Source organism: Bacteroides sp. L10-4, assembly GCF_013373675.1.
GTDB classification, from domain to species: domain Bacteria; phylum Bacteroidota; class Bacteroidia; order Bacteroidales; family Bacteroidaceae; genus Bacteroides; species Bacteroides muris.
The window spans coordinates 1-42,874 of the sequence record NZ_JABXJH010000045.1; the positions used below are offsets into that span (position 1 = coordinate 1).

The 42,874-nt window shown below is 48.3% G+C and carries 31 protein-coding genes, 3 pseudogenes and 1 CRISPR repeat array; of the genes and pseudogenes, 18 read left to right on the forward strand and 16 right to left on the reverse strand.

Annotated elements, in window-relative coordinates; translation table 11 throughout:
• The 3 genes and pseudogenes from HU824_RS14190 to HU824_RS14200 form a co-directional block, all read right to left on the reverse strand.
• Positions 1–295, reverse strand: a pseudogene (locus tag HU824_RS14190) (hypothetical protein); the annotation flags it as partial.
• 228 nt (positions 296–523) lie between these two features.
• A complete protein-coding gene (nudC, locus tag HU824_RS14195; RefSeq protein ID WP_136010689.1) occupies positions 524–1,330 on the reverse strand; it encodes an NAD(+) diphosphatase in 807 nt (268 codons plus the stop codon).
• A gap of 104 nt (positions 1,331–1,434) precedes the next feature.
• Positions 1,435–2,073: an HU family DNA-binding protein gene (locus HU824_RS14200; protein WP_136010688.1), complete on the reverse strand. Its 639-nt coding sequence runs from the start codon at positions 2,071–2,073 to the stop codon at positions 1,435–1,437.
• 473 nt (positions 2,074–2,546) lie between these two features.
• Between HU824_RS14200 and cas9 the strand changes: the two genes are divergently transcribed.
• From cas9 to HU824_RS14230, 6 genes are all read left to right on the forward strand, one after another.
• Positions 2,547–7,073 carry a type II CRISPR RNA-guided endonuclease Cas9 gene (gene cas9 / locus HU824_RS14205; protein ID WP_176469175.1) on the forward strand — a complete coding sequence of 1,509 codons (4,527 nt, stop codon included), beginning with the start codon at positions 2,547–2,549 and terminating at the stop codon, positions 7,071–7,073.
• Positions 7,066–7,923, forward strand: coding sequence for a BRO family protein (locus tag HU824_RS14210; protein ID WP_005832239.1), 858 nt, complete (start codon positions 7,066–7,068; stop codon positions 7,921–7,923). Before cas9 ends, HU824_RS14210 begins: the two co-directional genes overlap by 8 nt.
• A gap of 23 nt (positions 7,924–7,946) precedes the next feature.
• On the forward strand, positions 7,947–8,879 hold the full coding sequence (cas1, locus tag HU824_RS14215; RefSeq protein WP_005832238.1) for a type II CRISPR-associated endonuclease Cas1: 933 nt from the start codon (positions 7,947–7,949) through the stop codon (positions 8,877–8,879).
• Positions 8,879–9,211 carry a CRISPR-associated endonuclease Cas2 gene (cas2, locus tag HU824_RS14220; protein WP_005832235.1) on the forward strand — a complete coding sequence of 111 codons (333 nt, stop codon included), beginning with the start codon at positions 8,879–8,881 and terminating at the stop codon, positions 9,209–9,211. The genes cas1 and cas2 overlap by 1 nt, the downstream gene beginning before the upstream one ends.
• A gap of 103 nt (positions 9,212–9,314) precedes the next feature.
• Positions 9,315–10,818: a CRISPR direct-repeat array (repeat unit 47 nt; unit sequence GCTGTTTCCAATGGTTCAAAGATACTAAAATGAAAGCAAATCACAAC).
• Positions 10,819–10,956: 138 nt separating this feature from the next.
• On the forward strand, positions 10,957–12,510 hold the full coding sequence (locus HU824_RS14225; protein WP_176469176.1) for an AAA family ATPase: 1,554 nt from the start codon (positions 10,957–10,959) through the stop codon (positions 12,508–12,510).
• A 22-nt stretch (positions 12,511–12,532) separates the two neighbouring features.
• Positions 12,533–13,984: a hypothetical protein gene (locus HU824_RS14230; protein ID WP_176469188.1), complete on the forward strand. Its 1,452-nt coding sequence runs from the start codon at positions 12,533–12,535 to the stop codon at positions 13,982–13,984.
• Positions 13,985–14,214: 230 nt separating this feature from the next.
• Here the strand turns inward: HU824_RS14230 and HU824_RS14235 are convergent, their stop codons facing one another.
• The 5 genes from HU824_RS14235 to cdd all read right to left on the reverse strand — a co-directional run bounded on the left by HU824_RS14235 (position 14,215) and on the right by cdd (position 20,328).
• Complete coding sequence (locus HU824_RS14235; protein ID WP_136010685.1) at positions 14,215–15,618, reverse strand: aldo/keto reductase; 1,404 nt, start codon at positions 15,616–15,618, stop codon at positions 14,215–14,217.
• A gap of 48 nt (positions 15,619–15,666) precedes the next feature.
• On the reverse strand, positions 15,667–17,163 hold the full coding sequence (locus HU824_RS14240) for a 4Fe-4S binding protein (RefSeq protein WP_136010684.1): 1,497 nt from the start codon (positions 17,161–17,163) through the stop codon (positions 15,667–15,669).
• 32 nt (positions 17,164–17,195) lie between these two features.
• Positions 17,196–17,735, reverse strand: coding sequence for a flavodoxin family protein (locus tag HU824_RS14245; RefSeq protein ID WP_136010683.1), 540 nt, complete (start codon positions 17,733–17,735; stop codon positions 17,196–17,198).
• Positions 17,736–17,840: 105 nt separating this feature from the next.
• Positions 17,841–19,487, reverse strand: coding sequence for an ABC-F family ATP-binding cassette domain-containing protein (locus HU824_RS14250; protein ID WP_176469177.1), 1,647 nt, complete (start codon positions 19,485–19,487; stop codon positions 17,841–17,843).
• A gap of 358 nt (positions 19,488–19,845) precedes the next feature.
• Positions 19,846–20,328, reverse strand: coding sequence for a cytidine deaminase (gene cdd, locus HU824_RS14255; RefSeq protein ID WP_005837423.1), 483 nt, complete (start codon positions 20,326–20,328; stop codon positions 19,846–19,848).
• Between the two features lie 103 nt (positions 20,329–20,431).
• Between cdd and HU824_RS14260 the strand changes: the two genes are divergently transcribed.
• The 9 genes and pseudogenes from HU824_RS14260 (at position 20,432) to HU824_RS14300 (ending at position 30,088) form a co-directional block, all read left to right on the forward strand.
• Positions 20,432–21,355 (forward strand): glucosaminidase domain-containing protein, encoded by a 924-nt coding sequence (locus HU824_RS14260; RefSeq protein WP_176469178.1) that lies wholly within the window; start codon positions 20,432–20,434, stop codon positions 21,353–21,355.
• 342 nt (positions 21,356–21,697) lie between these two features.
• Positions 21,698–22,945 carry an efflux RND transporter periplasmic adaptor subunit gene (locus HU824_RS14265; protein WP_136010680.1) on the forward strand — a complete coding sequence of 416 codons (1,248 nt, stop codon included), beginning with the start codon at positions 21,698–21,700 and terminating at the stop codon, positions 22,943–22,945.
• Positions 22,946–23,004: 59 nt separating this feature from the next.
• A pseudogene (locus tag HU824_RS14270) lies at positions 23,005–23,289 on the forward strand (ABC transporter permease); the annotation flags it as partial.
• 192 nt (positions 23,290–23,481) lie between these two features.
• Positions 23,482–24,147, forward strand: a complete 666-nt coding sequence (locus tag HU824_RS14275; RefSeq protein WP_117601249.1) for an ABC transporter ATP-binding protein — start codon at positions 23,482–23,484, stop codon at positions 24,145–24,147.
• Positions 24,148–24,198: 51 nt separating this feature from the next.
• Complete coding sequence (locus HU824_RS14280; protein WP_176469179.1) at positions 24,199–25,473, forward strand: ABC transporter permease; 1,275 nt, start codon at positions 24,199–24,201, stop codon at positions 25,471–25,473.
• A gap of 13 nt (positions 25,474–25,486) precedes the next feature.
• Positions 25,487–26,749, forward strand: coding sequence for an FtsX-like permease family protein (locus HU824_RS14285; protein WP_176469180.1), 1,263 nt, complete (start codon positions 25,487–25,489; stop codon positions 26,747–26,749).
• A 147-nt stretch (positions 26,750–26,896) separates the two neighbouring features.
• Positions 26,897–27,544 carry a GIN domain-containing protein gene (locus HU824_RS14290; protein WP_136010676.1) on the forward strand — a complete coding sequence of 216 codons (648 nt, stop codon included), beginning with the start codon at positions 26,897–26,899 and terminating at the stop codon, positions 27,542–27,544.
• Positions 27,545–27,569: 25 nt separating this feature from the next.
• A complete protein-coding gene (locus tag HU824_RS14295) occupies positions 27,570–28,802 on the forward strand; it encodes an ABC transporter permease (protein ID WP_176469181.1) in 1,233 nt (410 codons plus the stop codon).
• Between the two features lie 38 nt (positions 28,803–28,840).
• Positions 28,841–30,088, forward strand: a complete 1,248-nt coding sequence (locus tag HU824_RS14300; RefSeq protein WP_176469182.1) for an ABC transporter permease — start codon at positions 28,841–28,843, stop codon at positions 30,086–30,088.
• An 84-nt stretch (positions 30,089–30,172) separates the two neighbouring features.
• Here HU824_RS14300 and HU824_RS14305 read toward each other — a convergent pair whose 3' ends face one another.
• Positions 30,173–31,408, reverse strand: coding sequence for a fucose isomerase (locus tag HU824_RS14305; protein ID WP_176469183.1), 1,236 nt, complete (start codon positions 31,406–31,408; stop codon positions 30,173–30,175).
• A 257-nt stretch (positions 31,409–31,665) separates the two neighbouring features.
• Here HU824_RS14305 and HU824_RS14310 point away from each other — a divergent pair, with 257 nt between their 5' ends.
• Positions 31,666–32,865: a pyridoxal phosphate-dependent aminotransferase gene (locus HU824_RS14310; RefSeq protein WP_136010672.1), complete on the forward strand. Its 1,200-nt coding sequence runs from the start codon at positions 31,666–31,668 to the stop codon at positions 32,863–32,865.
• A gap of 108 nt (positions 32,866–32,973) precedes the next feature.
• Entirely contained in the window at positions 32,974–34,218 is a 1,245-nt protein-coding gene (locus HU824_RS14315) for an ABC transporter permease (RefSeq protein ID WP_176469184.1), read from the forward strand.
• Between the two features lie 5 nt (positions 34,219–34,223).
• On the opposite strand, the gene HU824_RS14320 is transcribed toward HU824_RS14315, so the two are convergent.
• The 7 genes from HU824_RS14320 to HU824_RS14350 are packed head-to-tail and all read right to left on the reverse strand — an operon-like array spanning position 34,224 to position 41,612.
• Positions 34,224–35,396 carry a glycosyltransferase gene (locus tag HU824_RS14320; RefSeq protein ID WP_136010670.1) on the reverse strand — a complete coding sequence of 391 codons (1,173 nt, stop codon included), beginning with the start codon at positions 35,394–35,396 and terminating at the stop codon, positions 34,224–34,226.
• 29 nt (positions 35,397–35,425) lie between these two features.
• Positions 35,426–36,073: a dethiobiotin synthase gene (gene bioD, locus HU824_RS14325; RefSeq protein WP_136010669.1), complete on the reverse strand. Its 648-nt coding sequence runs from the start codon at positions 36,071–36,073 to the stop codon at positions 35,426–35,428.
• Positions 36,073–36,891 (reverse strand): malonyl-ACP O-methyltransferase BioC, encoded by an 819-nt coding sequence (bioC, locus tag HU824_RS14330; RefSeq protein WP_176469189.1) that lies wholly within the window; start codon positions 36,889–36,891, stop codon positions 36,073–36,075. The genes bioD and bioC overlap by 1 nt, the downstream gene beginning before the upstream one ends.
• A gap of 14 nt (positions 36,892–36,905) precedes the next feature.
• Positions 36,906–37,694, reverse strand: coding sequence for a pimeloyl-ACP methyl esterase BioG family protein (locus tag HU824_RS14335; RefSeq protein WP_136010668.1), 789 nt, complete (start codon positions 37,692–37,694; stop codon positions 36,906–36,908).
• Between the two features lie 28 nt (positions 37,695–37,722).
• Positions 37,723–38,874 (reverse strand): 8-amino-7-oxononanoate synthase, encoded by a 1,152-nt coding sequence (locus tag HU824_RS14340; protein WP_136010667.1) that lies wholly within the window; start codon positions 38,872–38,874, stop codon positions 37,723–37,725.
• 30 nt (positions 38,875–38,904) lie between these two features.
• Positions 38,905–41,136: an adenosylmethionine--8-amino-7-oxononanoate transaminase gene (gene bioA, locus HU824_RS14345; protein ID WP_176469185.1), complete on the reverse strand. Its 2,232-nt coding sequence runs from the start codon at positions 41,134–41,136 to the stop codon at positions 38,905–38,907.
• Positions 41,133–41,612, reverse strand: a complete 480-nt coding sequence (locus HU824_RS14350) for a hypothetical protein (protein WP_136010665.1) — start codon at positions 41,610–41,612, stop codon at positions 41,133–41,135. The genes bioA and HU824_RS14350 overlap by 4 nt, the downstream gene beginning before the upstream one ends.
• 383 nt (positions 41,613–41,995) lie before the next feature.
• Between HU824_RS14350 and HU824_RS14355 the strand changes: the two are divergent.
• A pseudogene (locus HU824_RS14355) lies at positions 41,996–42,496 on the forward strand (HU family DNA-binding protein).
• Positions 42,497–42,874 lie beyond the last annotated feature (378 nt).

Genomic DNA, 42,874 nt, shown 5'->3' on the forward strand with positions numbered 1-42,874 from the left:
TGAGCATCATTTTAGGATGATAAGCTGAGCGCCCCGTTTCTTTATAAAGCTTCTTGAAATTATCAAGATTGAGATTATCAACAACTGCATTGACTATGCGGACAGGGGCGTCCGCAGCTATGTTTTCATCAATTCTTTGTGGAAAAAGAACGGTTTGGTTGGGAATGTAAGGACGAAAATGTAACTTTGCCATAACGAAAAAAATGATGCCTAAAGTTACATAAACTTTGGGTAATAACAAAGCCTGGGCTTGGGAAAGTCCGGGCTTTGCGCATAAAAAAGGTTGTGCCAGCATTTTGACACAACCTCTTTCCTTTTGCTTCTGTGTTGAAAGAAAACTTAAATAAGGCTTAAACCCGATGGTTGATGAACAAAACGTTTGCAGAGAAGTTTAGTATATGCAGATTGCGGTTACACACCGATTGGTTGATGTGGATGAGAGTCGTTTCATTCGTAGTTGTTCGTTTGTGAGTGTGTGTTTTCCGCAATCTGCTTTTCCCTTCTCCTTTTAGTTTTTAACTCTTCAATTATTCTCCAGCCACCAGTCTATCAGCTTTCTTGCGATGCTCAGCTTTCGTGGAATTTCGGGCAGGTTGTCTTTGGAATAGAAAGCGGCGGAGGTCAGTTCATCTTCCTGCAGTTTTATTTCCCCGCTTTCGTAGTCGGCAATGAAGCCCACCATCAATCCGCTGGGATAGGGCCAGGGCTGGTTGCTGAAGTAAGTGATGTTCTTTACTTTCAGCCCCGTTTCCTCAAAAACTTCCCGTTCCACACATTCTTCCAGTGTCTCGCCAGCTTCGAGGAAGCCTGCCACCAGTCCGTAGAAGGTTCCGCGGAAGTTCCGGGCATGCACCAGTAGGATTTCGTCTCCTTTGCGTATCAATACGATGATGGCGGTGGAAACGGGAGGGTACATCTCATTGCCGCAGTCGGGACACTTCTTCATGATGGGGGTCTGGTGCTCCATAGCGGTGCCACACACGGGACAGAAGCGGCTGTGCTCGTCCCAGTAGAGTATCTGGAAAGCCTTTCCTGCGGAACGGTACTCGTCTGGCGCGATGTAGTCGTACGATGCTCGCAGGCCTATCATTACCCATTCGTCGGTTTCGGTCACGGGCTGTTCCAAGGCGAATGCACGTACTTGCTTGCCGTTGGGGGGGAACACTTCGTGTATATTACTTCCGGCTTCCGGTGTCAGAGGAGGCTCTATACTGACGGGTACGCTGTATTTTATTTCTCCTTTGTCTGTATATCCTTTTTTCAGCAGCAGTTGGTCTTTGAAGAAGACGAACCACTGCATGCAGGGTTGGGGTTCTGTTGATTTTTCCATTGTTTGTTGTTTTATTATTTTGGGGGGATGAACACGAAAATACAAAGGCACAGAGATTCTTTTCAAATTAATTTCTATGTCTCTGTGTCTCTGTGCTTGCCCCCCTAAATTTCGTTTGCTGTGTCTTTTTCTTGTCGCACATAGACCGTTGACCTTCCCATCCCGCGGCGGCGCAGGAACCCTTGCCGGATGAAGTTGTTCAGTTCGTCTATGGCGGCATGTCTGGTTAGTCCGCTTAGCTGGATGTATTCGTTCTTGTTGATACATACATTCTGCTTGAGGAACAGTTCCAGTTCGGCTTTTCTTGTTTCTTCGGTGGTCTCTACTACTTTTTTCGATTTCTTGGTAGTGGAGTGTACACGTTCCAACGTCATTTTCTTCTTGATGTTGTTGCGGAACGTGCTGCTGATGCGCAGGTGTACGTTTTGGAATTGGACGGATTCGGAGCGGATTTTCTTTTTCTCGTCGTCGGTCTCGCGCAAGCATTTCAGTGAAGTGCTGAAGAATCCGAGTTCTCCCAGCTCCACGATGTTTCCGTTGGCCAGCAAATCGCACAACTCGTCAATGCAGGCATCCAATGCTGCCCCTATCACATTCTTGGGCAGATGTTGGAAAGTTGCGATATGTTCCACAAACTCCTTTTGGGTATAAGTCCTTTTCGGGCAGATACGTGCGTGGAGTGCTTTCTTGTCTTCTTTCCCGTCGGGCGAAGGCGTTTCGTAAAGGTCGTAATACGCGCTCATAAGATATTCATTTTTGTTTATAGCGATAAACAGTTCTCGTCGCTTCGGGGAATTATTTTTGTCGCTAAGCGAATTAATTTTCTTCTTCCTAAAAACTAATCGTCCGACAACTGTTGCGTTATCGTCCAACGGTTGTTTAATTATCGTCCGACAGCTGTCGGACGAAACAGAAATGGGTATGGGACGATTAATTCTTAGTGAACAAAGATATAAAATATAGTGATACGAAGAGTAGTGTTTGGGGAGGAAAGTTTTAGTTTTCGGCAAAAGGGGGATATTGGAAATGATAATTAGTTTTTGGAAATAAAAAATCCCCCGTTAAGGACGAGGGAACCTAATGTTTTCACAACGGAATAATCCTTATTGTGACTTGCTTCATTTTAGTATGACAAATGTATAAAATAAATATGGAAACACAATGCTTATATTGAAAAAAAAAATACCTTTGAAGAAAATATTCAAAATATAATACTATGAGAACGATACTTGGATTGGATTTGGGAACCAATAGTATAGGATGGGCTGTAATAAACTCTGTAATTAAAGAACAGACCGAGAAAATTTGGATAGAAATGGCTGGCAGTAGAATAATTCCGATGGATGCTGCTATCTTGGGAGACTTTGACAAAGGGAATTCTATATCACAGACAGCCGAAAGAACCCGTTTTAGAGGGGTGCGTCGATTGAGAGAGCGACAATTACTACGCCGTGAACGGTTGCATAAAGTTTTGAAGATTCTTGGCTTCCTGCCGGAACACTATTTAAAAGGAATAGATTTTGAAAAGCATACGGGTAAATTCTTGTCAGGCAGCGAACCGAAATTGCCATGGGTAAAGGATAGATGGGGAAAATACTCTTTTTTATTTCAGACAGCGTTTAATGAAATGTTGGCGGATTTTGCAAAACACCAACCTTCATTGGTTTTTGATGGTAAAAAAATCCCTTATGACTGGACAGTTTATTATCTCCGTAAGAAAGCTTTGACAGAAATGATAAGTAAAGAAGAACTGGCATGGATTCTTTTGAACTTTAATCAGAAACGTGGTTATTATCAGCTTAGAGGAGAAGAGGAGGAAGACAATGCAGGAAAATCTGTTGAATTTTATGCATTGAAAGTCTTGTCGGTGGAAGCGACTGATGAAAAGAAAGGCCGGGATATATGGTATAATGTACATCTGGAGAATGGATGGGTATATCGTAGAAGCAGTAATGTCCCATTGGACTGGGAAGGACGGGTAAAAGAGTTTATTGTCACTACTGACTTAAATCCGGACGGTACTCCAAAGCTTGATAAGTATGGTGAGGTGAAGCGTTCTTTCAGAGCGCCTAAAGAGGATGATTGGATGTTAATAAAGAAAAGGACTGAAGCGGACATTGCCGGTACTCATAAAACGATTGGGAGTTATATATATGATGCTTTGTTGCAGGAGCCACAACAAAAGATAATGGGAAAATTGGTGAAAACAGTAGAACGAAAGTTTTACAAGGAGGAACTGAACTTGATTTTGCAGAAGCAATGTGCTTTTCATGCAGAATTGCAGGATAGAGATTTATACATGAGGTGTATTGAAGCGTTGTATCCAGGTAATGAAGTGCAACGGAGAAATATAGCTAACCGGGACTTTATCTATTTGTTAATAGATGATGTCTTGTTTTATCAAAGGCCGTTGAAAACCAAAAAGTCATTGATAGCTAATTGCCCTTATGAGGAAAATGAATATGTAAACCGCAAAACAGGTGAAATCAAAACAGCTTCGTTAAAGTGTATAGCCAAGTCACATCCTCTTTTTCAGGAATTCCGTTTATGGTATTTCCTTTCCAATATTCGGGTATATCAAAAGGAAAGGGAAGTAAATGGAACTTTACATTTGGATGTGGATGTGACAACGGAGTTTTTGAAAACAGAAGATGATTATGTGGCTCTATTTGATTGGCTGAACTCTCGAAAGGAAATAGATCAGAAAGCTTTTCTGAGATATCCTGCGTTTGGACTGAAAAAGGAAATAAATAATTATCGTTGGAATTATGTCGAGGATAAGTTCTACCCATGTAATGAGACGAGACATGCGATTCTTTCCCGTTTGGAAAAGGCCGGTATTGGTATTGACTTTTTATCTGATGAAAAAGAAACAGCCTTGTGGCATATCTTATATTCTGTAAGTGACAAGCAGGAAATAGAGAAAGCATTGGCGACTTTTGCGGTTAAGAACGGATTGAATGAATCCTTTGTGGAAGTGTTCAAGAAGTTTCCTCCTTTCAAGTCTGAATATGGCGCTTATTCTGCCAAGGCGATAAAGAAGTTGTTGCCTTTGATGAGGTGTGGAAAGTATTGGGATATGTCGTTGATTGATGGTACAACCAAGGAAAGAATAGAAAGGATAATAGCAGGTGAGTGTGATGAGAGTATAGGTGCCAAGGTTAGAGAAAAGGCGATGAACTTGTCGGATATATCTTGTTTTAAGAGGCTTCCGTTGTGGTTGGCTTGTTATGTAGTGTATAATCGTCATTCCGAAGATAAAAAAATAACCAAATGGGAAACCCCTGCTGATATTGATGCTTATCTGGCTGCTTTTAAGCAACATTCACTACGAAATCCTATCGTAGAACAAGTGATAACCGAGACATTGAGAGTTGTCAGGGATATTTGGAAACAGGTTGGGAAAATTGATGAAATCCATATTGAGTTAGGGCGCGAGATGAAAAATCCTGCGGACAAGCGAAAAAGAATGACTACTCAGATTCTGGAGAATGAAAATGCCAATTTACGTATAAAGGCATTGCTTGCTGAATTTGTGAATCCGGAATATGGGGTAGAGAATGTCCGTCCCTATTCACCAAGTCAACAAGAAATATTGCGGATTTATGAGGATGCAGTTTTAAAGGGGGAAGAACAGATTCCGGAAGATATAGATGTGATATTGAAAAAAATCAATACCAGTAAATTACCGACGAAATCAGAATTCTTGCGTTATAAATTATGGCTGGAACAGAAATATCGTTCACCTTATACCGGTGAGCTGATACCTTTGGCTAAATTATTTACTGCTGCGTATGAGATAGAACATGTTATACCTCAATCCCGCTATTTTGATGATTCATTCTCTAACAAAGTGATATGTGAATCTGCTGTGAACAAGTTGAAAGATAATCAACTGGGATATGAGTTTATCAAGAATCATCATGGACAGAAAGTGGAAGTGGGTTTTGGAAAGACAGTAGAAATCTTTTCTGTGGATAGTTACGAACGTTTTGTAAAAGAACAATATGCAAAATCGGGCATAAAAATGAAGAAATTGTTGATGGATGATATTCCCGAGCAATTTATTGAACGCCAATTAAACGATAGCCGGTATATCAGTAAGGTTGTCAAAGGACTTTTGTCGAATATCGTTCGTGAAAAGAATGATAGCGGTGAATATGAACCGGAGGCTGTTTCAAAAAACATATTAGTTTGTACAGGAAGCGTGACGGACAGGCTGAAAAAGGATTGGGGCATGAATGACGTCTGGAATAGTATTGTAAGTCCTCGTTTTGAACGTTTAAATGCTTTGACCGAAACCCAGTGTTTTGGACATTGGGAGAATAAAGACGGAAAAAAAGTTTTTCAAACAGCAGTGCCCCTTGAATATCAGAAAGGATTCAGTAAGAAGCGTATAGACCATCGGCATCATGCTATGGATGCAATAGTAATAGCTTGTGCTACACGGAATCATGTAAACTATCTGAATAATGAGTCTGCAAGCCGGAATGCGAAAATTTCCCGTTATGATTTGCAGAGACTGTTGTGTGATAAGAGTAGGGGGGATGGTAATGGTAATTATAGATGGATTATAAAGAAACCATGGACTACTTTTACGCAAGATGCAAGGGAAGCGTTGAGTGGGATAATAGTTAGCTTGAAACAGAATTTGCGTATAATAAATAAAACAACCAATATCTATCAACATTTTGATGCAAATGGGACTCGTGTTTATGAGAAACAGAAAATCGGTGATAGTTGGGCTATCCGTAAACCGATGCACAAAGATACGGTTTTTGGAGCGGTAAATTTAAGAAAGGTAAAGGTGGTACGCCTATCTGTCGCTTTGGATACTCCTTCTATGATTGTTGACAAAAGAGTAAAAAATAAGGTTCTTGAATTGTTATCATATAAGTATGATAAGAAGAAAATTGAAAAATATTTCAAAGAGAATGCTTTCTTGTGGAAAGAGCTGGATATAGCCAAAGTCGCTGTTTATTATTTTACGGAAAATACTACTGAACCTTTAGTTGCAGTACGTAAATCATTGGACTCAACTTTCAATGAGAAGAAGATAGCATCGGTGACGGATACTGGCATACAGAAAATACTCCTGAATCATCTGAAATCAAAAGAAGGAAAGGCGGAGTTGGCTTTTTCTGCAGAAGGTATAGAAGAAATGAACCGTAATCTTTTACAACTGAATGATGGTAAAGGACATCAGCCTATATATAAGGTGAGGGTGTATGAACCGCGTGGAAATAAATTTAAAGTCGGTGTACTTGGCAATAAAGGTGCCAAATGGGTGGAAGCTGCTAAAGGTACTAACTTGTTCTTTGCTATTTACATAACAGAAGATGGAAACAGAACGTATGAGACTATTCCTTTAAATTGGGTTATAGAGCGTGAGAAACAAGGGCTTGTTCCTGTACCGGACAGAAATGAAAAGGGAGATAAATTATTGTTTTGGCTGTCTCCTAATGATTTGGTATATCTGCCAACCGAAGAAGAGCGGGATTTTGGTAGGATAAATGAACCGATAGATAGGGGGAGGATTTATAAGATGGTTTCATCTTCTGGTAATCAATGCTTTTTTATACCTCAAAGTATATCAAATGCTATTATTCCCACTAAAGAATTAGGTTCTAATAATAAAGCAGAAAAATCATGGGATGGTGAAATGATAAAGAATATTTGTATTCCAGTAAAAGTTGATAGGTTAGGCCGTATTATAGAAGTTAAGTATAGAGTAAATGAATAATATAAAGTTGTTTCAAGAGAAAAAGATTCGTTCCGTATGGAACGAGGAAGAACAGCAATGGTATTTCTCTGTTGTAGATGTAGTTGGTGTATTGACTGATAGTGTGAATCCTACGGATTATCTGAAGAAGATGCGAAAACGGGATGAAGAACTGGCTACTTACCTGGGGACAACTTGTCCCCAGGTAGAAATGGTGACAGATACAGGAAAAAAACGAAAAACGTTGGCGGCAAATGTGCAGGCTTTATTCCGCATCATTCAATCTATTCCTTCTCCTAAAGCTGAACCTTTCAAGCTTTGGTTAGCACAAGTAGGTTATGAGCGTGTACAGGAAATAGAAAATCCGGAATTGGCTCAAGAGCGCATGAAAGAACTATATGAGCAAAAAGGTTATCCAAAAGATTGGATTGACAAACGTTTGAGAGGAATCGCCATTCGTCAGAATTTGACGGATGAATGGAAAGAAAGGGGAATCACGGAAAAAAGTGATTATGCCATTCTTACGGCAGAAATATCTAGAGCAACGTTTGGATTGACTCCTTCGGATTATAAAATATATAAGGGGCTGACGAAGAAAAATCAGAATCTTCGTGACCACATGTCTGATTTGGAGTTGATATTTACAATGCTTGGAGAACGTGTCACAACGGAAATTTCTCAGAAAGAAAAACCAGATACATTTACTAAAAGTAAGCAAGTAGCACAACGTGGAGGAAATGTAGCCGGAGTAGCACGTGAACAAGCTGAAAAAGAGTTGGGTAGAAGTGTTGTTTCTCCTGAAAATTTTCTGTTGGATTCTGATAAACAGAATGATACTTTAGAGCTTCCTTTTCTTGAAAATGATGAATGAATAACTTGTAAAGTCTATATGCTATGATTAAGAAAACACTTTATTTTGGGAATCCGGTCTATTTGTCTTTAAAAAATGCCCAGTTGGTGATTAAATTGCCGGAGGTGGTGAAGAACAGTGCTTTACCCGAAGGGTTCAAACGAATGTCCGAAGTGACTAAGCCAATAGAAGATATTGGAGTAGTGGTGTTGGACAATAAGCAGATAACCATTACTTCGGGAGTATTGGAAGCTTTGCTTGAGAATAATTGTGCAGTCATAACCTGCGATTCTAAAAGTATGCCGGTTGGTTTAATGCTTCCTTTGTATGGGAATACTACACAAAATGAAAGGTTTCGTCATCAACTTGGTGCGTCTCTACCATTGATGAAACAACTTTGGCAGCAAACAATAAAAGCCAAAATAGAGAATCAGACGGTAGTATTGCATGAATGTGCTGGAGAAGAAATAAAGTGTATGAAGGTGTGGGCTGCAGATGTAAAGAGTGGAGATTCTGATAATTTGGAGGCTCGTGCAGCTGCTTATTATTGGAAGAATTTGTTTAAAATAGAAGGCTTTACAAGGGATAGAGAAGGTATTCCTCCTAATAATTTGTTAAATTATGGGTATGCTATTTTGAGGGCAGTTGTTGCTCGTGCTTTGGTGACAAGTGGGCTTCTACCTACTTTGGGAATACATCATCATAATCGTTATAATGCTTATTGTCTGGCAGATGATATAATGGAACCTTATCGCCCTTATGTGGATAGGTTGGTATATGATATATTCAAGGAAGCAGAACCGAATTGTGTTGAATTGACGAGAGAATTGAAAGCGAGGTTACTGACAATTCCTACATTAGAGACTGTTATTTCGGGAAAACGTAGTCCGTTGATGGTAGCTGTTGGGCAGACTACGGCTTCTCTGTATAAATGTTTCAGTGGTGAGTTGCGTAAAATATCCTATCCAGAGATGTGATGGACCGGTTTAGTGAATATCGCATTATGTGGGTATTAGTGTTGTTTGATTTGCCTACCGAAACCAAGAAGGATAAAAAGGCGTATGCGGAATTTAGAAAGAATCTGCAAAAGGATGGATTTACGATGTTCCAGTTCTCTATATATGTTCGTCATTGTGCGAGTTGTGAGAATGCGGAGGTACATATAAAAAGAGTTAAATCTTTCTTACCGGACTATGGAAGTGTCGGAATTATGTGCATTACGGACAAGCAATTTGGAAATATAGCACTTTTTTATGGGAAAAAGACTGTGGATGTGAATACGCCTGGACAACAATTAGAATTATTCTGAAAAAATCCCGCGCAATGGCGGGATTTTTTTAGAAGCAGCATTCTTTTTTTATATTCTAACACTATGTGTAATCGTTTGAATATTAGATTGTTACTTATAGTCAGCTGTTTCCAATGGTTCAAAGATACTAAAATGAAAGCAAATCACAACCGTGTCGTTAGAGGGGTCTGACGGACTTCGGCTGTTTCCAATGGTTCAAAGATACTAAAATGAAAGCAAATCACAACAAAGAACCGTATTCGTCAGGGGTCCAAGTTGCTGTTTCCAATGGTTCAAAGATACTAAAATGAAAGCAAATCACAACATAATGAGTGCAGGAGAAAACACTAAATAGCTGTTTCCAATGGTTCAAAGATACTAAAATGAAAGCAAATCACAACTATATACTTACCTTGTTCAAATCCATTAGCGCTGTTTCCAATGGTTCAAAGATACTAAAATGAAAGCAAATCACAACTTTCTTCGATTGCAACGAATGCAGATAAAGCTGTTTCCAATGGTTCAAAGATACTAAAATGAAAGCAAATCACAACATCAGGCTTCTCCACCTTTACCATTCCGAGGCTGTTTCCAATGGTTCAAAGATACTAAAATGAAAGCAAATCACAACTTAGATTAGTTAAATTAGTCTTGAATGTCTGCTGTTTCCAATGGTTCAAAGATACTAAAATGAAAGCAAATCACAACATAACTTTTTCGATTAGACATTCAAGACTGCTGTTTCCAATGGTTCAAAGATACTAAAATGAAAGCAAATCACAACAAGTCTGTCAAAGAAAAAAACGCTGGTCTTGCTGTTTCCAATGGTTCAAAGATACTAAAATGAAAGCAAATCACAACTCGCGTATTCTGTTCATCTTCAGAATTTCCGCTGTTTCCAATGGTTCAAAGATACTAAAATGAAAGCAAATCACAACGTAAACTTGACATTACAGAATATTATGGAGCTGTTTCCAATGGTTCAAAGATACTAAAATGAAAGCAAATCACAACCTGGTGCTTTTGATCTTAATAAGCTTAATGCTGTTTCCAATGGTTCAAAGATACTAAAATGAAAGCAAATCACAACCTGTTAATCTCAATAAGTCTCGGTTTTCTCGCTGTTTCCAATGGTTCAAAGATACTAAAATGAAAGCAAATCACAACTTTATCAGCAACCGCAACCGTTCCCACAAGCTGTTTCCAATGGTTCAAAGATACTAAAATGAAAGCAAATCACAACATAAGAAGCACTTCTTTGTGAAGTTGTCCCGCTGTTTCCAATGGTTCAAAGATACTAAAATGAAAGCAAATCACAACCACGTCCATTCCTTGGCATTTTATGGAAATGCTGTTTCCAATGGTTCAAAGATACTAAAATGAAAGCAAATCACAACGGTGTAGATGCTACAAAGGCCGCATTCTTTGCTGTTTCCAATGGTTCAAAGATACTAAAATGAAAGCAAATCACAACATGGAGCCAAAGGATGTTGAAACAATGCCGGCTGTTTCCAATGGTTCAAAGATACTAAAATGAAAGCAAATCACAACCGTCGAAGAGGATGGGAATTTCGCTCATGGGCTGTTTCCAATGGTTCAAAGATACTAAAATGAAAGCAAATCACAACGTGTGTGTGCGTGTCTGTGTGTGTATTTGTTTTCCAAAGATAGTGAATCTTAATAAGAATTTCTCTGATTCTCCTACTATTTTGTATCTTTACACGCTTTTCTTTATACATAAGTACTGACTACAAATAAATCATATTGTGGAAATAACCGAACGCATCCGTCTCCTCCTTTCCGAAATGAACCGGGGAGTATACGAAAAAGAAACCGAGATAAACCTCTCCCTGCTGGCCGCCCTGGCAGGTGAAAGTGTTCTCCTTCTGGGACCTCCGGGAGTAGCCAAGTCGATGGTAGCCAGGAGGCTAAAGTCGGCTTTTACAGATGCCTGTGCCTTTGAATACCTGATGTCCCGCTTCTCTACGCCCGACGAGATTTTCGGTCCTGTCAGCATTAGCCGACTGAAAGAATCCGACAAGTATGAACGTGCCATCGACGGCTATCTGCCCACAGCCGATGTCGTGTTTCTGGACGAAATATGGAAAGCAGGCCCTGCCATACAGAACACTCTGCTAACCGTCATCAACGAGAAACTTTTCCGCAACGGCGACAAGGAACTGCATCTCCCCCTCAAACTGCTCGTAGCCGCCAGCAACGAACTGCCCGCGCAGGGTGAAGGGCTGGAAGCTCTGTGGGACCGTTTCCTTATCCGCATCCTCTGCACCTGCGTCAAGCAGGAAGAGTCTTTCTACAAAATGCTGCTGGACGATTCTGCCGACCATCCGGAAACGACTGCCTGCGAATGGCAAATCTCCGACCGCGAGTATGCCGAATGGCAAGCAGAGATACGCCGCGTGACCTTGCCTCTCGATGTTCTTTCCTGCATCACAGCCATCCGTCGGGGCCTGACAAGCGTGGAGATGCAGGACTCGGACTTGCACCGTAATGTCTACGTCAGCGACCGCCGCTGGAAAAACATCGTGAAGCTGCTCAAGACCTCCGCCTTTGTCCACGGCCGCACAGAAGTCTCCCTGACCGACTTGCTTCCCGTTTACCACTGCCTATGGAGTGAGCCTGATGAGAGCCTTGCCATCCGTGACATCGTTATCCGTGCCTTGTTCGTGCCCCACACAAAGCAGATTGCTGGTATCGCCTCCTCGCTGAAATCCGATTTGAAAGTCAGCCATGTGCGCGAAGCTCTCGACAAGGCCCGCCTTGCCGGCGACCGTAGGGATGATGACCTGCTGATAACGGACCACTTCTACTACCAGGTGGAGAAACATGGTACGGGCAACACCTACATCTTTATCGTGGACTACAAGAATCTGAAGGAGTATAGCGCCAAAGATGCTCCCACCTTGGGCGTAATGTATGCCGATCCTTTCAATCCCAAGCGTACTATCATCCGCGCCTTTGCCGATACCGGCGCCATGAAAGAGAAAGGCACCGAACGCGTCACCCTCTACCGCGACGACAAGCATCTCTACATCAATGGTGTGCGCTTCCCCATGCGGCGCCTGCAGCGGGGCGAGGAGCAACAACTCTGGCTGGGAAACCTCTCCATCACCGACCGTGATTATGAGACGGAACTGGACACTGCCGCCGCCGGCATAGACCGCTTGGTGAGAGACTTGTCCGACAACCTTTTCGTCTCCGAAGAAGACAAAAAGAGCGTAGCGCAATACGTCTCCATCGTCCGCAAGGAAATAGCTTGGGCGCGTGTGGACATGCGTAAACTGAGATATGGAGACGAATAATCCTCCGGTAACCGAGAAGAAGATGAACACCACCGCTACCCGATATGACGCCGCCTTCTACGTGCAGGCACTAGACCGCTTCGTAGCCACCGGAGAGTGTGCGGAGACGGATACTGAGCCTTTGTATGCCTATCTTCTTTCTGTGATGAACGACTCTATGGTCAAGGTGCAGGTGCTAAGTGATGAACTCTGTGCCCGTATCTTTTACGACACCATGATTCAGTTCATCCAATTGAATTTGGATAAGGAGAAGTATAACTTCAGAAAAAGCCAGTCGGAACGGAATGAGATGAAACTCGTGCTGGAATGGTCCATAGCAAGGCGGAAAGACGGCTGGCAAGCCTTGCTCCAGCAGATTTCCGACAAATACCGGAAGTACGGCTTCGACTCCCGCTTCTATCGTAGCCACTTCGGCACCGAAGGAGGGCATGCGGACGATGAAGTCTGGGAGAAAATGGTGGATGACTGGGAAGGCGCTTTCCAATTGAAGATGCACGAAGAAAAGGAGAAAGAGATAGCTTTCCGCAAAGACGCCCTCGAGCGCAGACTCCGTTCCAATCTGAAAGACATCCCCGAGTACGTCCGCCAGAACCGGGTGGACAAGGACGAATTCTTCCAGACTTGGGGCATGATGAGCGGTCTATGGAATACCGTTGACTTTGAACGTATACGGAAAATCGTGCGTATCCAGCGGTCGTGTCCCGAGATAGTGAAAGTGGCCCGCAAGATGGGGCGTATGGCAGATGACGAAGGACGTGAGCAAATCCGCGTTGCCGAGGGAAACGTCTACAAAATGGAGCACTCCTCCAAATGCGACATTCTGGGCATCAGTACCGGCAACGACCTCAATGCTCTGCTTCCCATTGAGCTTGCCCATTCCGCTGACAGCGAACTGGAAGATTTGTTCGTCTACAAATACCTTACTCGCAAGCTCCAGACCTTCCGTTATAAATCGGAAATCATGCAGCCTGCCCGGCGCATCGAAACCAAGCCTGCCCGTCCCAAAGGTCCGATGATTGTCTGTCTGGACACCTCGGGAAGCATGGCTGGCAAGCCGGAGAAGATTGCCCACTCCCTGCTGATAAAACTCCTGGAGATAGCCGACCGCCAACGGCGGAACTGCTTTCTGATAGCCTTTTCCGTCTCCATTCATCCGATTGACGTAAGGAAAGAGCGGGCAAGGCTGCTCGAATTCTTCTCAAAGACAGCTTGCGGGGATACAGATGCCACCCGTATGCTGGAAGCCACGTTCCGCCTGCTCAAAGAAGGCAAGGAGTATATGAATGCCGATGTGCTTTGGGTCAGCGACTTCAAGATTCCTCACTCTTCACCTGCCTTTATGGAGGAGATTCGCCGTTGCCGGGAAGCCGGTACGCACTTCTACGGTCTGCAGATTGGTATCACGGACAATGAGTGGACACCGTTCTTCGACCGTATCTATCGGGCGGGATACATTCCTTCGCGGAATTACTGAAATAGGGTTTGCCCTGAAAGCGTGCTTATTGAAGGCTATGTTTCAGCAGTAAATATCTGCCTGCCACTTGCACTCCCATTTCCCGGCAGGTCGGTACTTATTTAAAATAGCCGTTAAAATCTTCTTATTCATCGTTTATCCGTGGTTCTTTTTGCAAAGTTATACAAAAAGAAGAATCGGCATATGATTGGTAATCTTTGAAAAGAAAACGGATGTGGAAGATAACTCCGTTAAAGGGTTTCCTGCTTCAGCGCTTCCACAAACCGGTCTATCTCCTGCAGTTTCGCCGGGATGTCGATGCCTTGCGGACAGTGCGGGTTGCATTGGCCGCAACCGGTGCAGCGGTTGGCTTGGCGGAGACGGGGAACACTGCGGTCATAGCCTATCAGGAAGGCGCGGCGTGCCTCGCGGTAATTCTCGTCCTGGCTGCTCTGCGGCACGTTGCCCTCGTTGATGCAGCGGTTGTAGTGCAGCAGGATGGCTGGAATATCCAGTCCGTAGGGGCACGGCATGCAGTATTTGCAGTCGTTGCACGGCACGGTGGGGTATTGCAGCATTCGTCGGGCGGTATCTTCCAGCAGGGTACACTCTTCTTCCGTACATGGAACAAGCGGTGAGAAGGTGCGCAGGTTGTCTTGCAGATGCTCCATGTACGTCATTCCGCTCAGTACGGTCAGCACATCGGGGAAAGTACCTGCGAATCGGAAGGCCCAGGAAGCTACGCTCTCCTGCGGACGGCGTTGTTTCAGACGTGCCATCAAGTGGTCGTTCAGGCGGGATAGGCGTCCGCCCAGCAGCGGCTCCATGATGACGGCGGGAATGTTTCGCTTCGTCAGCTCGGCATATAGGTATTCGGCATCCGTGTTGCGGGTATTCACTTCTTTGGCATGCCGCCAGTCCACGTAGTTCAGTTGGATTTGTACGAAGTCCCATTTCAGTTCGTCGTGGCGGGAGAGCAGGTAGTCGAATACTTCGATGTCTCCATGATAGGAGAATCCGAGGTTGCGGATGCGTCCGGCTTCGCGCTCTTTCAGCAGGAAGTCCAGCATGCCGTTGTCCAGATAGCGGGAGTGGAGGGCTTCCATGCCGCCCATGCCGATGCCGTGCAGCAAGAGGTAGTCGATGTAGTCCACTTGCAGGTCGCGGAAAGAACGGTGATACATGGCAAGAGACTCTTCGCGGCTGTGCGTGCCGGGACTGAAGTTGGACAGCTTTGTGGCAAGGAAGAATTTCTCCCGTGGGTGGCGTTTCAAGGCAATGCCCGTGGCGCGCTCCGACAGACCTTGCACATAGGCGGGGGAGGTGTCGAAATAGTTCACTCCGTGGGCAATGGCATAGTCTATCAGGTCGTTCACGGCTTCCTGGTCTATTTCGTCTCCATTTCCGTCGGCACGTTTCCGGGTGGGCCATCGCATGCATCCGTATCCCAGCAGAGAAACCCGGTCGCCCGTGTTGGGATTGGTGCGGTAGGTCATTTTGTCGGTTGGTATCTCGCCCAGCGCGGCCGATTCGCTGTCACCGTTGTTCTTGTTGCCCGAACAGCCGTATAGGGCTGCTGCCGAGGCAAGCGTTCCTGCACCGGCGAGTTTGAAGAAATCGCGGCGGTTTATCTTGTTCTTATTGTCTTCTTTCATTGTGATAGGACTGAAATTATAAATGGATATTAGGGTGATAAACTTGCTTCAGACAGTTCTGTGCATCACATGGCCTTCCACATAAATGGCACTGAACGGACGCGACGGACAAAGGTTCTCGCATGCTCCGCATCCGATGCAGCGTTCGGTGTTGACTACCGGTATCTTGATGGAGGTTTCGTCTTCCGGGTCTGAAGGAACCATCTGTATGGCACCGGCCGGACAATGGCGGGCACAGTTCCCGCATTCCATCTTGTCTGTGATGCAGATGCAATTCTCCTTAATCCATACGGCATGACCGATTTGGACGGCCGATTTCTCGGCGAGGCTCGTCAGATGGATGGCATCGGTAGGACACACCTCCGCACACTTGGCGCATTCGGGGCGGCAGTAACCGCGTTCGTAGGACATTTCCGGCTGCATCAGTTTTGTCAAGTCCGAAGAAGGACGGAGCACTTGGTTGGGACATACCGATATGCAGAGCTGGCAGGCTGTGCAGTGTTGTGCAAAGTGGCGGGCGCTCAGTGAGCCCGGAGGAGTGATGGGAGTGGCGCGCTTGGGGATTTTCTTGTCCTCGATGACAGCCAGTCCGCCGTCCACTTTCTTCTCCTGCGCCTTGAGGGCTGCCGTAGCAGCAAACACAGCAGTTGTAGAGAGAAATGCGCGGCGGGTGTCGTTTACCTGCTCCGGTGCCACGGAGGTTTCCCGGGAGACTGCAACGGAGGCCGGCTTGCGGCGCGTGTAAGTGATGGCACCTTTCCTGCACTTGTTGATGCAGTCCATACATGCCACGCAACGGCTGTAATCTATTTCGTGTGCCTTGATGTTGATGCACGATGCCTTGCAGTTGCGGGCACAAAGTCCGCAACTGTTGCACTTCTTTGTGTCAATCACCGGTTTCAGCAAGGAGTGCTTCGAGAGGAAGCCAAGCACTGTACCTACCGGACAGATAGTGTTGCAATAGGTACGTCCGCCCCGCCATGCCAGCACGATGAGGACTACCAGAGTGACCGTGGCAATCAGCAGGGTAGTGAGACTCTTCATCCATACATCCGTTTCATAGAAGGCATAGCTGTCTGCACGTTCGGCCAGGTAGGCCAGTCCGTTGTTTGCCCACTGGTAGAGCGGGGAGAAAAGGCTGGAAACGATGCGCCCGTATGAGCTGTAAGGGGCCAGTAGCGCGACAAAAGAGTTCAGCCCGCCGACGATGGCAAGTACGAATACTCCCAGCACGCCGTAGCGTAGCCATTTCAATGCGGGCGAGTAGCGGAAACGGTTCTTCTTCCGTTTGGCGGAGAGCCGGGAAACAATGTCCTGGAATACTCCCAACGGGCAGATGACGGAGCAGTAGATGCGTCCGAATACCAAGGTCAGCACTGCAAGAAACAGCACTACACCGATGTTCAGTGCCAGCACGGCCGGCAGGAATTGTATCTTCGCCATCCATCCGAACCAGGTATGCAGTGTTCCCGTGAAGTCGAGGAACAACAGCGTGATGAGTGCGAAGAAGATGACGGCAAGGGTCAGTCTGATGGTACGTAGCATAAATGTATTGTATAGCGGTTAGTATTCGTTCTTTATACCTTTTTTCCCATCTCGTAGGCTTCGTGCATGGAAGGCTTGTCGTTTATCTCGCCCACCTTCCAGGCACCCACGCCATAAATGGTGCCGCATTCTTTGGGCTCTTCCAGGCAGTCGAGGAAGCCACGGAAACCATCGATGGTACGCTCCATCATGGGGACACTTTCTTCGGCGGCGGCGATGATGAAGTAGAACTCCTTGTCCTTTATTTCAAGGTAGCGTGCGCAACAACGGTCAATCAGTGTCTTCATCTGCGCGCTCATGGTGTAGAAGTAGACGGGGGTTGCCATGACGATGACGTCGGCGGCAATCATCTTTTCCACCACTTCGGCGGCATCGTCCTTTTGCGGGCAGGGTTTGCCGTACATGCTGCATACGCTGCATCCCGTGCAGTAGTTGATATGCTTGTCTTTCAGGAAAATCTTTTCTACTTGATGTCCGGCCTCTGCGGCACCGCGCATGAATTCATTGCACAAGAGGTCGGAGTTTCCATTCTTGCGAGGGCTGGAGGAGAGGATTAATACTTTTTTGCTCATATTCGTTGATCGTTAGTTGGTAAATGATTACGTGCTGCAAAAATAGGCAGATTTTATGAGAACGGCAGTATACACATTACGGTTGTTGTTACCTAAATTACTGATTCATTCCAAAAGTATCTCCCGTTCGATGCCGGTGTCTTTCAGAAATTCCCGGTCGTGGCTGATGGCAATTACGGTGCCGGCGTAGTCGCGTATCGTTGCCGTTATTATTTCTATACTCTCGATGTCCAGATTGTTGGTGGGTTCGTCCAGAATGAACATATCCGGGGTATTGTCGGCAATCATCAGGCAGCAGAAGGAGAGGCGCATCTTTTCTCCGCCACTCAGTTTGCCGCACGGCTTGTTCCACACGTCGCGGGGAAAGAGGTAACGGTTGAGGATGGTTTTCACTTCATGTTCCGGCAGGTGGCGGTGGTTGAAAGCTTCTGCTTGTTGGAGTACGCTGCGCTCATTACGGACGAGGGAGTATTCCTGGTCCAGATAGACGGAGGTGAAGCCGGCACGCTCCATCACTCCGTCGGTGGGGTGCAATTCGCCCATGATGAGTTTCAGCAGGGTTGTTTTTCCACTGCCGTTTTTTCCTTTCAGGCTGAGGCGGTCGCCGCTTCTTAGCTGGAAGGTGAGAGGAGAAGCCCAGAGGCTCTTTGCAGTCGTCTCCGTGTGGGGTGTTTCTGCGGGGGAGGCTGTATGGTTGGGATAGTTGGGATAATGGAAGTTGACGTCCCTTGCCGTAACCAGAATCTTGCCCGTATGCAGATGGGAGGCGTTGAAGTCTGTTTTCAGCTTGTCCGTCTGCGACAGTGAACTTTTGATGCCTGCCATTTCCGTCTGCAGCTTTTCCGCTTTCTCCGCATGTATGCTGCTGAGTCTGCTACTGCTGTTTTCCGCATTGTTTTTCAGTGCTCCCATCATGATGCGGGGAATCCCCTTTTTAATGGAGTTTTTTTCTCCCCGCACATTCTGTTTGGCCTTCCGTTCTTCTACTTCGCGTGCCACTTTGCGTGCAAGGCGCAGGGCTTTCTGCTTCTCTTCCAGTTGTTGGGTAAGGGCTTTCTGTTGCAGGGCCTTCTGTTTTTTGTAGAAGTCGTAGTTTCCGCTGTAATACGTCAATCCCTGGGAGGAGAGTTCGCAGATGGCAGGCAACTGATTCAGTAGCGTGCGGTCGTGACTGATGACGAGCACGGTAGCCGATGTCCGTCGTATCAAGTTATACAGACGTTCCCGTCCATCCGCGTCCAGATAGTTGGTCGGTTCGTCCAGCAGGATGGCTGTTGGGTTGTGCAACTCCATGCCTGCCAGGAAGATGCGGGTCTTTTCGCCGCCGCTAAGTCCTTCCATCGGACGGGAGAGTGGGATACCGTCCAGTCCCCAGCTGTCGAGAGAAGTCTGGGCGCGTTCTTCCACGTTCCAGTCATCATTGAGCGTATTGAAGTGCTTTTCGGTAGCGTCACCGCTTAGGATGGCATGCAGGGCAGATAGCTTGTGGCTGATTCCCAAAGCTTGTGCTATTGTCTGCCGGTCGTATTGTCCGAAGTGCTGGGGCACGTAGTACAGATGTTCGGGGCGTAGCACCGTTCCCGAACTTGGTGACAAGTCTCCTGCCAAAATGCGCATGAGGGTAGACTTGCCGCAACCGTTATTTCCGGTCAGGGCTATTTTATCTCCGGAGTTGATACTCAAGTGGAGGTGTGAAAACAAGATTTCCTTATCTGTATGGATATAGCTAAGGTCTTTAATGATAAAGCTCATAAGTTTCTACTGTGTTTTTAGAAGTAAGAATGATAGGGGAGATGCAAGCATTCCCCGAAATTGAAATTCTCGAAGGGGAGGGGTACAGACAAACACAGTATTGGCTAAACATCTATATAGGTGATGCTCAGCGTTCAGTCTGAAAAAGCATGTTGATAGTGATGTTTACCGAAATGTGTTGTCTTTAGTCGGATATTCTCATCGGTGGAATTAATTGGTTAGTGGGCGCAAAGGTAATGATTTCCACTGAATAACAAAGGCTTTTTGCGATATTAATATCGTGTCGTCAAGAAGTTAATATCGTGTTTGCAAGAAATTAACTTCTTGCAGACACGATGTTAATACTTTATTGGTTCTGTTACTTCATGGCCGAAGCATCGAACGAGAGTGGCAGTAATTCTCCCACATTCTTCAGCTCGTAGATTCCCTTTTTGCCATACAGCAACACCCGCATTGGCTGCTTGAAGCGCTTCTCCGTTTCGAGCATCACTTGCCGGCAGGCGCCGCAGGGCGGGATGGGAGACTCCAGGAACTCGTCGTGCTCGTTGCGTGCAGCAATGGCGAGGGTGGTTACTGCCTGGTCGGGATGTTGGGAGTTGGCATAGAATAGGGTGGTGCGTTCTGCACACAGCCCGGAAGGATAGGCGGCGTTTTCCTGGTTGGTGCCGGTCACTACAATACCGTTTGCCAGTCTGGCTGCAGCTCCTACCGAGAAGTGGGAGTAGGGGGCATAGCTGCGGTTGGTAGCCTCGCGGGCGGCATCCATCAGTTCGCGGTCGGCGGCATCCAGTTCTTCATAGTCGTATATCTTGACGGCGATTTCGATATTCAATTCTTTCATAAGGCAAGGGGTTATTATTTGTAATTAATGTTACAAAGATAGGAAAGAGATTGGTTATTTCAATTCTTTTACGGACTTTTGTGCAAAACTCAACATTTTAAGCATGAAACGGATTTTCAGACTGACTGCTATCATAGCATTTCTTTTCATTTCCATTACAACAGTGCAGGCACAACGCCGGAATGCCCGCTACAATGAGTATATCAAGCAGTATGCCCCCCTTGCCGTGGAGCAGATGCAGCGTCATAAGATACCTGCCAGTATCACACTGGCGCAGGGATTGCTGGAGAGCGGTGCCGGATACAGCGAGCTGGCACGCAAGAGCAACAACCACTTCGGTATCAAGTGTGGAGGCAATTGGCGTGGACGGACAGTGAGGCATGATGACGATGCCCGCAATGAATGTTTCCGCGCCTATCGCCATCCGAGGGAATCATACGAGGATCATTCCGATTTCCTGAAACGGGGAGCACGCTATGCCTTTCTTTTCAAACTGAAGATTACGGACTATAAAGGCTGGGCGCGTGGCCTGAAGAAGGCCGGTTACGCTACCGATCCGTCGTATGCCAACCGCCTGATAACCATTATCGAGGATTATGAACTGTATAAGTACGACAGCCGTGGCATGAGCAAGCGCGATGCCCGCAGTTGGGAGAGGGAACTGAAAAAGAAGCCCTGGCTGGCCAATCCGCATCGGGTATACATAGCCAACGATATGGCTTATGTGGTGGCACGCAACGGAGATACTTTTCAGGTCTTGGGCAAGGAGTTTGGCATCAGCTGGAAGAAGCTGGTGAAATACAACGACCTCCATAAGGAATACACGCTGGAGGCGGGAGACATTATCTACTTGAAAGAAAAGCGCAAGAAGGCTGCCAAGCCCCATACCGTCTACATTGTGAAGGACGGCGATTCCATGCACACCATTTCCCAAAAGTACGGCATCCGCCTGAAGAACCTTTATAAGATGAATCGCAAGGATGCGGAATATGTGCCGGAAGTTGGAGACCGCTTAAGATTGAGATGAGGCGGTGTGCCTATAGGAGCGTATAGGGATGGGTATATATCTGAGATGTCATTAAAAGGCTTTTAATATCACATTGAAAGGCTTTCAATAGCGTATTAAAAGCCTTTTAATGACAATTCACTATAGTGAAGGGATGGGCAGGATCGGTAAGGATAGGAGGCTCATTTGCATAAACAAGCGGTTGGAGGTACAGATGTGGTGAATATATCCGAAAATGTACAGGGTGTCCGAAAACGGACACCCTTGTTTTTTCTCTTTCCGCTTACTTTCAGCAGGTTATGATTTTGGCATGGATTTAGTATATGTTAAGCGTTATGTCCGCAAACAATAAAATTTAAAGATATGGATAGAGAAATCCCCAAAGAAGTGCGTAGCAAGGAACGCAATAAGAAAATCATCCGCTACGGTGCTATCGGTGTGGCAGGTATCGTAGTGGTCAGTGTACTCATTTCATTGATGCGTACGGGAGTGAAGGAGAAAGACCTTGTGTTCTCCAAAGTAGGCAAGGGAACGATCGAAGTCAGCGTCAGCGCCTCCGGCAAGGTAGTCCCGGCATTCGAGGAAATCATCAACTCGCCCATCAATACCCGCATTTTGGAAGTGTACAGAAAAGGTGGCGACAGCGTGGATGTAGGTACCCCCATACTGAAACTGGACTTGCAGAGTGCCGAAACCGACTACAAGAAGATGCTGGACGAAGAGCAGATGCGCAGCTACAAGCTGAAACAGCTGAAACTCGACAACCAGACCAAGCTGACCGACCTTCAGATGAAAATAAGAGTCTCCGCCATGAAGCTGGACCGCATGAAGGTGGAGCTGCGCAACGAGCAGTACCTCGATAGCCTCGGTTCGGGTACCACCGACAAAGTGCGTCAAGCCGAACTGAGCTACAACGTAGCACAACTGGAATACGAGCAATTGCAGCAGCAATATGCCAACGAGAAGGAAGTGCTGGCTGCAGAATACCAAGTGCAGGAGTTGGACTTCAGCATGTTCCGCAAGACACTGGCCGAAACCAAACGTACGCTCGACGACGCGCAGGTGCGTTCGCCCCGGAAGGCCATCCTCACTTATATCAACAATCAGATTGGAGCCCAGGTTCCCGAAGGCTCACAGATTGCCGTCATCTCCGACTTGAGTCACTTCAAGGTGGAAGGCGAGATTGCCGATACTTATGGTGACCGTGTGGCTGCCGGCGGCAAGGCCATTGTGAAGATTGGCAGCGAAAAGCTGGAAGGTTCCGTAAGCAGTGTTACTCCGCTTTCAAAGAATGGCGTCATCTCCTTTACCGTGCAGTTGAATGAGGACAACAACCGCCGACTGCGTTCCGGTCTGAAAACCGACGTCTATGTGATGAATGCGGTGAAGGAAGACGTGATGCGCATAGCCAATGCCAGCTATTATGTGGGACGTGGGGAGTATGAACTTTTTGTACGCAATTCCGACAAGGAAATTGTAAAGCGCAAGGTGCAGCTGGGCGATTCAAACTTTGAGTTTGTAGAAGTGGTCAGTGGCTTGCAACCGGGTGATGAAGTGGTGGTGAGCGATATGAGTAACTATAAGAACAAGAATAAGTTGAAACTGAAATGATAAAGGTTTACTGGAAACAAGCCTGGGAACTGTTGAAGCAGAATAAACTGTTCAGCATGCTCTACATTGTGGGTACGGGGCTGGCCATTTTCTGGTTGCAGACACGTACGAGGCGCGAGGAAGTGGGAGTGATGCTGTCGTTCGGAGCTACACGTAGTGACATTGTCCGCCTGCTGATGGGCGAAGGCACGGTATTGACCGTGGTCGCTTCACTGACTGGTTTTCTGCTTTATTTGCAATATGCACTGAAAGAAGGGCTGGCCAAAGGACAGAATTGGGTAGAGAGCACAGAGAGCTATTGGGTGTCGGATTTCACCTCGCATTATCTGCTCGTGTCGCTCGTCATCTCACCTGCGGAAGCCCTGCGTGACGAATAGATGAAAACGGACAAGGTGTTCATTTTCGGACACCTTACTGCATGTATAAATAGCAGATAATCAATGATAAACGATTTTGGTACAGCTTTTGATCCCTTGAAGCAGAAATTGTGCGGGATAGAAATAGAACAGAATAATAACAATTAAATACTTACCATTATGATTAAGTTAACTGGCATCAACAAGATTTATCGTACAAACGAGATTGAAACCGTGGCATTGGAAAATGTAAACCTCGAAGTGAACAAGGGAGAATTTCTCAGTATCATGGGACCTTCCGGTTGCGGAAAATCTACGTTGCTGAACATTATGGGTTTATTGGATGCACCCACCAGCGGTACCATCGAAATAGCCGGTACGAAAGTGGACGGCATGAAGGACAAGGAGCTGGCTGCTTTCCGTAACCAGAAGCTGGGTTTTGTGTTTCAGTCTTTCCATTTGATTAACTCGCTGAATGTATTGGATAATGTAGAGCTGCCTTTGCTGTATAGAAAGGTGTCTGCCAAAGAACGCCGCCGTTTGGCAGAAGAGGTATTGAAGAAGGTAGGTTTGAGCCACCGCATGCGCCACATGCCTACACAGCTTTCCGGCGGTCAGTGCCAGCGTGTAGCCATTGCCCGCGCCATTATCGGCAACCCGGAGATAATCCTCGCCGATGAGCCTACCGGTAACCTGGACTCCAAGATGGGGGCCGAAGTCATGGAGCTGTTGCATCAGCTGAACAAGGAAGACGGACGTACCATTGTGATGGTGACCCACAATGAAGAGCAGGCCAAACAGACTTCACGTACCATCCGTTTCTTCGACGGACGTCAGGTGGAATAATTACTGCTTAGCAACTGTCAACTATTAATTATCAACTATCAATTAAATGAAATGCAAACCGTAAGACAAGCTTTTACTATCTTGAAGCAGAATCCGCTGCTGAGTATAATTTCCATACTGGGTACGGCGTTTGCCATTACCATGATTATGGCTATTGTGATTATCTGGCAAACGAAGTATGCCGATTTGGAACCGGAAGTGAACCGTAGCCGGTGCCTTTATTTTTCTGCCATGCATATAAGCAGCAAGACAGAGAAGAGGATACAAAACTATAATACTCCTTCACCGGCATTTATGAAAGAATGTATACAGCCGCTGTCCGAAGTGGAAGCTTGTACTGCTTTTGCTCCGGCCAGTGCCGCTTTGGTGTCTCTTACAGATGGTAGCAACCGGGTAAAAGTGGATGCTATGCAGACCGACCAGGGTTTCTGGAAGGTATTCAGCCTGCAGTTTTTGGCAGGACATGGTTTCGGCGAAGAAGACCGTGCAGGAGGTACAAAGGCAGTTGTGGTTTGTGCTTCTGTGGCACGTAAGCTGTTTGGCACGACGGATGCGGTGGGGCAGCAGTTATTGTTGAACCGCGAACCGGTGCGTGTGATAGGAGTGGTAAAGGATGTTTCTGTCACGGCAAAGGATGCTTACGCACAAATATGGAGCATGTATCCGGCGGATAAGTTGGAAGTGACTTCGGTATGGAGTTATGGCGGTGATACTCATATTGCTGTACTGGCACGTACATCCGATGATTTCCAGACCATTCGTCAAGGTATTGCCAAACGGATAGAGGCTGTCAATGCAGGATTGGGAGATATGCAGCTAGACATCATGGAGCAACCGGACGGCATCGTGGCTCATGTGAACCATGTATGGTCTAACGTGGGACCGGATGTGACGATGCTATACCTGCAATATGCCATTGCATTGTTCATCATTCTGTTGGTGCCGTCGCTCAATTTGTGCGGACTGAGTAACAGCCGGATGCAGCGGCGCATCTCGGAGCTTGGAGTGCGTAAGGCCTTCGGTGGAACGCGCGGTGTACTGATACGCCAAATTCTGAATGAGAATATGGTGCTGACACTGCTTGGCGGTGTGGGAGGATTGTTGTTCAGCTATGTGGCTGTATGGGGAATGCGTACCTGGCTTTTTACCAATGACCAGAATGTCGGTACGGCCGGTGACTTTAGCCTGAGCATGGAAGCATTGTTCAGTCCTTGGGTATTTCTGCTGGCTTTTGCTTTCTGCATGGTCATCAATATGCTTAGTGCCGGACTGCCTGCATGGATGGCGGCAAGACGGACAATTGTAGATTCACTAAACGATAAATAAAACAAGAAGTATTATGAAATTCATTTTACACAACTTACGCATGATATGGGCACGCCTGAGCAATAGTGGGTGGGTGTTGGCCGAACTCTTTCTGGTATTCATCGTGATGTGGTTTCTTTGCGATTCTCTGGGATGTATGAAATATACTTTCTATCGTCCGTTGGGATATGATATCGACCATGTTTATCGTCTTACTACGGTGCAGGGAGGCGAGAGCCGTGATACGACATTGCTCAATGCCGACAAGTATCTGAATATCCTGAAAAGGCTGGAGCAAGAACCGACTGTAGAGGCCGCCTCGTTGAGCTATTGGAGCTTGCCTATGAGTGGCGCGAATAGTTATAACTCGCTGGCTGTACAAGATACCATCGGGCAGAACGGGCGTATAATTTATGCTACTGGTGGATATACACGGGTTTTTCATATGCAGGAGCAGCAAGGGCGGACTTTTGCCGCTTTGCCTGTCGGTATCAATAATGTGATGTTGAGCCAGGCTATTGCCGATGCCTTCAAGAAACGGTTGCCGGAATTCTCACTCAACACACCGCTGACATGGCGTGGAGATACGGTGAATACGGTTACTCAAGGTGGCATTGTCGGCAGCTTCCGCGATTACCGCTATGGCAATGACGCTCATTGGATTTTTATGCGCCTGGGCGAGCAGCTTATGCGTGAGAGATTCGGAAATCAGCAGGCGCAGATTGTGTTCCGTGTAAAGCCTGCTGCCGACGGGCCGGACTACCGAGAACAATTTCTCCGCGAGATAGCGCCGAGGCTGGATACGGACAATATATTTGTTGCCAGTGCGGAACCTTACACGCAAATGCAGGCACAGTTTGAAGTGATGTATGGAGATACGGACAAAGTGAACAGTCAGACAATAGTGGTGCTGTTCCTCTTGGGAAATGTCTTCTTGGGACTGATAGGTACTTTCTGGGTCCGCACGCGCCGCCGTCGCTCCGAAATAGCTTTGCGGTTGGCGATGGGTAGTACCAAGCAGCAGGTCTTTGCCCTTCTTATGGGAGAGGGGTTACTGCTGTTGGCGCTGGTTACTCTGCCTGCCATGCTGGTATGTTACAACGTAGGTGTCGGCGAATTCACCATTGGACGTACTGCATTGATTGCCACTTGGCCCGTGGAGTGGAGCATGATGCGCTTCCTGATAGGCTCGCTGGGGGCTTGGCTGCTGATAGCGCTGATGGTGATGATGGGCATTTGGTATCCGGCACGGCAAGCCATGAAGATAGAGCCGGCAGAGGCACTGCATGAAGAATAAGAAAATAATATCAACGATAAAAAAGAACGTATCATCTGTTTGTATCGAACACATCACTTGTTTGGGGCAAATACATCATCCGTTCGTACTAAACACATTGTCTGTTTTTTTTTGAGTAAGTCATCATTGTAATAAATAGGCATGAATATGAAGACAAATATTATAGGTGTTATCATCGCATTGGCATTGGCATTTGCAGGCGTAATTTGTGCATGGGGACAAGATAATAAAGTGAGTGAAGTGCGTAAGGTGGAGGCTTTCTCATCCATCAGGATAACTTCTGTGGGTACGGTTTACTTCACACAGAGCGACAGCTACTCCCTACAGATTGAAGGACGGGAGAAGTACGTGAAGAATACGGAGAGCACAGTGAAGGATGGTCATCTCACCATCGGTTTCAAGGATAAGAAGATGCGCAACCAAGATGACGGTGTCACCATCCGTCTCTCGGCTCCGGATTTAAAGATGGTGGAATTTGTCGGTGTGGGTGAATTCAACTGTGAGGAACCCTTGAAGCTGGATAAGCTGGAGTTTGAAGTGAAAGGCGTGGGTGATGTGCATGTGAAGGATTTGACTTGCCGCGACCTACGGGTGGCTTTGCGGGGTGTGGGTAGTGCCGACATCCATGTAGTTTGCGATTATCTCTCTGCCAAGGTGGGAGGAGTCGGCGAAATTACTCTGAGCGGAACTGCCGGGCATGCTGACATTTCTAAAGGAGGCATAGGCGGGGTAAATACTGATAATTTGAAAATAGGCCGTTCCCGCCCGAAAGGCGATGAAGGTGCAGCCCGCTGAAGCATTACATGATGAATAGAAAGTTATGAAACAAATTTTAGCTCTTGTCCACCAGAATCCCTTTTTCAGTGCTGTTTCCGTCATTGGTACGGCAGTGAGCATCACCTTTGTCATGGTCATTTACATGGTGTATGACATCCAGACGGCTGACTTGGCTCCCGAGTCGCACCGCAGTAGTATGGTATATTCCTCTTATGGATACTCTTACCGTAAGTCCGACCACAGCAATTCTAATACGGGTATGTCTTATCGGGCTGTCAACGCTATTTTTGCAGAACTTCTGGGTGCGGAACTTGTCACCTATCTGGGACCTACCTATCTTAGATATTGTGGGGATTCACCCGCGCAGGGAATGCACCGCACGGTTCGTCAGGTGGATTTGAACTATTGGCGTGTCTACGATATCCCTCTTGTGGCGGGCCGTCTTTTCAGTACCGAAGAGTTCGATGCTTGCCGGGATGTCGTGGTTATAGGCGAACAGCTTGCCCGCGAAGCTTTCGGGTCTGCCGAAGCAGCCATTGGCAAGAATTATTTTGTTAACTTTCGCCCTAAGCGCATTGTCGGGGTTACCGTGGATGTGAGTTCACTGTTCACATTTGCCTATGGAGAGTTGTGGATGCCTTATTCCACCCGGGATTCCGGTCTGGGCAGTGAAGGGCTGCGGGGAGGTTTCGAGGCTGTGGCTCTTGTCAGGCCCGGTGTCGGCAGAGAGGAGCTCAAGCGGCAGATAGAACAGTCGCTTGCCCGCTTCAACGAGACACTGACCGAATATAAACTGGAACTTCCCGATCTCAGCACTTATACGGAACGGCAGTTCTTCCGCAATGACACGATGAGTCCTGCCGTAACCTGCATAATTCTGGGGTTGATATTGCTTATTGTGCCCGCCATCAATGTCAGCGGACTTATATCTTCGCAAATGTCCCGTCGCATGGCTGAGCTTGCGGTAAGGAAAGCATACGGTGCCAGCCGTTCTACCTTGATGGTGCAGTTGCTCCGCGAGAACCTGGCCTTGGCATTTGCCGGCGCATTGCTCGGTTTTCTCTTTTCGTGCATATTCCTATGGCTGGGCAAGGACTGGATGCTTGGCGATGGCGCTCCCGGAGCGAATTTTGATGTAAGCATCTGGCTCTTCCTCCGACCTGCGGTTTTCGTGGCTGTATTGGTGGTATGTCTGTTGTTCAACCTGCTTTCTGTGTTTATTCCGGCCTGGCATGCCACTCGCCGTCCCATAGCCGAGGTTCTTGGCGGTGAATGAGCGGATAAACAAATTCTAATTTAAAAACAGTAACGAGTATGATACATTCTATTTTGCACCAGATATGGAACCAGCGCCGCAGTAACGGTTGGCTGTTTGCCGAGCTGTTGATTGTATTTACATTGATGTGGTATTGTGTGGATGTGCTCTATGGCTTTGCCCATGCAGAACGGCAGCCTAAGGGGTATGATTTGGAGCATGTCTATAAGATAAGGATTTCCTGCAATCCCACACAGATAGTGTCGTGCACGTCGGAAGACAGCCTGCAGACCTTCTGGTTCAAACCGATGGAGGAGGTGCTCCGGCGTATCAGGCAATATCCTGCAGTGGAGAGTGCTGCCACGTGGCTGGGTACCGATACTTATACCCGCGGGCGTGTTTACCAGGGGTATACGACGGACAGCGTGCATGTTGTTGAGACTACAGTGCGCTATGTGTCTCCCGAATATTTCGACGTCATGCGTATTCCGTTGTTGCAGGGGAATGTCTCGGATTGGAATTCCACTGCCAGTCCTCTGCCTGCCGTGGTGACCCGTGATTTGGCAGACAGTCTTTTTCAGACAAGTGCCGAGGCGGTGGGTCGCGAGTTCCTGGATTATTACAACGGAGGTCTTCGTTACTGTGTCTCTGCAGTCTGTGCTTTGCAGAAGACGGATGATTATGCCCGTTACGGACCTTTTGTTCTGACTCCTTTTCCCGGTTGGTTCTATGAGGCCCAGTACCTTCCGTTCATCTCCCTACGGATACGTCCGGAGGCGGATACGGATAATTTTGCAGCCCGTTTCTATCAGGATATGACGTCGCAGCTGCAGGTTGCTCCATTCTATCTTTTCGACATACAGAGCTATAAGGACCAGAAGATAGAACGGGATGCTGCCGAAGGAATCACCCCCTATATCCGTAGTGCAAGGCTTATTGTGATATTCTTCGTTTTCAATGTATTCATCGGGCTGATGGGAACTTTCTGGTTCCGTACCCGCCATCGCCGCAGCGAGATTGCTTTGCGCATGGCCATGGGCAGCAGCCGCGGAAGAATACGCTGGCAATTGCTGGGTGAAGGGTTGCTGCTGTTGGCGCTTGCCTCTATCCCCGCTTTGACAATATGTATTAACATGGTTATGGCAGATGTCACTTTTACGGAAGCCACGGATGCCACTTGGGGGAGATTTGTCATATGCGTTTCTATTGTCTGGATATTGATGGCATTGATGGTGATTGCAGGAATCTGGTATCCGGCTTCACGGGCCATGGAGGTGCAGCCCGCTGAAGCATTACATGATGAATGAGTTTTTTTGAGTAATCTGTGCTCATTCTAGGGAACGTATTTCCCCGTTTCAGGCGAGGTGGTGATACCGGATGCGAACGAATAATCATTCAATCCGTTTGCAGGCATTGGCTTGCAGGAACTCCTCCAATATATCCTCGTAATTGCCATGCAGCATGATGTGGTGGTTGCCCAGCGGTGTCTTGAGGAAATAATCGGCAGGAGAGTTCATCTTTATCCGCACTTGGGTGCGGCACATATTGATGTAGTTTGTATTCTCAACAAGCGCGCCGGTGCTTAAGTAATATTCGTCCAGACTCTCGTTTCCGCATTTCACGATGGTTACGTCTCCCGTTGGCAGAATTCCCTGAATACCGATGCCGCTCTCCGTTTCAAAATGGTTGCGTATGATGAATTGCTCCGTTTGTGCGATGCCGATGGTGCAGTGTGCCAAGATGATTTCATTGGTACGGGCATTTATCATGGAAGGGTTGGCCATGAAAGAGTTCTTTCCCGTCAGCACTTTTACGGCCAGCATGGTGAAGACGGATTGCAAATCACCTTCACATCCGGCAATGATTCCGTCGTCGTTCAGCAAGGCAAGGGCAAGGCAGCCGGTGGTTCCCGTTTGGTCTATCAGGCGGAAGCAGCTGAGGGTAATGGCGCTCAGTCGCTCTTCCTCTACAATCCTTTTGATGGCCCGATACAGCCGCACGGCCTTTATCATGTCTTCGGGGCTTGCCTCGCGGCAGGCAAGCGCTTTTTCTGCCAGGCTGGCGCATGCTTCGCCCACCTCCTCGTCCGTTATCTGTCCGTAGTATTCGTAAATGCGGTCCAATGAGACGTCTGTGTACTCGATACCCCAGCGGCGCTTGGCAAGCAGATAATCCACATTGCTGGCAACGAGCCAATTGGACGGAGTGCCCATTACGCCGATGCGCATGCCGAAAAGGCGGCGTTGTGCCATGAAATTGCTGTGCAGAACAAAGATACGCTTGATGGTCTCGGGCAGTTCTCCGTGAAGAATCTCGCTTTTCATTCCTCGGCCGCGCAGCCAGGAAGATATTTCGAGGGCGGCGGCCAGTGAGTTCTGCATGCCGTCTGCCAGGAGGATGGTGGGGCGGGGAAGGGACTCGAAATGCTGGATTACCAGTCTTTCCACGCCTCCGGTCGCGATGAATATGATGCTGAAGTCATCGGGTGATAACTTGTCTATGTCTTTGTAATCAATGAAGTTGACGGTAAAGTACTTCTCCAACTCAGTCAATATCACTTCGTGGGAGTTACGGATTGATGCTTGTTTATGCAGTATGGAAGCAAAAGTTATAAGGTTGATGACCATGATGTTATTTACAATTTTACAATTTACTGTTTATTAATTGAGCCTGCTTGGTTCGTTTGCTTTTTCAAAGGTACAAGTTTCTGTTTACATATCATAGAGTTTTCACGATAGATAAGTTTTTTAAAGTTTTTATTGTCCTGCCTTCCTTTTGGTTTCAAATAATTCGCTACATTTGCAACTTTAAGATAAAGTGATAGCAATGTCACCTATAGATACTCTATATTGAATAGTAAATCGTAAAATAGTAAATAGACCTCATGCCAACAATATCCATTCGCGGAATGGAGATGCCCGCATCTCCTATCAGAAAGCTTGCCCCTCTGGCAGATGCTGCCAAACAAAGAGGCGTACATGTATTCCACCTGAACATCGGACAGCCCGACCTGCCTACACCGCAAGTCGCGATTGACGCGATACGGAACGTCGACCGGAAAGTTCTGGAGTACAGCCCCAGTGCGGGATACCGCAGTTACCGCGAGAAGTTGGTGGGCTACTATGCGAAGTACAATATCAATCTGACTGCAGACGACATCATCATCACTTCCGGCGGTTCGGAGGCGGTGCTGTTTTCTTTCCTGGCTTGTCTCAATCCGGGTGATGAAATTATTGTTCCCGAGCCGGCCTATGCCAACTATATGGCGTTTGCCATCTCTGCCGGAGCCAAGATACGCACCATTGCCACGACCATCGAAGAGGGTTTCTCGTTGCCCAAGGTCGAGAAGTTCGAAGAGCTGATTAACGAGCGCACGCGTGCCATTTTGATTTGCAATCCCAACAATCCTACGGGTTACCTCTATACACGCCGTGAAATGAACCAGATTCGCGACCTTGTGAAGAAGTACGATTTGTTCCTTTTCTCGGACGAGGTGTACCGTGAATTTATTTATACGGGTTCTCCCTATATCTCTGCCTGCCATCTGGAGGGCATTGAGAACAACGTAGTGCTGATTGACTCCGTGTCCAAGCGCTATTCGGAGTGCGGCATCCGCATCGGTGCCCTGATTACGAAGAACAAGGAAATCAGGGATGCCGTCATGAAGTTCTGCCAGGCGCGCCTCAGTCCTCCGTTGATTGGCCAGATTGCCGCAGAAGCATCGCTGGATGCCGATGAGGATTACCTGCGCGACACATACGATGAATATGTAGAACGCCGTAAATGCCTGATTGACGGATTGAACCGCATACCGGGCGTATATTCGCCCATCCCGATGGGAGCGTTCTATACGGTGGCAAAGCTTCCGGTGGATGATTCCGACAAGTTCTGTGCCTGGTGTCTGTCGGAGTTCGAGTACGAGGGGCAGACGGTATTCATGGCTCCCGCTTCCGGTTTCTATACTACGCCGGGGTCCGGTCGCAACGAAGTGCGTATCGCATACGTACTGAAAAAAGACGACTTGAACCGCGCCTTGTTTGTCCTGCAAAAAGCATTGGAAGCCTATCCGGGACGAACCGAATAAAATGAAATAATTCATTAGGCGCGGATTACGCGGATTACACGGAAAACTTAAGATAAAGAGGTCTGTTTCAAATCTTCCGTGTAATCCGCGCCTACAAAATAATGGCCCATGAACTTATCTCGCTTTATAGCGTTGCGCATTTATCGCAACTCGGAGCCGGGCAAGCAGGTTTCCCGTCCGGCTGTTCTTATCGCCATGGTGGGCATTGCCCTCGGACTGGCGGTGATGATTATTGCCGTGTCCGTCATTGTCGGCTTCAAGAGCGAGGTAAGGGATAAGATTGTGGGGTTCAGTGCCCATATCCAGATTGGGAACTTGGATGCTGCTCGCTCTTATGAGACGCGTCCGGTGGTGGTGGGCGACAGCATGATGGCTGCGCTTTCCGACTATCCCGAAGTGGAGCATGTGCAACGCTACTCCACCAAGCTGGGGATAATAAAGACCGCCGATGCCTTTCAGGGAATGGTGCTGAAGGGTGTGGGGCAGGAATATGACAGCACCTTCTTCCACCGCCATCTGCTGGAGGGGGAGTTTCCGCAATTCAGCGATTCTGTTTCGTCCAACCGTGTAGTCATCTCAAAGTCTCTTGCCGGCAAGCTACAACTGAAGCTCGGTGACAAGATAGACACCTACTTCATCCAAGACGATGTGCGTGCCCGCCGCCTGAAGATTGTAGGTATCTATCAAACCAACTTCTCCGAATACGACAACCTGTTCCTGATTACCGACCTCTGTCTGGTGAATAGGCTGAATAACTGGGAGCCCGGCCAGGTGAGCGGTGTGGAGCTGGAAATACGCGATTATGACAAGCTGGAAGAAACCACCTATGAGATAGCTGCCGATGCGGACGGGAATCCCGACCGCTATGGTGCCGAGTATTGCGTCCGCAATGTAGAGCAGCTCAATCCCCAAATCTTTGTCTGGCTGGGCATTTTGGATGTCAATATCTGGGTCATTCTCATTCTGATGATTGGGGTGGCGGGGTTCACCATGGTGTCAGGCCTGCTGATTATCATCATAGAGCGTACCTCCATGATAGGCGTGTTGAAGTCTTTGGGAGCCAATAACTTTACCATCCGTAAAGTCTTCCTTTGGTTTTCGGTCTTTCTCATCGGGAAAGGTATGTTCTGGGGGAACATGATCGGCCTTGCATTCTATTTCGTGCAGCGCTGGTCTGGCTTGTTCAAACTCGACCCTGAAACCTATTACATGGCTACTGTTCCGGTATCTTTCAATATCTGGCTGTTTCTGCTGCTGAATGCTGGTGCATTGCTGGCTTCGCTACTGATGCTGCTGGGTCCTTCATTCCTGATTACACGCATCCATCCGGCAACTTCCATCCGTTACGAATAAGAGAGTCACTTTCTCAGAAAACCGCTTTTCTTGCGGAACAGGCAGTACCACTTCCAACGCAAAGACTGTATTGGCTGCAATAGGTCGAAAACCGGTAGGGTGAAGTAATAACTGCGCTGTTCTTCCAGGTCGCAGGCAGTCTTGTTGACAATGACGGCCTGCATGGTGAAACGGAGCAGGAACAAAAGAAAAGCCACGCCTGCTGCCAGCCAGTGGAAATGCAGAATGCCGATAATCATGGCGGCTGTCCAAGTTGCGTGGAATGCCAGGCGGCTCAGGGTTTCAAAACCGGCCAGCCGGCGTTGCATTCCATGATACAGCCGTGCTGTGGAGGCATAGCCTATTTTCTCTTCTTTCCAATCCTTGGCACGCAGAAGCGGCGGCATGCGCACAATGGCTTTGGCATCCGTTTCCACCCGTGTGTTTTCCGGGGTGGCCACGTGGTTGATGAACAAATCGTCGTCTCCGCGTTGCAGGTTGAGGTGTGCGGAGAATCCTTTCTGCTGGTAGAAGAGTTCCTTCCGGTAGGCCAGGTTACGCCCGATGCCCATGTAGGGGCTGCCTGCCAGGGCAAATCCCAGATAGCGCATGGAAGTGAACAGGTTGTCGAATGCAGCCCGTTTGTGCAGCCAGCCTTTGCCGCGCTCGTAGCCGCTGTAGCCCAGCACCACCTGGGTGCGTGGCGTGAAGTTGCGTGCCATCAGTCGCAGCCATTGGTTGCTTTGGGGCATGCAGTCAGCGTTGGTAAACACCATCCAGTCATATTTGCTGGCCTTGATTCCAAGCATCACGGCCAGTTTCTTGCGGCTGATGTAGCGGGAGGACTCGGGCACGAAGCTGTGGTAGAGATGGGGATATTTCTCTTCGAGGATGGTCAGGTAATCCTCGCTCTTGTCGGTGTCGTCGTCGTTGATGACGATGACTTCAAATTTGGGGTAGTCCTGCTCCAGCACGGCGCTCAGGTTGCGGCGCAGATTTTCAGATTCCTCGCAGACGCAGATGATGACGGATATGGGTGGCAGTTCCTGGGTGAAATGCGTGTCTCCCTGTTTCACGGCACGGCTGCGTGCATGGATACGGTTGTAGAGACAGAGGTAGTAGATAATTTGAATAAGGAACAGGCCACCCGCCGCAGCGAGTACGATAATTTCAGTAGAATCTGATGTAAATGCTTCCATGTGCAGTAGGACGTTTATGTGCTGCAAATTTACACAATTTCCGGCACTACCTCAAACTTTGTTCCGGGAAAGTGCTTGGACAAATACTGCTTGATGTATTTCATCGTGTCTTCCTGGATAGTCTTGTCCTCCACAGTGGGGTAGAGGTTGTAGAGTACCGTATCGAGCGCGATGCTCCGGTTCTTGATGGCTTCGAAGTTCAGCAGGGTGTGGTTGATGCTGCCCAGCTTTCCGGAGGTGACGAAGATAAGCGGGTACTGCTTCTCTGCAATGTAGTCTATCGTCAGGAAATCTTCGGTGAGGGGAACCATCAGACCTCCGGCGCCTTCCACGAGCACGGTATCATAGCGGTGGGAAAGTTCCCTGGTGGCACGCTCTATTTTTCCGAAGTCTATCGGGCGCTTGTCTATGCGAGCGGCGAGGTGGGGGGAGCAGGGATAGGAGAATATCTCGGGCATGGTCAGCCCCTCTTTGTCTTCCGGCAGATAGCCGGTTCCGGTGAGGCGACGGTGCAGGTCGATGTCCTCGGAATGACCGGTGTTGCCGGTCTGGATGAACTTCTGGGTGACGACACGCAGGCCGCGTTGCATAAGCTCACGGGCGTACCAGGCGGTGCAATAGCTTTTTCCGGCATCTGTATCAATGCCGCTGATGAAGTAGATGTTTTTTGTTTCCATTATTCTGTTTTTTTTCGTGCGACGATATAAATAGGGTGATAGGTTAGGCTTACGTTGCCTGCGGCATCACTGAACCGGGTGGTGTATGCTTCGCAGAAGGATTGCAGGCGGCTGCGCGTCCACATCCTTTTTTCCGTTCCCGTCACTCCGGTTTGCTTCAGATGCTTCAGCACTGCCTGAGGGGTGGGGAAGGACAGGGTCACTACCTCTTCCTCGGCATGGAGAACATCGAAGCCGGGAGAGAGCAGGGCTTGCAGCTCCTCAATGGAGAGATACTCCAGCCCGTGCCCCGTCAGTTGGCGTATTTCGTGCATGTTTGTGGTGCCGAAGGTGCTGAAGGCAAGCAGTCCGTCTGCCATCAGTACTTGGTGGCAGCGGGTGAGGAAAGCGCCAGGGTCATTGAACCATTGCAGGGTGGAGCACGAGGTTATCAGGTCGGTTTCTGCGGGGAAGTCGAGAGCTTCGGCATCACCGGGCAAGAAGCTGACGCGCGTAGTGCGCGTAGTGCATAGCTCCCCGACGCATTCCTCCATATCCCGGCAGAGGTCGTTCAGCAACAGCGTTTCCGGTTGCAAGGTGTTCAGCAGGATGCGCGAGTAGCTGCCCGTTCCGCAGCCAAGCTCTACGATGTGGCGGAAGTGTGTAGGAAGTTGCGGACGGGGTATGCCTGCGGAAAGCAGGGCGTCAGTCAGCAGGCGCATCATTTTTTCGGCTACTTGCCGTTGCACGCTGGCTTCGCGGTCATAGGTGCTTCGCGAGTAGGAGAAGCGTTTTGCTACAAGTTCTTTGTCTATGGAGCGGGTAGGGATGTCTGTCATTTTTTTCAATTCTTTTATTGTCTATCCAGTTCTCTCAGATGGCTTAGAAAGTCGTCAATGGGCATCGACCACATGTCTTGCAGCAAGAAGCGGAACATTGGTTCGTCATAGTGGGCGCAGTCTACAACAATTAGTTTGTCATCATTGAACATGTCATCGAAATTTGTTTTCATATTTTCTAAAGGGAATATGCGGTCGTTGGCGCCTATGAAAGCGTAGTCATAATTGATGTATTGGCATTTATCGTTTGCATAGGCATCCGTCTCGTCATTATTGGGGTAGATATAATTGCCGTTTTCATCGATGGTTATCCCTCTCATTCGGGTGTATTTTTTCTCAATGAGTTCCAGCTCTTCCTTAATTTCGTTGAAGTCTCGGCGGGGAGTGATGGCAAGGAAGGCTTTGTAGGCATTGCTGTCTTTGCACATGCGGCGCATGAACTTCTGGAGCGAGGCGGGAGTCAGTCCGCTCAAGGTGTCTCGGAAGGTCTTTTCGGGAATTCCATCTGTGTCACCGATAGGGGTAATGGTACCATTAAAAGCTATAAGCATCAGTTTCTCCTTGGGCACGGAAGCCAGTGCGATAGGAGCAGCCCATACGCCCATAGACCATGTCACTACGTTCACTTGCCGGTATTGCTCTAGGATGGAAGTATCGAAATCGAGCGTGCGGTAGTCATAGCAAATCATGTAGTCCATGCCTTGGGGGCAATATTGTTTAAAGGGTGTTTCGTCGGCGGCCCATCCTGCGAAGAACAGTAGCAGCTTGGGGTTGTTTTTTTTTATGATGTAAACTTGTCTCATAATAATATATGTGATGAGTTATCTTACACTATATATATTTAATCATTTCTTCTATCTCCTGCTCTGTAATGTCTGCCGTCAGCGAGAAGCGGATGCGTGATGTTCCTTCGGGCACCGTGGGCGGGCGTACCGGCAGTGCATAGAATCCATGCCTCTGCAGCAGCTCTGCGCACAACACGGTGTCGGTGCTGGGGCCGATAATCAAGGGGACGATATGGCTTGCGCTGGGGCATCCGTACCCCTTGGCTTGTAATGCTTCGCGTAGCGTCCGGCCGATTCTTGCCAGATGCTCGCGGCGGTCTTGCATTCCGGCAAGTTTCCGTACGATAAACAGTGTCCAGGCAATGCTTGTCGGAGGCAGTGCCGTGGTGAAGATGAGGGTTCGCATCCGGTTGACGAGGTACTCGCGTATCGTATGACAGCAGGCGATGTATGCGCCGGCAGATGCCGCTGCCTTGCCGAAGGTGCCCACGAGGAAATCTATATCCCGGATGCATCCGGTTTCTTCGGCGCAGCCCAGGCCTCGTGCTCCTTTTACGCCGAAGGCATGGGCTTCGTCCACATAGAGCAGTACGTTGGGATATTTTTTTTTCAGATGCACCAATGCCGTGAGGTCGGCTTGGTCACCGTCCATGCTGAAGATGCTTTCTGTGACGATAATCAGTTGCCGGTATGTCGTATGATGCTGTTCCAGCAGGCGTTCCAGTTGCGCCAGGTCGTTGTGGCGGAATCGGATGCAGCGTGCGGTGGATAGGCGGATGCCGTCGATGATGCTGGCATGCACCAGCTTGTCTGCCAATATCAGGGTTTGTGCATCGCTCACGGCGGGCAGAATCCCCATATTGGCATGATAGCCGCTATTGAGCACCAGCGCTGTCTCCGTGCCGAAAAGTGTGGCGAGTTCCGTCTCCAGTTCTTCGTAAATCCCGAAGTTTCCCGTCAGCAGGCGGGAGGAGGAGGAGGTCGGCAGGAAGTTGTCCGGCGTCAGATTTTGCAGGAATTCTTCCCTCAGCCGATGGTCGGCGGCCAGGCCCAGGTAGTCGTTGGACGAAAGGTTCAGCATGCGTCGGCCATCGGCTACCACTGTGCGCCCCTCGTGCGTCAGTTGCGGCAGTAGGCGCAGGTTGCTGTGTTCTTTTAGTGTTTGCAGTTCTTGCTGCATATATTCGGTTGTATTCATAATTCTTTTTAATGTGTCCATATGCCAATGTTAGCACATTCTTATAATTTTCATCAATCCTCCCGTCAGCTTTGTCAGCTGTTGCGGCTCTATAATGAACGGAGGCATCAGGTATACCAATCTTCCGAACGGGCGTACCCAGATTCCCTCTTCAACGAAGCGTTTCTGCATCCACGCCATGTCTACGGGCTCTTGGGTTTCAATCACCCCGATGGCTCCCAGCACACGTACATCCGTCACCTGCGGCAGTCGGCGTGCCGGCTCGAGCTCTTCCAGCAGTTGCCGGCTGATGCGGTTCACCTTTCCTTGCCAGTCGTATTCGGGCGAGGTCAGCAGCTTCACCGAAGCGCATGCCACGGCGCATGCCAGTGGATTCCCCATAAAGGTGGGGCCGTGCATAAACACCTCCGGCGTATGGTTGGAGATGGTATCCGCCACTTCGTTCGTTGTCAGTACGGCAGACAGCGTCATGTATCCGCCCGTTATGGCCTTTCCTATGCACATGATGTCCGGTTCCACACCCGCGTGCTCCCAGGCAAAGAGCTTTCCCGTCCGTCCGAAGCCCGTGGCTATTTCATCGAATATCAGCAGCAGGCCATGTTCCTTGCATATCTGTGCCGCTTCGCGCAGGTACTGGGGGTGGTAGAACCACATGCCGCCAGCGCCCTGCACCACAGGTTCGAGGATAAGCGCTGCCAGTTCCTCGTGATGCTCCTCTACCAGTTTCCGCAGTTCCACCGTATCCCGTTCATCCCATTCGCCGTGGAAGCGCGAGCGCGGCTGCGGCACGAAATAGCGCATCGGCAATGATGCCCCGAACAGCGAATGCATGCCCGTCACCGGGTCGCAGACAGACATGGCATTCCATGTATCCCCGTGATAGCCCGAACGGATAGTCACAAAATTGTTCTTCTTCGCCTTTCCCTTGCCATACCAGTACTGCACGGCCATTTTCAAGGCCACCTCTACTGCCACCGAGCCCGAGTCGGCATAGAATATCTTCTGCATGGACGGCGGGACAAGCGGTAGCAGCAACTGGCCCAGTTCAATGGCAGGGTCGTGTGTCAGCCCTCCGAACATCACATGCGACATCTTGCCCAGCTGTTCCTCTGCCGCCCGGTTCAGTATGGGGTGGTTGTATCCGTGGACGGCGCACCACCACGACGACATTCCCTCTACGAGGGTTTCTCCGCTTTCCAGGGTGATGGTGGCGCCTTCGGCACGCTTCACCTTGTACACCGGCAGCGGGTTGGTTGTAGAAGTATAGGGGTGCCAGAGGTGCTCTCTGTCGAACTGCGAACCGCAGAACCGGTATCCGGCATCTTCTATCAGCATCTTGTCTTCCGACACTTTCGAACCGAGCGTTGTCAGCAGGTCGCCCACGATGGCGGAGTTGATGCCGATGTGCAGCGCCTGCTTCACAGCCTCCTTGCTTAGTTGCGAGCGTCCTCCGGCAAAGCGGAGGAAAGCTGTCGGGTTGATGAAGCGGAAGAGGGCGATGGTGGTCAGTATTTCCTCCTCGCTGAGTGGTGCCTGCTGTTCCAGCGGTGTACCGGGGATGGGGCTCAGGAGGTTGATGGGGATGGACTGTACTTCCAGCTCGCGCAGTGTGAAGGCGAATTCGATACGTTGCTCCATGCTCTCGCCCATGCCGATGATGCCGCCGCTGCAGATGTCCATGCCTACGTTGCGGGCGGCTTGCAGGGTGCGCAACTTCTCTTCCTGCGTGTGCGTGCTGCACAGTTGGGGAAAGTAGGAGGGGGCTGTCTCCAGGTTGCAGTGATAGCGGGTGATGCCTGCGTCGTGCAGTGCCCGCATTTCGTCTTCGTTGAGCAGTCCCAGTGATGCGCACAACTGGATGGACGAGTGCCGGCGCATGTGCCGGGCGGCTTCGCACAGTTTCTCCATGTTTCTGGGGGAGGGCTTCCGTCCACTGGTCACCAGCGAAAAACGTGCCACGCCCTGGGCTTCATTATGCCGGGCATGCCGCAGGCATTCTTCTTTGTCCACCAGGTCGTACACGTCTGCCTGGGTTTTGTAGTGCGACGACTGTGCACACCACTTGCAATTTTCCGGGCATCGTCCGGACTTGGCATTAATGATGGAGCACATATCAAACTCCTCCGAGGCCAGGCCCTGGGTTATCTCGTGGGCAGCTTCGTATAGTGCTTCCTTGTCGGGTTGCACAGCCAGCCATTCGGCTTCTTCCTTGCTGATGTGGCTGCCGCGCAGCACTTGTTCCTTCAACTTCTGTAGGGTCATATCTTTCTTGGGTTAAGTTCGTGGATAAAGACAGAGGTACGGATTGCCGGGGCGGTGCAGCTCGTCATTCTGCTGCATGGCTTCCGGTAATTCGTACCTCTTATTCTCTTTTGTTTCAGGCTATATGTGTCTTGTCCGCCTGTATTCCCGCAGGGGCGGATGACTTGTGTTTCAAAAAGAATGTGCCGGTTTGTTCCCAGCTCCGTGAGGATACTTGTTAGGGCGCTGCTGCTACCCAGCGGAATGCCGGTGTCGGTTTCTCTTCCTTCCGTTTTCCCTTTCCAGGTACTCTCTTCCCCGCATCCGGCATGTCCGTCGGTTCCCGCAGTTTTCTGTTTGGACAGAGAGCTGTCTGCCACGCTTTTGCGCAGGCAACCGATGGTGACACACCGTCCTATGCTGGCAAATGCAGCGTAGGCTTTTCTGCTCCAGCGGCGGAAGCGGATGGTAGGTGCGGTGGGTGATGTATTCCTCATGTTTTTTTCAGCCTGATGCGGTTTTGTTTCCTTTTAGCGGGTGCAAATGTAGAAAAAATAATTTCATAACGGTAACGGTAATGTATGAAAAAAGAAAAGGCTATCTATCCCAGACAGCCAATCTTTCGTTAACCTTAAATCTAATACTATGAAAAACACACTACAAAGGTACGTGTTTTTTGATAGTCTCCAAATATGCAGTAAATAATATCATGTTTTATAACAACACTTAATAGTCATTAAGAAGTTTATCTGCAATAGTCATCATATATTTACCTTCAATATATCATCCGTTTGCCTTTAATGTATGATGCATTTGGTGTGGACGGATGATGCGTTTTTGTGAACTATATATTGGCAAACAACTATAACTTTTCAAATTTATGAATGTAATTGTAGAACGCTTCCAACGGCATAAAATTGTGAGCGACCCCGGTCTCGCCCATGTTGTACTATCTCCGTCAGAAACCCAAGACTTGCGGCACCATAGACGTCGATGTTCTTGCCGCCTCCATCCAGAAGAACTGTGTCATGACGAAAGGGCGACGTAAAGCACGTCATCGAAGCCCTGGTAGAGGAGATTCAAGGCAACCTTGCCAACGGTGACAAGGTGAAGCTGAACCAGCTGGGTACTTTTCACATGACGTTCCGCTGTCCCGGCATGGAGACCTCGGAGAAGTGTACGGTGCGCATTATCGCGAAGGTGAATATACGCTTTATCCTCGACACGGAGCTGAAGTTGGTGAACGGCAGCACCGCCGTGACCCGCAGCCCGGCTATGTGGACTATGTGCTCGACAAGCCCGAGGAGGGTAGTTCTGGCGAAGGCAATCAAGGCGTCGGTCCAGCAATGACGGTGATCAGGGCGAGAATCCGCTGGGATAAAAAATGAAATTTTATTCTGCATCATTTTGAGAGTTCTTTTTTGAGGAGATTTTTCTCTGTTTCTATGAGGATCATAGCAAGCTGTGTGGCAAATAGAAACAGGAAGATAGACCAGAAGGAAGCTCAAAAGAAGCTGAATAAAGAAATCTTTTTGAATATAATTTGAATAGGCTTAATCCTTAACCCTTAATCCTTAATTTAAATTTCCTCTCAGAGCCTGTTTAAATTTTCCTCAATAATAATCTTATAGCGGCTAATTTGACCATTTCCTCTGCCGAGTCGAATGTTAGTTCATAGTTTCGGCAGAGCCTTCTATTGTAATCCATCCATGAGAATGTTCTTTCCACAATCCATCTCTTTTGAATGGGTCTGAATCCC

What these genes read in the sequence shown, in the direction of transcription:
- nudC (WP_136010689.1), bottom strand. Translation starts at nt 1,330, where the DNA reads ATGGAAAAATCAACAGAACCCCAACCCTGCATGCAGTGGTTCGTCTTC.
- HU824_RS14200 (WP_136010688.1), bottom strand. Translation starts at nt 2,073, where the DNA reads ATGAGCGCGTATTACGACCTTTACGAAACGCCTTCGCCCGACGGGAAA.
- cas9 (WP_176469175.1), top strand. Translation starts at nt 2,547, where the DNA reads ATGAGAACGATACTTGGATTGGATTTGGGAACCAATAGTATAGGATGG.
- HU824_RS14210 (WP_005832239.1), top strand. Translation starts at nt 7,066, where the DNA reads ATGAATAATATAAAGTTGTTTCAAGAGAAAAAGATTCGTTCCGTATGG.
- cas1 (WP_005832238.1), top strand. Translation starts at nt 7,947, where the DNA reads ATGATTAAGAAAACACTTTATTTTGGGAATCCGGTCTATTTGTCTTTA.
- cas2 (WP_005832235.1), top strand. Translation starts at nt 8,879, where the DNA reads ATGGACCGGTTTAGTGAATATCGCATTATGTGGGTATTAGTGTTGTTT.
- HU824_RS14230 (WP_176469188.1), top strand. Translation starts at nt 12,533, where the DNA reads ATGAACACCACCGCTACCCGATATGACGCCGCCTTCTACGTGCAGGCA.
- HU824_RS14235 (WP_136010685.1), bottom strand. Translation starts at nt 15,618, where the DNA reads ATGAAAGAAGACAATAAGAACAAGATAAACCGCCGCGATTTCTTCAAA.
- HU824_RS14240 (WP_136010684.1), bottom strand. Translation starts at nt 17,163, where the DNA reads ATGCTACGTACCATCAGACTGACCCTTGCCGTCATCTTCTTCGCACTC.
- HU824_RS14245 (WP_136010683.1), bottom strand. Translation starts at nt 17,735, where the DNA reads ATGAGCAAAAAAGTATTAATCCTCTCCTCCAGCCCTCGCAAGAATGGA.
- HU824_RS14250 (WP_176469177.1), bottom strand. Translation starts at nt 19,487, where the DNA reads ATGAGCTTTATCATTAAAGACCTTAGCTATATCCATACAGATAAGGAA.
- cdd (WP_005837423.1), bottom strand. Translation starts at nt 20,328, where the DNA reads ATGAAAGAATTGAATATCGAAATCGCCGTCAAGATATACGACTATGAA.
- HU824_RS14260 (WP_176469178.1), top strand. Translation starts at nt 20,432, where the DNA reads ATGAAACGGATTTTCAGACTGACTGCTATCATAGCATTTCTTTTCATT.
- HU824_RS14265 (WP_136010680.1), top strand. Translation starts at nt 21,698, where the DNA reads ATGGATAGAGAAATCCCCAAAGAAGTGCGTAGCAAGGAACGCAATAAG.
- HU824_RS14275 (WP_117601249.1), top strand. Translation starts at nt 23,482, where the DNA reads ATGATTAAGTTAACTGGCATCAACAAGATTTATCGTACAAACGAGATT.
- HU824_RS14280 (WP_176469179.1), top strand. Translation starts at nt 24,199, where the DNA reads ATGCAAACCGTAAGACAAGCTTTTACTATCTTGAAGCAGAATCCGCTG.
- HU824_RS14285 (WP_176469180.1), top strand. Translation starts at nt 25,487, where the DNA reads ATGAAATTCATTTTACACAACTTACGCATGATATGGGCACGCCTGAGC.
- HU824_RS14290 (WP_136010676.1), top strand. Translation starts at nt 26,897, where the DNA reads ATGAAGACAAATATTATAGGTGTTATCATCGCATTGGCATTGGCATTT.
- HU824_RS14295 (WP_176469181.1), top strand. Translation starts at nt 27,570, where the DNA reads ATGAAACAAATTTTAGCTCTTGTCCACCAGAATCCCTTTTTCAGTGCT.
- HU824_RS14300 (WP_176469182.1), top strand. Translation starts at nt 28,841, where the DNA reads ATGATACATTCTATTTTGCACCAGATATGGAACCAGCGCCGCAGTAAC.
- HU824_RS14305 (WP_176469183.1), bottom strand. Translation starts at nt 31,408, where the DNA reads ATGGTCATCAACCTTATAACTTTTGCTTCCATACTGCATAAACAAGCA.
- HU824_RS14310 (WP_136010672.1), top strand. Translation starts at nt 31,666, where the DNA reads ATGCCAACAATATCCATTCGCGGAATGGAGATGCCCGCATCTCCTATC.
- HU824_RS14315 (WP_176469184.1), top strand. Translation starts at nt 32,974, where the DNA reads ATGAACTTATCTCGCTTTATAGCGTTGCGCATTTATCGCAACTCGGAG.
- HU824_RS14320 (WP_136010670.1), bottom strand. Translation starts at nt 35,396, where the DNA reads ATGGAAGCATTTACATCAGATTCTACTGAAATTATCGTACTCGCTGCG.
- bioD (WP_136010669.1), bottom strand. Translation starts at nt 36,073, where the DNA reads ATGGAAACAAAAAACATCTACTTCATCAGCGGCATTGATACAGATGCC.
- bioC (WP_176469189.1), bottom strand. Translation starts at nt 36,891, where the DNA reads ATGACAGACATCCCTACCCGCTCCATAGACAAAGAACTTGTAGCAAAA.
- HU824_RS14335 (WP_136010668.1), bottom strand. Translation starts at nt 37,694, where the DNA reads ATGAGACAAGTTTACATCATAAAAAAAAACAACCCCAAGCTGCTACTG.
- HU824_RS14340 (WP_136010667.1), bottom strand. Translation starts at nt 38,874, where the DNA reads ATGAATACAACCGAATATATGCAGCAAGAACTGCAAACACTAAAAGAA.
- bioA (WP_176469185.1), bottom strand. Translation starts at nt 41,136, where the DNA reads ATGACCCTACAGAAGTTGAAGGAACAAGTGCTGCGCGGCAGCCACATC.
- HU824_RS14350 (WP_136010665.1), bottom strand. Translation starts at nt 41,612, where the DNA reads ATGAGGAATACATCACCCACCGCACCTACCATCCGCTTCCGCCGCTGG.